At 40.2% G+C, this 57,671-nt stretch carries 53 protein-coding genes (2 of these 53 cut by a window edge); 40 read left to right on the top strand and 13 right to left on the bottom strand.

The genetic code is table 11. The features are described from left to right. The 3 genes in view from AABM38_RS07140 to AABM38_RS07150 are tightly spaced (each overlapping or abutting the next) and all read left to right on the top strand, a layout consistent with a single transcriptional unit that may run on beyond the window. On the top strand, positions 1–439 hold the 3' portion of the coding sequence (locus AABM38_RS07140) for an ABC transporter permease (protein WP_423409760.1). The gene continues 323 nt to the left of window position 1, outside the view; the window shows 439 of its 762 coding nt (coding positions 324–762); its start codon lies beyond the left edge, outside the window; its stop codon occupies positions 437–439. Beyond that, a complete protein-coding gene (locus AABM38_RS07145) occupies positions 439–1,197 on the top strand; it encodes an ABC transporter ATP-binding protein (protein ID WP_423409761.1) in 759 nt (252 codons plus the stop codon). The genes AABM38_RS07140 and AABM38_RS07145 overlap by 1 nt, the downstream gene beginning before the upstream one ends. Further along, positions 1,184–1,960, top strand: coding sequence for a TatD family hydrolase (locus tag AABM38_RS07150; protein WP_423409762.1), 777 nt, complete (start codon positions 1,184–1,186; stop codon positions 1,958–1,960). The genes AABM38_RS07145 and AABM38_RS07150 overlap by 14 nt, the downstream gene beginning before the upstream one ends. A gap of 100 nt (positions 1,961–2,060) precedes the next feature. Here AABM38_RS07150 and AABM38_RS07155 read toward each other — a convergent pair whose 3' ends face one another. Further along, positions 2,061–2,948, bottom strand: a complete 888-nt coding sequence (locus AABM38_RS07155; protein ID WP_423409763.1) for a LysR family transcriptional regulator — start codon at positions 2,946–2,948, stop codon at positions 2,061–2,063. 268 nt (positions 2,949–3,216) lie between these two features. On the opposite strand from AABM38_RS07155, the gene AABM38_RS07160 reads away from it, so the two are divergent. The 3 genes from AABM38_RS07160 to AABM38_RS07170 all read left to right on the top strand — a co-directional run bounded on the left by AABM38_RS07160 (position 3,217) and on the right by AABM38_RS07170 (position 5,678). Further along, positions 3,217–4,431, top strand: coding sequence for an NAD(P)-dependent malic enzyme (locus tag AABM38_RS07160; RefSeq protein WP_423409764.1), 1,215 nt, complete (start codon positions 3,217–3,219; stop codon positions 4,429–4,431). 85 nt (positions 4,432–4,516) lie between these two features. Next, positions 4,517–4,876, top strand: coding sequence for a hypothetical protein (locus AABM38_RS07165; RefSeq protein ID WP_423409765.1), 360 nt, complete (start codon positions 4,517–4,519; stop codon positions 4,874–4,876). 217 nt (positions 4,877–5,093) lie between these two features. Further along, entirely contained in the window at positions 5,094–5,678 is a 585-nt protein-coding gene (locus AABM38_RS07170; protein ID WP_423409766.1) for a YitT family protein, read from the top strand. 40 nt (positions 5,679–5,718) lie between these two features. Here the strand turns inward: AABM38_RS07170 and AABM38_RS07175 are convergent, their stop codons facing one another. Further along, positions 5,719–6,612, bottom strand: coding sequence for a glycerophosphodiester phosphodiesterase (locus AABM38_RS07175; RefSeq protein ID WP_423409767.1), 894 nt, complete (start codon positions 6,610–6,612; stop codon positions 5,719–5,721). A gap of 367 nt (positions 6,613–6,979) precedes the next feature. On the opposite strand from AABM38_RS07175, the gene AABM38_RS07180 reads away from it, so the two are divergent. The 8 genes from AABM38_RS07180 to AABM38_RS07215 all read left to right on the top strand — a co-directional run bounded on the left by AABM38_RS07180 (position 6,980) and on the right by AABM38_RS07215 (position 18,164). Then, a complete protein-coding gene (locus AABM38_RS07180) occupies positions 6,980–7,672 on the top strand; it encodes a FadR/GntR family transcriptional regulator (protein ID WP_423409768.1) in 693 nt (230 codons plus the stop codon). Positions 7,673–7,719: 47 nt separating this feature from the next. Continuing rightward, positions 7,720–9,045 carry an FAD-binding oxidoreductase gene (locus AABM38_RS07185; protein ID WP_423409769.1) on the top strand — a complete coding sequence of 442 codons (1,326 nt, stop codon included), beginning with the start codon at positions 7,720–7,722 and terminating at the stop codon, positions 9,043–9,045. A 2-nt stretch (positions 9,046–9,047) separates the two neighbouring features. After that, the gene (locus AABM38_RS07190; protein ID WP_423409770.1) at positions 9,048–10,406 is read left to right on the top strand and encodes a (Fe-S)-binding protein; all 1,359 of its coding nucleotides are present in this window, start codon (positions 9,048–9,050) and stop codon (positions 10,404–10,406) included. Next, a complete protein-coding gene (locus tag AABM38_RS07195) occupies positions 10,406–11,875 on the top strand; it encodes an FAD-linked oxidase C-terminal domain-containing protein (RefSeq protein WP_423409771.1) in 1,470 nt (489 codons plus the stop codon). Before AABM38_RS07190 ends, AABM38_RS07195 begins: the two co-directional genes overlap by 1 nt. A 158-nt stretch (positions 11,876–12,033) precedes the next feature. After that, positions 12,034–14,214: a malate synthase G gene (locus AABM38_RS07200; protein ID WP_423409772.1), complete on the top strand. Its 2,181-nt coding sequence runs from the start codon at positions 12,034–12,036 to the stop codon at positions 14,212–14,214. Positions 14,215–14,348: 134 nt separating this feature from the next. Beyond that, the gene (locus AABM38_RS07205; RefSeq protein WP_423409773.1) at positions 14,349–15,131 is read left to right on the top strand and encodes a fumarylacetoacetate hydrolase family protein; all 783 of its coding nucleotides are present in this window, start codon (positions 14,349–14,351) and stop codon (positions 15,129–15,131) included. Between the two features lie 81 nt (positions 15,132–15,212). Next, the gene (locus tag AABM38_RS07210) at positions 15,213–15,995 is read left to right on the top strand and encodes an IclR family transcriptional regulator (protein ID WP_423409774.1); all 783 of its coding nucleotides are present in this window, start codon (positions 15,213–15,215) and stop codon (positions 15,993–15,995) included. Positions 15,996–16,379: 384 nt separating this feature from the next. After that, complete coding sequence (locus AABM38_RS07215; protein WP_423409775.1) at positions 16,380–18,164, top strand: L-lactate permease; 1,785 nt, start codon at positions 16,380–16,382, stop codon at positions 18,162–18,164. 240 nt (positions 18,165–18,404) lie between these two features. On the opposite strand, the gene AABM38_RS07220 is transcribed toward AABM38_RS07215, so the two are convergent. Then, positions 18,405–18,989 carry a hypothetical protein gene (locus tag AABM38_RS07220; RefSeq protein ID WP_423409776.1) on the bottom strand — a complete coding sequence of 195 codons (585 nt, stop codon included), beginning with the start codon at positions 18,987–18,989 and terminating at the stop codon, positions 18,405–18,407. Between the two features lie 222 nt (positions 18,990–19,211). On the opposite strand from AABM38_RS07220, the gene AABM38_RS07225 reads away from it, so the two are divergent. Then, positions 19,212–19,433 carry a hypothetical protein gene (locus tag AABM38_RS07225; protein ID WP_423409777.1) on the top strand — a complete coding sequence of 74 codons (222 nt, stop codon included), beginning with the start codon at positions 19,212–19,214 and terminating at the stop codon, positions 19,431–19,433. A gap of 187 nt (positions 19,434–19,620) precedes the next feature. Here the strand turns inward: AABM38_RS07225 and AABM38_RS07230 are convergent, their stop codons facing one another. The 3 genes from AABM38_RS07230 to AABM38_RS07240 form a co-directional block, all read right to left on the bottom strand. Then, positions 19,621–21,981 (bottom strand): FdhF/YdeP family oxidoreductase, encoded by a 2,361-nt coding sequence (locus tag AABM38_RS07230; RefSeq protein WP_423409778.1) that lies wholly within the window; start codon positions 21,979–21,981, stop codon positions 19,621–19,623. 410 nt (positions 21,982–22,391) lie between these two features. After that, positions 22,392–22,748, bottom strand: a complete 357-nt coding sequence (locus AABM38_RS07235; protein ID WP_423409779.1) for a DUF2294 domain-containing protein — start codon at positions 22,746–22,748, stop codon at positions 22,392–22,394. A 73-nt stretch (positions 22,749–22,821) separates the two neighbouring features. Continuing rightward, positions 22,822–24,084 (bottom strand): L-lactate MFS transporter, encoded by a 1,263-nt coding sequence (locus tag AABM38_RS07240; RefSeq protein WP_423409780.1) that lies wholly within the window; start codon positions 24,082–24,084, stop codon positions 22,822–22,824. Positions 24,085–24,554: 470 nt separating this feature from the next. Here AABM38_RS07240 and fdhD point away from each other — a divergent pair, with 470 nt between their 5' ends. The 7 genes from fdhD to AABM38_RS07275 all read left to right on the top strand — a co-directional run bounded on the left by fdhD (position 24,555) and on the right by AABM38_RS07275 (position 32,181). After that, complete coding sequence (fdhD, locus tag AABM38_RS07245) at positions 24,555–25,343, top strand: formate dehydrogenase accessory sulfurtransferase FdhD (protein ID WP_423409781.1); 789 nt, start codon at positions 24,555–24,557, stop codon at positions 25,341–25,343. A 302-nt stretch (positions 25,344–25,645) separates the two neighbouring features. Continuing rightward, positions 25,646–27,691: a bifunctional diguanylate cyclase/phosphodiesterase gene (locus tag AABM38_RS07250; protein ID WP_423409782.1), complete on the top strand. Its 2,046-nt coding sequence runs from the start codon at positions 25,646–25,648 to the stop codon at positions 27,689–27,691. 90 nt (positions 27,692–27,781) lie between these two features. Further along, positions 27,782–28,471 (top strand): DUF975 family protein, encoded by a 690-nt coding sequence (locus tag AABM38_RS07255; RefSeq protein WP_423409783.1) that lies wholly within the window; start codon positions 27,782–27,784, stop codon positions 28,469–28,471. A 140-nt stretch (positions 28,472–28,611) separates the two neighbouring features. Continuing rightward, the gene (locus tag AABM38_RS07260; protein ID WP_423409784.1) at positions 28,612–29,175 is read left to right on the top strand and encodes a DinB family protein; all 564 of its coding nucleotides are present in this window, start codon (positions 28,612–28,614) and stop codon (positions 29,173–29,175) included. A gap of 122 nt (positions 29,176–29,297) precedes the next feature. Continuing rightward, entirely contained in the window at positions 29,298–29,909 is a 612-nt protein-coding gene (locus AABM38_RS07265) for a sterol desaturase family protein (RefSeq protein ID WP_423409785.1), read from the top strand. Positions 29,910–30,097: 188 nt separating this feature from the next. Continuing rightward, a complete protein-coding gene (locus AABM38_RS07270; RefSeq protein ID WP_423409786.1) occupies positions 30,098–30,634 on the top strand; it encodes a hypothetical protein in 537 nt (178 codons plus the stop codon). A gap of 11 nt (positions 30,635–30,645) precedes the next feature. Then, on the top strand, positions 30,646–32,181 hold the full coding sequence (locus AABM38_RS07275) for an SPFH domain-containing protein (protein ID WP_423409787.1): 1,536 nt from the start codon (positions 30,646–30,648) through the stop codon (positions 32,179–32,181). Positions 32,182–32,404: 223 nt separating this feature from the next. Here the strand turns inward: AABM38_RS07275 and AABM38_RS07280 are convergent, their stop codons facing one another. Continuing rightward, positions 32,405–35,323 carry a M1 family aminopeptidase gene (locus AABM38_RS07280; protein ID WP_423409788.1) on the bottom strand — a complete coding sequence of 973 codons (2,919 nt, stop codon included), beginning with the start codon at positions 35,321–35,323 and terminating at the stop codon, positions 32,405–32,407. Next, positions 35,320–36,207, bottom strand: a complete 888-nt coding sequence (locus AABM38_RS07285; RefSeq protein WP_423409789.1) for an ABC transporter permease — start codon at positions 36,205–36,207, stop codon at positions 35,320–35,322. Before AABM38_RS07285 ends, AABM38_RS07280 begins: the two co-directional genes overlap by 4 nt. A gap of 182 nt (positions 36,208–36,389) precedes the next feature. On the opposite strand from AABM38_RS07285, the gene AABM38_RS07290 reads away from it, so the two are divergent. Both AABM38_RS07290 and AABM38_RS07295 read left to right on the top strand, forming a co-directional pair. Next, positions 36,390–37,922, top strand: coding sequence for a carboxypeptidase M32 (locus AABM38_RS07290; RefSeq protein ID WP_423409790.1), 1,533 nt, complete (start codon positions 36,390–36,392; stop codon positions 37,920–37,922). A gap of 43 nt (positions 37,923–37,965) precedes the next feature. Beyond that, on the top strand, positions 37,966–38,577 hold the full coding sequence (locus AABM38_RS07295) for a TetR/AcrR family transcriptional regulator (RefSeq protein ID WP_423409791.1): 612 nt from the start codon (positions 37,966–37,968) through the stop codon (positions 38,575–38,577). A gap of 43 nt (positions 38,578–38,620) precedes the next feature. On the opposite strand, the gene AABM38_RS07300 is transcribed toward AABM38_RS07295, so the two are convergent. Continuing rightward, positions 38,621–40,123: a potassium/proton antiporter gene (locus tag AABM38_RS07300; RefSeq protein WP_423409792.1), complete on the bottom strand. Its 1,503-nt coding sequence runs from the start codon at positions 40,121–40,123 to the stop codon at positions 38,621–38,623. A 13-nt stretch (positions 40,124–40,136) separates the two neighbouring features. Next, on the bottom strand, positions 40,137–40,691 hold the full coding sequence (locus tag AABM38_RS07305) for a tyrosine-type recombinase/integrase (protein WP_423409793.1): 555 nt from the start codon (positions 40,689–40,691) through the stop codon (positions 40,137–40,139). 143 nt (positions 40,692–40,834) lie between these two features. Here AABM38_RS07305 and AABM38_RS07310 point away from each other — a divergent pair, with 143 nt between their 5' ends. Beyond that, on the top strand, positions 40,835–41,305 hold the full coding sequence (locus AABM38_RS07310; protein ID WP_423409794.1) for a hypothetical protein: 471 nt from the start codon (positions 40,835–40,837) through the stop codon (positions 41,303–41,305). A 58-nt stretch (positions 41,306–41,363) separates the two neighbouring features. Here AABM38_RS07310 and AABM38_RS07315 read toward each other — a convergent pair whose 3' ends face one another. Continuing rightward, positions 41,364–43,157, bottom strand: coding sequence for a methyl-accepting chemotaxis protein (locus AABM38_RS07315; RefSeq protein WP_423409795.1), 1,794 nt, complete (start codon positions 43,155–43,157; stop codon positions 41,364–41,366). Positions 43,158–43,544: 387 nt separating this feature from the next. Between AABM38_RS07315 and AABM38_RS07320 the strand changes: the two genes are divergently transcribed. The 5 genes from AABM38_RS07320 (at position 43,545) to AABM38_RS07340 (ending at position 49,232) form a co-directional block, all read left to right on the top strand. After that, positions 43,545–44,330 (top strand): TerC family protein, encoded by a 786-nt coding sequence (locus AABM38_RS07320; protein ID WP_423409796.1) that lies wholly within the window; start codon positions 43,545–43,547, stop codon positions 44,328–44,330. 297 nt (positions 44,331–44,627) lie between these two features. Beyond that, the gene (locus AABM38_RS07325; protein ID WP_423409797.1) at positions 44,628–45,932 is read left to right on the top strand and encodes a hemolysin family protein; all 1,305 of its coding nucleotides are present in this window, start codon (positions 44,628–44,630) and stop codon (positions 45,930–45,932) included. Between the two features lie 202 nt (positions 45,933–46,134). Further along, positions 46,135–47,094, top strand: coding sequence for a YsnF/AvaK domain-containing protein (locus tag AABM38_RS07330; RefSeq protein ID WP_423409798.1), 960 nt, complete (start codon positions 46,135–46,137; stop codon positions 47,092–47,094). Positions 47,095–47,511: 417 nt separating this feature from the next. Next, positions 47,512–48,225, top strand: coding sequence for a GDSL-type esterase/lipase family protein (locus AABM38_RS07335; RefSeq protein WP_423409799.1), 714 nt, complete (start codon positions 47,512–47,514; stop codon positions 48,223–48,225). Between the two features lie 440 nt (positions 48,226–48,665). Next, positions 48,666–49,232 (top strand): M15 family metallopeptidase, encoded by a 567-nt coding sequence (locus AABM38_RS07340; protein WP_423409800.1) that lies wholly within the window; start codon positions 48,666–48,668, stop codon positions 49,230–49,232. Positions 49,233–49,344: 112 nt separating this feature from the next. Here the strand turns inward: AABM38_RS07340 and AABM38_RS07345 are convergent, their stop codons facing one another. Both AABM38_RS07345 and AABM38_RS07350 read right to left on the bottom strand, forming a co-directional pair. After that, positions 49,345–49,764: a pyridoxamine 5'-phosphate oxidase family protein gene (locus AABM38_RS07345; RefSeq protein WP_423409801.1), complete on the bottom strand. Its 420-nt coding sequence runs from the start codon at positions 49,762–49,764 to the stop codon at positions 49,345–49,347. A 247-nt stretch (positions 49,765–50,011) separates the two neighbouring features. Further along, complete coding sequence (locus AABM38_RS07350) at positions 50,012–50,251, bottom strand: hypothetical protein (RefSeq protein ID WP_423409802.1); 240 nt, start codon at positions 50,249–50,251, stop codon at positions 50,012–50,014. A 310-nt stretch (positions 50,252–50,561) separates the two neighbouring features. On the opposite strand from AABM38_RS07350, the gene AABM38_RS07355 reads away from it, so the two are divergent. The 10 genes from AABM38_RS07355 to AABM38_RS07400 form a co-directional block, all read left to right on the top strand. Then, complete coding sequence (locus AABM38_RS07355; protein WP_423409803.1) at positions 50,562–51,293, top strand: protein-glutamine gamma-glutamyltransferase; 732 nt, start codon at positions 50,562–50,564, stop codon at positions 51,291–51,293. Between the two features lie 199 nt (positions 51,294–51,492). Then, positions 51,493–52,965 carry a UDP-N-acetylmuramoyl-L-alanyl-D-glutamate--2,6-diaminopimelate ligase gene (locus AABM38_RS07360; RefSeq protein WP_423409804.1) on the top strand — a complete coding sequence of 491 codons (1,473 nt, stop codon included), beginning with the start codon at positions 51,493–51,495 and terminating at the stop codon, positions 52,963–52,965. 257 nt (positions 52,966–53,222) lie between these two features. After that, on the top strand, positions 53,223–53,522 hold the full coding sequence (locus tag AABM38_RS07365; RefSeq protein WP_423409805.1) for a metal-sulfur cluster assembly factor: 300 nt from the start codon (positions 53,223–53,225) through the stop codon (positions 53,520–53,522). Positions 53,523–53,710: 188 nt separating this feature from the next. Beyond that, positions 53,711–54,079 (top strand): hypothetical protein, encoded by a 369-nt coding sequence (locus AABM38_RS07370; RefSeq protein WP_423409806.1) that lies wholly within the window; start codon positions 53,711–53,713, stop codon positions 54,077–54,079. Positions 54,080–54,299: 220 nt separating this feature from the next. Then, a complete protein-coding gene (locus AABM38_RS07375; RefSeq protein WP_335376857.1) occupies positions 54,300–54,398 on the top strand; it encodes a YjcZ family sporulation protein in 99 nt (32 codons plus the stop codon). Between the two features lie 36 nt (positions 54,399–54,434). Further along, positions 54,435–54,557, top strand: a complete 123-nt coding sequence (locus AABM38_RS07380; protein WP_423409807.1) for a YjcZ family sporulation protein — start codon at positions 54,435–54,437, stop codon at positions 54,555–54,557. 195 nt (positions 54,558–54,752) lie between these two features. Beyond that, positions 54,753–55,280, top strand: a complete 528-nt coding sequence (locus tag AABM38_RS07385) for an RNA polymerase sigma factor (protein ID WP_423409808.1) — start codon at positions 54,753–54,755, stop codon at positions 55,278–55,280. Next, a complete protein-coding gene (locus AABM38_RS07390; RefSeq protein WP_423409809.1) occupies positions 55,264–55,878 on the top strand; it encodes a hypothetical protein in 615 nt (204 codons plus the stop codon). The genes AABM38_RS07385 and AABM38_RS07390 overlap by 17 nt, the downstream gene beginning before the upstream one ends. Positions 55,879–55,986: 108 nt before the next feature. After that, a complete protein-coding gene (locus AABM38_RS07395) occupies positions 55,987–57,279 on the top strand; it encodes an ABC transporter substrate-binding protein (RefSeq protein WP_423409810.1) in 1,293 nt (430 codons plus the stop codon). 363 nt (positions 57,280–57,642) lie between these two features. Continuing rightward, positions 57,643–57,671, top strand: the 5' portion of a protein-coding gene (locus tag AABM38_RS07400) for a carbohydrate ABC transporter permease (RefSeq protein ID WP_423409811.1). It continues 967 nt past the right edge of the window; 29 of the gene's 996 nt are visible here — the first part of the coding sequence; the start codon lies at positions 57,643–57,645; the stop codon falls past the right edge of the window.

Here is a 57,671-nt window from a genome sequence, read left to right on the forward strand (position 1 = left end):
TCCGCTATTGGTGATCTGGTTTGGATTCGGTTTTTTGCCGAAATTGCTCATTATTATTTTAGTTTGTTTCTTCCCGGTTACGATTGCTGCGTTAGATGGGTTTAAAAATGCCCCGGATGAACTAAAGCATTACATGAAAATGTCAGGTGCCTCGGGAAGGCAAACCTTCACGAAGGTAGAGCTTCCAAATGCACTTCCGCCACTTTTTTCCGGATTGAAAATTGCAGCTACATACAGTGTTATGGGAGCTGTCATATCTGAATGGCTGGGAGCAGAAAAAGGAATTGGTGTATTCATGACCTTATCGTCATCTGCGTTTCGGACAGATCGTGTGTTCATTGCTATTTTCATTATCATTTTTTTCAGCATGCTGTTCTACAGTGTCATCGTGTTGATTGAAAAAAGAATCATTAAATGGCTGCCTGAGGGAGAGAAGTGATGAAAGCAAAAATTAATCTCGTAAATATCTCAAAATCTTTTAAGGAAACGGGCTTAGTACTCGATCATCTATCCTTACAAGTGAAAGAAGGGGAATTTGTTTCCATCTTAGGTCCGTCTGGAAGCGGGAAAAGCACTATTTTTCAATGTATCGGAGGTCTGGTTCAGCCTGAACAAGGAGAACTTTTTCTTGATGATCGAAAGATAAATGGGGAGACAGGGAACATTGCCTATATGCCCCAACAGCCGGCACTTTTACCTTGGAGGTCTGTATTGGCTAATGTACTGCTTGGACAGGAGCTATTCCAAAAGCCGGATGAAGAGGAAGCGGAAAAATGGTTAGCCAAAGTAGGCTTATCACAATACGCCAAGGCTTATCCGCATCAGCTTTCGGGTGGGATGAAGCAGAGAGTTGCCTTTTTAAGAGCGCTCCTAAGCCCAAAATCAGTCCTGCTGCTCGATGAGCCATTTTCAGCATTAGATGAGTTCACCCGATTTGATATGCAAAAGTGGCTGTTATCAATATGGGAAGAGGAGCGGAAATCGGTTCTTTTTATTACCCACAATATTGAAGAGGCACTCTTTTTATCTGACCGAATCTATCTTTTATCCCCGCGGCCAGCCAGAATCATAAGGGAAATTGTGGTGCCATTTCAGCGACCAAGAAGGGAACATCTGATCAAGGAGAGAGAATTTCTCAAGCTGAAAAGTGAGATATATGACCAGTTAAAAGAGGGGGGATTGCATGAAAATATTTGATTCCCACATCCATTTTGATCAATATGAAGAAAGTGATAAAGATTTAACCATAAAAAGTTTAGAAACAAATAATGTTGAGGGTTTAATTACTGTTTCGATGAATCTTCCGTCGTGCAAAGAGAATTTGATGGTGGCATTAAATAACTCTAAAGTTCATCCAGCATTTGGCTACCATCCAGAACAGCCTTTGCCTTCTGAAGCAGAACTGGATGACCTGTTAAATTGGATTAACAACAACCATGAATATATGATCGCGGTTGGCGAGGTCGGCCTGCCTTATTATCTGCGGTCCAAAGAGAAGAGCGGAAGTTTTCCTTATACAGGGTATGTAGAAGTATTGGAACGATTTATTCTTTTAGCAAAAAAACTTAACAAACCGATTATCCTGCATGCAGTATACGAGGATGCTTCAGTTGTTTGTGATTTACTGGAGAAGCACAGTATCGTTAAGGCTCATTTTCATTGGTTCAAGGGTGACCGAAAGACGATAGAAAGAATGGCAGAAAACAAATATGTTGTTTCGTTTACACCTGATATCCTTTATGAAGAAGAGACGCGAGAGGTGGTAACAGCATATCCGTTGCATTTAACCATGGCAGAAACAGATGGGCCGTGGCCTTTTGATCGAATTTTTCAACAGAAAATGACTCAGCCTTCGATGATTCACGATGTCATGAAAGAAATCTCTGCAATTAAACAAATCGCAATTGAAGAAGTATATTCTACCATTTACAATAAAGTGAAGCAGTTCTATCAGATATAAGGAAGTGCCCGGTCATGCATCTTGCTGTCCGGGCATTTTTTAATGAAAAAATTATTGCTAGAGCTGACCCCATTATTTCTCCTTCCATAATTAATCCATTTCAGATAACCAGAAACTGTTGTGATGTAGAGATGAATTCCCGTACAGCGAAACTTAGGTATTTATCTTTTTTCCAGATAAGACCTAGTTCTAGATCAACAGCAGATTTTTGGAAGGGAAGGACTGAAATTTCCTTATTATTAATGTTCTCGCAAATCTTGCTGGGCAAAAGAGCTATTCCCATTTTTCCCTCAACCATTCCCAGCAAAAAATCCTTCTGAGAGCTTTCACATACAATATTGGGCTGAAAGTTGTTTTTCGAACATTCTTCAATAATTAGGTCATAAAGTGTGAAGTCTTTTCGATATAAAATAAATGGTTCATTCTTCAATTCGGAAAAATGAACTTCCTTTTTTGATGCTAAAGCATGGTCGCGATGAACAATTAGCATCAGCGGATCCTTTATGACATTGATGATTTCAAAACTGCTGCCTTGAGCCGGCAGTGTGCAGATTAGGCCGATATCCAGCGAGCCTTCGTCTACCCCCTGCTTTATTTTTTTTGTTCCTACCTCCGTCAGTGTTATTTTAACGAGGGGGTATTTCTCTTTGTATTGGCTGATTAACTTTGAAAAAAAGGCTGCGCCAACAATTGGAGGAATGCCAATTCGTATTTCACCGCTTTTAAGTTCCATCAGGTCAGTTAATTCCAGAGTCAGGTTTTTGAATGCCTCTAATACTTTTTTAGCGTTCATTAATACAGCTTTTCCTGCATCAGTTAATTCAAGCTGCTTCGATGAACGGTAAAATAAAGGCACTCCTAGTTCTCCTTCTAAATTTTTGATCGCTTTACTAATGGAAGGCTGTGAAACGTGAAGCGTCTGTGAGGCCTTGGTAAAGCTTAATTGCTCCGCGACTTCGGAAAAGTACTCCAAATGACGTATGTCCATATATTTTCACCTCCTGAATCAAAGATACATTTTATATTTATAATATTCTAACATTTTAAAGAAAATCGAGTCGTCCGTCTACAGAATGGACATGTTATTTTATAAACTTTAGGCGGCTTTATAGCCAAAATGCATAAAGAATATAGAATATATGTATTTTATTTATAAAGTGAATCCATTATATAATGAACTAAATTTATAGATGCTTTGCGGATTGATAATACTGAAAATTATTAATTTTCGAGTAATTTTTAAAGGAGATGTTAGGATGAGTAATTTACAGAAAGAATCTCTCTTACTGCATGAAAAATTTAAAGGGAAATTATCCGTGGATGTGAAAATGCCTTTAAATAATATGAAGGATTTAAGTTTAGCATATTCTCCAGGTGTTGCTGAACCATGCAAGCAGATTCATGCTCATCCGGAAAAAGTCTATGATTATACAATTAAAGGGAACTTAATTGCAGTTGTATCGGACGGTACCTCTGTGCTTGGTCTGGGAGACATTGGACCAGAAGCCGCTATGCCAGTAATGGAAGGGAAGGCCGCACTATTTAAAGCCTTCGCAGGGATTGATGCGATCCCTATTTGCCTTGATACGAAAGATCCTGAAGAAATAATAAAGACAGTTAAATTGCTTCAGCCCACCTTTGGTGGAATTAATTTAGAAGATATCGCCTCACCGAATTGTTTTTACATTGAAGAGACGCTAAAAAAAGAAATGAACATTCCTGTATTTCATGACGACCAGCATGGGACGGCAATCGTAACTGCTGCAGGTTTAGTGAACTCCCTGAAACTGGTTAATAAAAAGACCGATGAAATTAAGGTAGTAATAAACGGGGCTGGTGCCGCGGGAATCGCCATTATTAAGCTATTGAGGAATATGGGCGTGAACAATTTAATTATGTGCGATACCAAGGGAGCAATTTATGAAGGCAGACAGGAAGGGATGAATTCACTGAAGGAATCCGTTTCAAAAATTACTAATCAAAATAAGCTGAAGGGGCAGCTGTCAGATGTGATAGCAGGTGCTGATGTGTTTATCGGCGTCTCATCAGCCGGAGCACTGACAAAGGAAATGGTAAGAAAGATGTCGCATGATGCCATCATCTTTGCTATGGCAAATCCAGTGCCGGAAATCATGCCTGAGGAAGCAAAGGAAGCAGGTGCCAGGATTGTTGGAACAGGACGTTCCGATCTGCCTAACCAGGTGAATAATGTCCTGGCGTTTCCTGGCATATTCAGAGGTGCTTTAGATGTGTTCGCAACCGATATTAATGATGAAATGAAGGCTGCAGCAGTGCAAGCAATTGCAGGCCTAATAGAGAGTGATGAACTGTCGGAGGATTATGTAATCCCAGGACCATTAGACAGCAGAGTAGTTTCTGCTGTAAGAGAGGCGGTTGCGAGGGCTGCCCAGGAAACAGGTGTGGCGCGTAAAGAGATATACCGCAGTGATTTAGTAAACATTCAGGGGTAGGGGATTTTTTTTAAGAGATTCATGGTGCGAATGGAACGGGGAATAATTTCAAATAGAGTTGACAGTGGGAGGCATAACATAAATCATGAAACAATACTTTGAAACCCTTAAATATGAAGTGGAATGGAAAGGAGAATGTAAGGTGAAAGTACATGAAGTGATTGATACGAAGGAAATGCTTCCCGGTGAATTCATTGATCATTATTTTGCTATTTATGAGGAAATAGAAAATAAACAGTTTGATGTAAACAATAACCATTACTATGTAAAGGATCATTTTATTGAAAAAAACATCACTCTGTTTAAAGGAAGCTCGTATTCTACTTTGCGAAAAATTAAGGTATACCCTGTTAAAAGTATGGACGTGAGGTCGGTTCGGGAAATGATTTTAAAAGACTTTCCTTCTATATTTAAAAAGACACAATGCACTCGTAAAGCTGTGTAAATGAAAAGTTGCAGTCATTAAAAGGTGATTTCCTATTTAGGAAAACATCTTTTTTGTATGAAATAATAAATCATAGCATAAAAGTTCCCCTCAATTTTTGTGAAACTATAATGATTTAAAACAAGTCAATAAAAAGCCGCTGAGAAATTAAGTGTGATGGAGGCGCGAAGAATAAAATAGAATATAGTATACAGTTACTCAGGGGGGAGAAGGAAAATTGGCAGTTAGAATAATGACAATAACCATTGCAAGTATTTTAATTGGAATTGGGATTAACGGTTTTATCATACCTTCTCATTTAATAAATGGAGGCATTTGGGGCATCAGTCTGTTGCTTAATTATATATGGGGCTGGAAACTTGCAGTTATATTTACCTGTCTCAATGTCCCTATTTACTTCATAGCCATCTATTACGATCTGCATTATTTCTTTTATGGCTTAATTGGTACGTTCATATCCGCAATTATCATCAGCCTTTTACATCCATTGAATGGATTATTCCACCTTCCGTTCCTTTTAAATATTTGTTTAGGAGGGATTTTTGTTGGCTCCGGAGTAGGTCTTATGTTAAGAATTCATGCAAGCCCAGGAGGTCTGGATTTACTCGCGTTAATGGCATCAAAGTTTTTCTCAGTTAACGTAGGGTTGATCATCCTCTTGATAGATAGTTTTATCGTTCTAAGCGGGGTTGTTATTTTTAAAGATTTAACTTTTCTTTATTCTCTTGTAATAGTTGCGTTTGTAGGGTCAATTGCATTACTGCTGACTTCGATAAAGTCCATATCGATCTCCACCCATTGAAAAAACACAGGATAGGTGGTCCCTATCCTGTGTTTTCGCCTTACTGTCTATTTTCCCTTAGAACCTCTTGAAGCCTGTCTGGAAAGTTTGTAAACATTCCTGTTACACCCCAATCCAGGAGCTTGCGCATATCTTCTTTTTGATTAACGGTGTATGGGTGAATGAGTAAATCATGCTCGCGAACTTTTTGCACATACGCTTCATCAATTTTGTCGAAATTCATTCCAAGCCCAATGCTGTATTTTTTGTATTCCTCTAATTCATTGTCTGTAATTGCGGCTGTTTCGTCATACCACAATAATTGTACTAGCGGGATATCAGGATTTAAGGCATGGACTTTTTTTAGGCTTTCCGGGCTGAATGATTGAATTAATACCTTGCTCGAAGGAACATTTGTACCGGTTAACTTATATTCTTTCAGAATTTTTAATAACTTTTCTTCCATTCCAGGATAGACTTCTGGTGATTTCGTTTCAATATAATAGCGTTCACCGCTCCCGAATTTTTGGAGAATCTCCTCAAGAGTTGGCACTTTCAGGCCAGCGTATTCTTCTTTTGCGTATGAAGGGTATTTTTCATTGAACCAAGAGCCAGCGTCCAGCTGCTTGATTTCTTCTAGGGTATAGTCTTTGACAAGTCCTGTGCCATTGGTTGTGCGGTCTAATGTTTCATCATGCATGGCGATGAGTTCACCATCTTTAGTCATTTGAAGGTCGATTTCAATGTAATCGCCTTTCATAGCCTCTCCTAATTCATATGAAAGAAGGGTATGTTCAGGGGCGTATCCTGAAGCGCCTCGATGGGCAACATTTAGAATTTTTTTATCTGTTAATGCAGGGTGACTTGTACCGGCAGCTTGCACTTGTCCAACCATTCCTGTACCAGCCCCAAACAGGGCAGCTGACATCATAATATTTCTGAAAATTGGCTTCATGTAAATTCCCCTTTCTAATGATCTTCACTATTAGACTAATTCCCAAAGATTAAGAGAATATAAATTTAACGTTAAGATAAGTTAAGAGTTTGTATTTGAAAACAGGTAGGTATCCAGAGTATGGAAACCCTATAAATTAGACCAGAAAGGGAGCGTGCTAGAGAGGAAATCAAAACTAATTTACTTGCAAGAAATGTTACGAAAACATACAAAAGAATGAAGGAAAAAAGTTATATTAAAAAACTGATTAATTTGATTTTTGAATATTTTCAAACTATTTACTTGAAAAATATCCATTTCGATGTTTAAAATAAAGGTAAGGTTTCACTTATCAGATATGTGATATCTGAAAAGGAAGGGGGATATTGTGAAAATAGAACGAATTTCAACTAAAAAAGTATCTGAATCAGTTACAGAACAAATCGAGAAGCTGATTGAAGTCGGAACATTCCTGCCCGGTGAAAAACTACCTTCCGTCCGTGAGCTTTGCGATATGTTCGGTGTAGGACGTTCTGCTGTCAGGGATGCGATCACTACCCTTAAAGGGAAAGGGGCAGTGACAGTGAAGCAGGGAGAAGGTACTTACATATGTAGGTTTGACTCTGGAAAACTCTTTAACAATCATATCCTCCTGCCAAACTCAAAAGATATCAGTCAACTTTTTCAAGTCAGAAAGCTTCTTGAACCAGGGATTGCTGAAATAGCTGCGAAAAATCGGTCAGAGAAAGATTTGAAGCTGATGGAAGGGCTACTTTATGGAAAGGAAGATAATAGCTGGGAGGCTGATTATAACTTTCATCTGGCAATAGCCAAAGCAGCGGGGAATGAGATCCTGGTTCAGCTTCTCGAATTCATCTCAGCTTCGATGAAAAAGGCGATGATTGGATTTCATCAATGTATTGAAGAGGATCGTATAGTTTTTGAAGAAATCACTCGTCAGCACTCCCAGATTTTCCGGATGATTCAAAATAAAGAGTCCGCACAAGCAAAGCAAATGATGGAAGAACACTTGGAATATGTAGAGGATTTGCTAAAAACCAGTTCGGTGTTAAATGTCTAATAACAAATTTATTTTGTTTCTTGCTTAGAAACAGTTGGAGGGCTGCTATGATAACCGCCGGGATTTTTACGGAACTTAAATCTTTTTTTCCTGAAGCTCAAATTTTAGATGAAGGTATTGAAGCGAATGCTTTTGGCAATGGAGGTTCGATAACAGTATTCCCGAATACTGAAGAGGAGATTGCAAGTCTTTTAAAATATGCAAATGAAACAAATAAAACGATAAATGTGATTGGCTGTGGCACGAAAAGAGGATTTGGAGGAACGGAAGAAGGAGCTGATATCCTTATATCAATGGCAAATTATAAAGGAATTGTCGAACATGTACCAGGCGATATGACGCTTACTGTCAAACCTGGCAGCACCTTTAAAGAGCTTCAGGATTATCTGCAGGAGTTTAATCAAAGAATAGCTCTTGACCCATTTTTACCTGCCCAGGCAACGATCGGAGGAATTATTGCTGTAAATGAAAGCGGTCCCAAGCGTCTTGGTTATGGATCTGCACGTGACGCGGTAATCGGGCTTAGGATTGTTTATCCGGATGGAAAAGTGATTCGATCCGGAGGAAAAGTAGTGAAAAATGTTGCTGGCTATGACATGAATAAACTTTATATTGGTGCGATGGGGACTCTTGGTGTCATTTCCGAAATCTCTTTGAAATTGAGGCCGATAACAAAAGATGAAAGCCTGTTGTTGATAAAATTCACTGACACCAGCCTGGAAAAGGCAAAAGCTTTTGCTGTTCAGCTTTTGGATACGGTGGTTGAGCCTGTTGCTCTCGAACTGATGAATCCTTCATTATCAGAAAAACTTTTAAATGAAAGGGTATTCACTCTTGCAATCGGCTTTGAAGATGTTGAAAGCTCAGTTAAATACCAGGAGGAATTCGTCCGGAAGATACAGCCGCCAGGTACTAAGCTGGACATTCTTCAGAAGCAGGCAGCAAGATCATTTTGGAATGATTTTTATGGGAATGTGCCAAATGGGGCTGTACCAATTGATGGAAATGGTATAGAAGCAACCTTGAAAATAGGAACCGTTAATATGGATGTTATCGAGGTCCTGAAAAAGTGTGAGTCATTACAGGATTCCCATAACCTCCTGATTGAAGCGCATGGAGGGCTTGGACATGGATTATCACAGGTGGTGCTAAGGGGAGCAGAAGAAGACGTGCTATCCGCCATCAGCCTATTAAGGGAAAAAGCAGCCCTTCATAGCGGTTACGTCGTTGTTAGACATTTGCCACTAGCTTCACGCAAGAAAGTCGATGCTTGGGGAGAAAAGCCAGCTTACCAGTTTTTATTAGAAGGAATAAAAGCAAAAGTCGATCCAAATCGAGTCCTGAATCCTGGACGTTTTGTGGGAGGGATATAATTGTGAGTTTAAGAGAGTTAGATTTGAAGCAGGAACCAACTTGCACATCAAACAGTTTAAGCAATTATCTCTGGAGCGATCCACCGGATGAAAATAAATGGGCAGATTGCGTCCATTGCGGAATGTGTTTAGAATCATGCCCAACCTATGAACTTACTGGTCAGGAGCAGCATTCCCCGCGTGGAAGAGTCCATCTGATCAAATCGGTAGCAGAAGGAAAGCTGACAGTCAATGAGCAATTCATGGATCCGGTATTTGCATGTCTTGATTGCCGCGCCTGTACTACTGCCTGCCCAGCAGATGTAAATGTGGGAGGTTTAATTGAAGAAGCTCGTGGGCAAATTCGTCAGGCAATGCCATTAACAGGCTGGAAAGGAGCAGTGAATAAACTCTTCCTTCAGGAATTATTTCCACATCAAAATCGACTGAATTCATTAGGCAGCCTGCTGAAATTTTATCAAAAGAGCGGCATGCAAAAGGCAGTCAGAAAAACAGGACTGATCAACATCATGCCAAAGCACCTTGTTGAAATGGAATCGATCATGCCAGAAGTCAATGAACCTGTTCGTAAAAAATATAAGAATGTGGACGTAATCAAAGCTAAATCGGAAACAAAGAAGGAAGTAGCGATGCTTACGGGCTGCGTAATGGATGTCATGTTCAGCGATGTGAATGAAGCAACCATTAATGTTTTGACTCGTAATGGCAATGATGTCATCATTCCGCGAAACCAAACATGCTGCGGGGCACTGCATGTCCATGCAGGTGACAGGGAAACAGGAAGGAAGCTTGCCAAGAAAAACATTGAAGCTTTCAAGGATGCTGACAAAATCATAGTCAATGCAGCCGGGTGCGGCAGTATGCTGAAGGAATATCATGAATTGTTCCGTGATGATCCCGAGTGGCATGACAAAGCTGTAGAATTCTCCGAAAAGGTAGAGGATATTTCTAAATACCTTCACGACACCGGATATGAAAAGCCTAAAGCAGAAATGAAGGTCAGGATGACCTATCACGATGCCTGCCACCTTGCACACGGTCAGGGAATACGCCAGGAGCCGCGGGATATTCTCCTTGATATCCCTGGAGTCGAAATGGTCCATATGCCAAACTCCGACCGCTGCTGCGGAAGTGCAGGGATCTATAACATAACAAACCCCGGCATGGCAGGTGCCATCCTTGATAGCAAGATGGAAAATGTTCCGGAAGATGTCGAAATGATTTCAATGGGGAATCCAGGCTGTATGCTTCAGATGGCCGTTGGCGTACAAAAGCACGGAAGAAACCAAAAAGTTGTGCATACGATTCAGCTGCTTGACTGGGCATATCAAAAAGAAGACAGCCTGAAGGAGGGAAAGTAATGGCTCGCAAAGGCATGCAGACGAAGGATCCACACATATTAAATCTCGCTAAGATCGTCGGTGATGATCCAGTCCGAAAGTCCATCCTTTACCAGAAGGAAGACCTTCTGGCCTACGATTGTGATGGCTTTACCATCCATAAACATTTGCCAAAGGTAGTCGTTTTTCCTAAAAATACAGCTGAAGTAGCAGCAATCGTTAAATACTGCCATGAAAATGACTTGCCATTCCTAGCCAGGGGAGCGGGCACTGGATTGAGCGGCGGAGCGATTCCGTTGAACAGAGAGGTAATCATCAGCATGGTCCGCATGAAAAAGCTTTTAAGCGTGGATTTTGAGAATAGAAGAGCAGTGGTTGAACCCGGTTTTGTCAACCTTAAGCTCACCAACTCTATTTCAGATAAGGGCTATTACTACGCTCCGGACCCTTCAAGCCAATATTGCTGCACGATTGGCGGGAACGTCGCTGAAAATGCCGGCGGAGCCCATTGCCTAAAATATGGGGTAACGACAAACCATATTCTTGGTTTGGAGGTCGTCATGCCAAATGGGGACATAATCGAAATAGGGAAAAACGGAGTTCCGGACTTGCCAGGGTATGATCTGCTTGGATTATTGACTGGTTCAGAAGGAACGTTGGGAATAGTGACAAAAATTACCGTGAGGATATTAAAAAATCCAGAAGACAAGCAGACAGTATTGGCCTATTTTGACAAGGTAGCTGACGGCAGCAAAGCCGTGTCAGATATCATTTCAGCAGGAATTGTACCTGCAGCACTTGAAATGATGGATAAAACGGCGATTGAAGGCGTGGAGGCAGCAGCATTTCCAGTTGGGCATCCAAAGGATATTGAAGCGGTGCTCCTGATTGAAGTGGACGGTATTGCAGCCGGGATTGGTGAGCAAATCAACCAGATTCTTGAGGTCTGCAATAATAATAACGTCCGAGAAGTAAAAGCTGCACAGAGTGAACAAGAACGTGCAAGATGGTGGGCAAACCGCAAAACTGGCTTCGGTGCAATGGGAGCAATTTCACCTGACTATTTAGTTCAGGACGGTGTCATCCCACGGAGCAGACTGCCGGAAGTGCTAAAGCGGATCAATGAAATCAGTGATGAATTCGGACTCCGCATCGCCAATATTTTTCATGCCGGGGATGGAAATCTTCACCCATTGGTTCTATTTGATGCCCGAAAACCAGGTGAAATCGAAAGAGCCCTCGAGGCAGGCAGCTTATGTCTTAAGGTGTGTGCTGATGTTGGAGGAACCATAACCGGAGAGCATGGAGTGGGCATTGAAAAACGAGAAGAAATGCGATTTGTGTTCACTGATGATGAAATCTTGGCACAGACAGAGATCCGTCAAGTCTTTAACTCGAAAAATCTTTTGAATGCTGGAAAACTATTTCCATCACCTGGGCGCTGCGTTGAGGTTAAAAAAGAAATTGCTGCAGCTTCATCTATTGGATGAGCGGTAAATAAATAGAAAAAATTCAGTTAAATTATTTGAAAATTCTTTTAGAAGCATGGTATGATTTTTTTAAAGACTATTTGAAACAGCGTTTCGTAATAAGAAACAAATTTGTGACGCTGCTAATCTTGGCTAATAATAGGGAGGAAACGAATCACATGGCAGACTATGTAAAAGCGGGAAATCTACAAGTAGCATCAGAACTCTATGAATTTATCAATTCTGAAGTTATTCCGGGCTCGGAGGTTGATCAGGAACAGTTTTGGTCAGGACTGGGCAGTTTAGTTAAAGATCTGGCGCCGAGAAATAAACAATTATTACAGATCCGTGATGAAATCCAGAGCAAGCTGAATGCTTGGCACCGCGAAAACAGCGAAAGCTTTGATTTTGAAAAATATAAAACATTTCTTGCGGAAATTGGCTATCTTGAGCCAGAAGCTGATGATTACAAAGTTACCACTGAAGCAGTAGATGAAGAAGTTGCATTCCAAGCTGGACCACAGCTTGTTGTTCCAGTAAATAATGCACGCTATGCGATAAATGCAGCGAATGCCCGGTGGGGAAGCTTGTATGATGCCCTTTACGGTACAGATGCCATCAGCGAAGAGGATGGAGCAGAGCGTGGCTTAGGCTACAATGCTGTGCGAGGTGACAAGGTCATTGCCTATGGACGCGATTTCCTTGATAAGGCAGCTCCACTTGCTGAAGGTTCACATAAAGATGCCGAAAAATATTACATTGTAGACGGGAAGTTCACTGTTTTATTGACAGACGGTAAGACAACAGGGCTAAAAGAAGAGGATAAGCTGGTTGGCTATAAGGGAGATTCAGAGAATCCATCCGCTGTATTGCTGAAAAATAACCGTTTACACTTTGAAATCCAAATTGATCCAAGCCATTCAATTGGCATGACCGATAAAGCGGGAGTAAAAGACATCTTGCTCGAAGCTGCATTGACAACGATTATGGACTGCGAAGACTCTGTAGCCGCCGTCGATGCTGAGGATAAAGTGGTAGTTTACCGCAACTGGCTTGGCCTTCAAAAAGGAGACCTTTCAGCGGATTTCAATAAAAACGGCCGCAGTATGACAAGGACGATGAATCCAGACAGGCAATACAAAGCTCCAAATGGGGAAGAATTCAGCCTTAACGGACGCTCTGTCATGTTTGTCCGCAATGTAGGCCACCTGATGACAAGCAATATGATCCTGGATGAAGAAGGAAACGAAGTTCCGGAAGGAATCCTGGATACTGTTTTTACAGGATTGATTGGAAAACACTCTGTTATTGGTAATACCAAATTTAAGAATTCATCAAAAGGCTCCATCTATATTGTAAAGCCCAAAATGCATGGTTCTAAGGAAGTGGCGTTTGCCAATGAACTGTTTGATCGTGTAGAGGATCTTGTTGGGCTAAAACGCCACACTCTAAAAATTGGCGTAATGGATGAAGAACGACGCACTAGCCTTAACTTGAAAGCATGTATTCGTGAAGTAAAAGACAGAGTCGTGTTTATTAACACAGGATTCCTGGATCGCACTGGGGATGAAATGCACACCTCCATGGAGGCTGGTCCGATGATCCGTAAGAATGACATGAAATCGTCCGTCTGGCTGCAGGGCTATGAAAAATCGAATGTTGCTACAGGGCTGGACGTTGGCTTCCAGGGACATGCTCAAATCGGAAAGGGTATGTGGGCTATGCCAGATTTGATGGGGCCAATGCTCGAACAAAAGATCGGCCACTTGAAGGCTGGAGCAAACACAGCATGGGTACCTTCTCCAACTGCTGCTACATTGCATGCTCTTCATTACCATGAGGTAGACATATTCGAAGTCCAAAATGAACTGGCAAAGGAATCAAAAGACTACAGAGATGAAATCCTTCAAATACCGGTTGCCGAAAACCCTCAGTGGACAGCTGAAGAAATTCAGGAGGAGCTTGATAATAATGCACAGGGAATCCTGGGCTATGTGGTTCGCTGGGTTGAATCAGGGATCGGCTGCTCCAAAGTTCCTGATATCAATGATGTAGGACTGATGGAAGATCGGGCTACTCTAAGGATTTCCAGCCAGCATATGGCAAACTGGCTGCACCACGGTGTTTGCACGAAAGAGCAAGTCCTTGAAACCTTACAGCGTATGGCAAAAGTAGTAGATAAACAGAATGAATTAGATCCAGATTACCGGCCAATGGCTTCTGACTATGACAATTCTGTTGCGTTCCAGGCTGCGTGTGATCTTGTCTTCCTTGGGTATGATCAGCCGAGCGGCTATACTGAACCAATCCTCCATCGCCGCCGCCAAGAAGCGAAAGCAAAGTTTGCGGTGAAGAATTAATTTCATCTATCCTTTATAAGGGCATTCTAACTCAGATTAGAGTGCCCTTATATATAATTATAGAAACAACCTGAGAAAACTTGAGCTCATATACAAAGTTCTCTATAAAACTGAAATTCGAAAGGAGCAGCAAAATGAAATTTGCTAGATTTACGATCGATTCAAAAGAATATTCAGGTGTCGTTGCTGAAGAAATGATAAAGGAAATTACGGGTGACATTTTTAGCAGCTGGGATTACACGGGCAAGGTTTTCGCATTGGATGAGGTAAGCTTGCTAGCGCCGCTCGTTCCTAATCAAGTAATAGGTATTGGAGCGAACTTTGTGGCAAAAAAAGAAGATTTGCCAGCCGAACTTCCTGAAATCCCGGTATTCTTCTTTAAGCCCGTATCCTCTGTTATTGGACCAGAAAAGGAAATCATCATTCCTGAGGGGGCAGAACAGGTAAAATTCGAATCTGAGCTTGTTGTGGTAATTGGTAAGGAAGCAAAAAACATTGCTGAAGAAAATGTTCTCGATTATGTCTTTGGCTATACGATTGGAAACGACGTAACTGCCCCGAAGTTTTTCCACCAGGATGGGCACTGGACAATCGGAAAGTCTTTTGACACCTTCACTCCATTGGGCCCAGTTATCGAAACAGAACTTGATCCGTTTACTGTAAATGTACAAGCAAAGCTTAATGGCATCGAAAAACAAAACAGTCCAACTGACCTCATGATTATCCCGATTCGCAAAATGATTTCATATCTATCAAAGGTTATGACACTTAAACCAGGAGATGCCATCCTCACCGGCAGTCCGGTAGGGGCAGAGTTTGTCGGAGCAGATGATGTTATAGAATGTGAAATTGAAGAGATAGGAACTCTCAAAAATGTGTTCGCATCTGTGAAGGAAAAGTCAGCCGCACACCGTTAAAAGCTGTAAACATAGTGTGCTACAATTAGGTGGCATATAAAGCACAATTTAAAGAGTGAGGCAGTACTTGAGGTGAGTGGAATGGAAAGAGAAAATGTCGTTAAGTCCGTTAGCCGGGCACTTGATATCATTCATTTAGTTGGTATGAAAAAAGGCGGTCTAGGGGTAACTGAGATTTCTAAACAAATAGATATTAATAAGAGCTCTGTATACCGTATTTTGTCTACGCTTGCCCAATATGGCTATATAGAACAAGATGATGAAACGGGAAAGTATAAATTGGGGTACAAATTTTTGGAGGTCAGCTCTAAGCTTCTTGATTCCATAGACTTAAGAGCAGAAGCAAGACCATTTCTCCAGGAGCTCGAGAATGAAACCAATGAAGTGATCCATCTTGTAGTGTATGACCAGGGAGAGGTAGTATATATTGAAAAATTGGAAGGAAATGAAACATTAAGAATGCATTCCAAAGTCGGGAAGCGGGCACCTATGCACTGTACATCCGTTGGTAAAGCAATTCTTGCACACCAGCTATCCGGAGTCGTTCATGAAGTCCTCGACCGAAAAGGCATGCCAATGCATACAGAAAAAACGATAACAGATAAAGATACATTTTTTCAGGAGTTAGTTCAGGTAAAACAAGAGGGATATGCTCTTGATTTGGAGGAAAATGAGAATGGAATCACATGTATTGCCGTTCCAATATTTGACCATCTCGGTAAAGTAGCAGCCGCGGTAAGTATTTCAGGTCCCACGATGAGAATGACTGAAGAAAGGCTGCAGCTTCTGAAAGACAAAATCATCAACACTGGATTTCAAATTTCAACAAGGCTAGGATATACAAAGCATAATCAAATGATTTAACCGAAAAGTTTGCCCGAATAACAAATTGTTATTTTAGGCAAACTTTTTTTGTTTCTTTAAGTAAAAAGCGAATTTAAAAAGTATTAAATAAGATGAATTTTCATATTCCTACTTATTGGAAAATAAAGAAAAGCTTTAATCTGTACGGAAACATTCTCTCTGAAAAAGATTAACAGTGTAATAAAAACATTGAAATTAATATTACTTTTATAATATAATAATCTAAATTTTCGAAAAATTGTTGATATTTTCATTGCATGGTTTGTATAATTAGTAATAGGTGTTGTATAACAAAATTTCTATAGTTATATAACAAAGTTTTGCAATGCGCAACGAAATGAAATCACGTTTTTTATTACCAAACAAAAAGGGAGATGATTTTTGGTGAGTACTGGAGTATTAGCTTTTTTGTCTTTACTGCCGATTCTCGCGGTAGGAATTTTTCTGGTCGGACTTAGATGGCCAGCAAGCAAAGCAATGCCAATTTCTTATGTAATTGCAATTGGACTTGCCTTATTCGTTTGGAAGGTGCCAGGAGCCAATGTAGCTGCCGCATCTGTTCACGGACTAATTGTAGCCGCAACACTTCTTTACATTATTTTTGGAGCAATTTTACTGTTAAATACTCTGCAGGAAAGCGGTGGAATTAAAACAATCCGCCAGGGTTTCACGGATATCTCCGCAGATCGCCGAATTCAGGTAATTATCATCGCCTGGCTGTTTGGCTCATTCATCGAAGGATCTGCTGGATTCGGAACACCAGCTGCGGTTGCAGTGCCTTTGCTTGTGGGGCTAGGATTTCCCGCAATGGCCGCAGTAGTTGCCGGGATGGTTATTCAAAGTACACCCGTATCATTCGGGGCAGTTGGGACACCAATGCTCGTAGGCGTCTTTACTGGTCTATCAGCCGACACTGGGATCACAAATGACTTTTTAGGTCTTGTTGATATAATCGCAGTGAAAGTTGCCTTGCTCCACATGATCGCAGGAACGCTTGTGCCATTATTTGTTGTATCATTAATGACAAGGTATTTTGGCAAAAACAAGTCATTCTCTGAAGGAATAAAGATTTGGAAGTTCGCACTTTTCTCTTCCTTCGCTATGACAATTCCTTATATTATTGTCGCAAACTTACTGGGTCCAGAATTCCCCTCTATGATAGGTGGACTAGCAGGATTGGCAATTGTGATTTTTGCAGCTAAAAAAGGATTCCTTATGCCGCCAAAAGAAGAAGCATGGGATTTTGAAGAGAAATCAAAATGGGATCCAGAATGGATTGGCCAGCTGGAGATTAAGGATATCGCTCACAAAAGCGGCAGTATGAGTATGATGCGCGCATGGGCACCATATGTTTTGGTAGGCGTATTCCTAGTGCTGTCAAGGTTAAATTCCCTTCCGATTGCAGCGTGGTTAAAATCTAAGGTGGTTGCACTTGAAGATATTTTTGGTTCAGGTATTACATCCAGCTTTCAGCCTTTATACTCGCCAGGAACAATTTTCATCCTTGTATCTCTGATTACATTTTTCCTTCATGGTATGAATGGAAGCGCATACAAGAAGGCGTGGTCACAATCTGGAAAAACGATGATCGCAGCTTCAACAGCCCTGATTTTTACTGTGCCAATGGTGCAGGTGTTCCTGAATACCGGTGGCGGGGCAGCAGGCTTTGATAAAATGCCGATTGAACTTGCGAATGGCGTAGCAGCATTAGCTGGGGATAACTGGCCGCTATTCTCAACCTTCATTGGAGGAATTGGAGCATTTATTGCAGGCAGTAATACTGTCAGTAACATGATGTTCTCGCTTTTCCAATATGATGTTGGCTCCCAGATTGGGGTAGATCCTACTTGGATTGTTGCATTACAGGCAGTAGGAGGGGCAGCAGGAAATATGATATGTGTTCATAACGTCGTAGCTGCTTCAGCTGTGGTTGGCTTGGTAGGAAAAGAAGGCGCTGTCATACGAAAAACGCTCTTCCCATTCACCTACTACGCATTGCTTTCAGGCTCAGTAGGCTATTCAATTGTCTGGTATTCCCAAAAAGGAATTTTCAATATCGGATCGTTCATTGCAGTTGCCATTGCGGTTGCAGCGGTATACATTATTGTGACAAACAACAGAAGGTCCGGTTTGCTTTTACAGGAGACACAGCCTGTAGTTAAACAATAAAGTCATAATATATTATTCTAAAACTGCATCTCAATTGTTGGCCAAGACTAACAATAGGTGGTGCAGTTTTTTCATTGAAATCAAAAATTATAATAGATAGAAGGAAATAGAAAATATAATGTAGGAGAAAAGTTCATAATGTTTTCGGTCTGCAGTGTGTATTCCACTGTAAAAAAAAAGAAACGGTAGATTAATAACCGTTTCTTGATATATTGTTTATTAAATTTGCTCTTATATCCATTAGTGTCTATGATTTCTATCTTGATGTTCCTTGTGGCTGCCAGAGCCCCCTAGAGGATTTTCTGCCCAATCTTTCCCTAACTGGCTTCCAACTAAGAGGTAAGCTGAAATGAAAATGAACATCATAATTGGTTTGATTAATTCAGTTAACGAATGGATACGGCTAGTCGAATCAGGTAAAATTTTATATAAAAACAACGAACTTATCGAAAGTGTCAGAAAGATATAGATAAGAACTAGCGATTTGTCAGGAACGAGCATTTCCCCCAGCATCGCTCCCATCATTCCGCCCATCATACCTGCCATAAAACCTTCTATTGAAGAGGATATCCCTAATTTAAAACAACATATAGTTCCGGATACAGCTCCTATGATCATAGCAAAGATAGTTGAATAAAACAGATCACCTTGATGGACTGTTCCAAGGAATATTCCAGAAGTTAGGCCAACATTCATACTTAAAAACATAGAGATGGTCATTCCCATCATATCTGTCATCCTATTTTTTGATTTATCAGCTAGAAAGATAGAAAGTAAGAGTACGACACCAAGAGTAAAAAAGACATAAAAATGAAACGTAAACATGTTGAACCTCCTTTTCTCTATCTTATGAGAGGTACAGACAAACCATGCAGGGCAGGAAGAATATGCAGAAAATATGAAGGCACTTTGAGATTAGCTTCCTGCCATCTTTTAATAGAAGGGATGACATCAGACAGTTCTTAAAAATTTTTAGCCCAAGCAGATTTGTAGGTGAACGCATATAAAATTAGTGTAAACATAAATAGATAAAGGAGGTAGGTCATTATGTATCGTTACAGAAATCTGCATCCAGCAAGAGACCAGAGATTTATAGGGTTTGGATTGCCATTCCTTGGCGGTCTTGCGGGTGGACTTCTAGGCAGTGCATTATTTTATCCACGTCCGTTTTACGGATACCCGCCTTTTGGTTATCCACCAGTATGCTGCGGACCTGGAGCAGGATACCCAGGTTTTGGATACCCAGGTGTAGGCTATCCGTATTATTGATCGTGAATAACACATAAAAGTAAGTCTTTAAGTGAAATCTTTTGTCAGGTTGATCTAAAGCTCCGTGATGAAGTCATGAAGAATAATAAAGTCGGCTCTGATAAATAGGTTTACGCGAAAAAATATTCTATAGAAGAAAAAAGCGTGCCGACTCATAAATGGTCTGCACGCTTTTTTCTTCTATATATTAAGCTGGTGCATCCAGCTCATCTTCTTCAATCCGTTTTTCATGATGTTCAACATCTTTCCGCGCATTGAAGCGATCTGCTTTTTCAAGTGTAACGGTAATGTTATAGTCAGGAATCCCTGCATATTTCTCATATCTTCCTCTTGGCAACAGGAAGTTTCCTTCAGGGAAGTGGACCTGTACATTTCCACTTGAAATATCAACGAATTTCGCTCTTCCCTGGAAAACTCCGAAGCCATTGTAAAGGACAATTCCTTCACCTTCTGCAATGCTAAGTTCCTGGGCATCTTCTGCATTCATCAATACATCATAACGGCCAGCGCCGTTTAGTGGATCGACTTCATTGTAAACCATGGAATTGAACTGTTTTCCTCGACGGGAGGTAACGATAAACTGGCCCTCCTTTTTCCCGAGGTCAGGTATATCAACAGTAATAAGGTTTCCTCTGCCGTCAGGGGTAGGGCAGATACCATCCTCACATAGCCATGCACCACCCCATTGGAACACATCTCCTGATTTACTTAGATGTTGAATTCCATCGTAATTCGGATTTGCTATAGCGATTTCATTTCGAATGTCTTGAGCATCTTTAAAATCGACCATATGAGCAGTTTCAGGCTTGACCCTTTTAGCTAAATCGATGTAAATTTTCCACTCGGCCCGTGCTTCTTCAACCTGGTTTTTATTGCCCTCAATTTCCGGGCTAAAATAAACCATTCGTTCCGTAGATGTGGATGTACCGCCGCCTTCCTGCTCATAGCGAGTCTTAGCAGGGAGAACAATGACAGCTTCTTTTGCATCAACAAGAGTAGAGGTATTCAGAATGATATCCTGATGTACGCGAATATCAAGTTCAGACAATGCTTTTTCAACAAAGTTAGGATCAGGCATTGTTTCCAGGAAATTTCCTCCAGATAAATAATACATTTTAATCTTGCGTTCATGATCTTCTGGCAGCAGGATGTTTTCAAGTGTCATTCCGACGATATCTCCTTGCCATTTAGGCAGCTCGAATCCCCATATTTCTTCAATGCGCCTGATATTTTCTCCATAAAAATCTCCGCCAGGAAGAACGAATGGGTCAGCTCCCATTTCTCCGCTGCCTTGAACGGATGAGTGGCCGCGGAAAGGCATTAATCCAGCGTACTTCCTTCCAAGATGTCCGCGAAGGAGGGCAAGATTTGCAACCTGAGAGATATTGTCAGTTGCGAAAGAATGCATCGTCAAGCCTAAAGCCCATGCGTAAACTGCATTTTTGCTGTTTGCTAGCAGCTCTGCCAATTCAATAATGCGGTCTTTTGTTACGCCTGAAGAAGTGACAATTTCCTCCCATGACTGTTCCTGGACTTTTGCCTTCAATTCTTCATATCCATTTACGTGCTGATCAACAAACTCATGATTGATTGCAGAACCGTGTTTCATTACTTCCATGTCGAACCAGTGCTTCATGATTCCATGCATAAAAGCGATGTCCCCGCCAATGTTAACCTGATAGAAATCATCTGCTATTTTTGTTCCAAACAATGCTGACTCAGGATTCGATGGAATCCAGTACTCATCCATCGCTGGTTCCTTGTATGGGTTAACAACAATGATCTTTGTTCCCTTTTTCTTTGCTTCAAGCATATATTTTGAAGAAACAGGTGAGCTGTTTGATGCTACACTTCCCCAAAACAGAAGGACATCGGTGCCGATCCAATCCAAATAGTTGGAAGTAGAAGCACCAACCCCAATGGAACGCTTAAGGGCAGTCTTCGATGGAGAGTGGCAAATCCGGCTCGCGTTGTCGATATTGTTTGTTCCGAGGAATCGAGATACTTTTCCTGCTACATAATAGGATTCATTTGTAATCCCACGGCTAGTCAGGTAAAAAGCGTACTGCTTTGGATCCAGCTTTTTCATTTTTTCAGCAATCATATTCATTGCATCATCCCAGGTGATACGAGAAAAGTTTCGTTCGCCTTTTCTGCGGATCATTGGGTATGGAATGCGTCCAAGTTTACGCAGCTGGGTACTGTCATATTTCCTTAATTCATCAATATCAGAATGGAGGATTTCCTGATCGATGGAGCCTGCAGTGTTCAATCGAAGCACATTGAGCCTTGTTGTACAGATGTGTGGGCCATTCAAGGTCTGGTCGTGAAGACCGGATACACCAAGAGCGCAGCCATCACATACACCTTTAGTTAAAATATTTGTTGCGTAACCGAAGTTATCTCTATTATCCCAAAGGGTTTTAAACGTATCTCTTATATGTTTAGGCTTTACCTTGCCAAGTCCAAAAGGAATCGGGCTAACCCAATGTTTTGGTGCAGGCATAACCGCTTTTTTTTGTGGTCCTGGATGTTTTGTTTTTCCCAATTTAAAACACTCCCATTATGAATCTACTAATTACTGAATTTTTGAATATTAAAGACTTGAAAATAAGGCTCTGTTAAAGTTGAATTTTGATTTTTTAACTCTGTTGATTGTAGTGGAAGGCGCGCAGACTCCTCCGAAAATGCTAACGCATTTCCATCGTGCGTGGGCAGGTTCGAGGAAGCTATTCAATGTCCTGCGGGCGCAGCTGGTCAGGTGAGACCCCGCAGGATCGAAGCGACGAGGAGGCTCAGCGCCAGCCCCGCGGAAAGCGAAGCGCCTGGAACGAAAATCAACAGCCTCGTATAACAGAGCCAAAAAGAAAAACCACCGTATACCCAAAACAAATTTCATGTTTTGAGTAATGACGGTGGTTAGTCTTTAGCAGGAACGCTGCCAAGTGCCATACCTTTTTAACAAAATTTTGCTTGGATGTCCTCTTCAAAAACAAAGATCGACATGCCAAAATCACGATCAATATCTATATCTACAAATAGTTCAACAAACTTGCACCCAAGAAATTCTTCCATTTCAACTGGGGGATTTTTACGGTACATTTCTTTCACCATTTCGGTTCTGGCCGCTCTCAATGCCTGTTTTCCTTCATTCGCCGTAGCTATGAACTTCTCAACAGGCGAAAGGTTTCCTTCCATTTCGCAGATTGCCCAGTTTTTGCAGAATGTAGTGGTAATTTTGCTTGGTCCTTTTCCCATATGCTTTTTTCGGAAAGAACGGACCAGGTTGCTGAACTCAGCCTCGTATTTATTCATACTATCCTCCTGTCATCTATACAGGTTATAAGATGATAGGTATTTTACCATACGAAGAAACAATTAAAAAGAATTAACCAGCCAATCTTTCATTTGCTGCATTTTGTTCCCGTAATTTACGAATGTCACGACGGATCAAAATCGAAACTACAAGTGCAACTACGAATAGACCGGCAAAGAATGTTAAGCTCGTCGCATAGCTGCCTGTGTTATCTTTCATCCAGGCTGCAAACATTGGGCCGGCTAATCCTGCGGCTGCCCATGCAGTCAAGATATATCCGTGAATCGCACCAAGCTGTTTTGTTCCGAACATGTCTCCAATGAATGCTGGAATTGCAGAAAATCCTCCGCCGTACATTGTGTAAACGATCGCTAGCATGATCTGGAAAAGGAATGCTTCTTTTGTATGTGGAAGCAAAGTGAATAATACGATTTGTGATGCAAAGAATATAGTGTAAGTGTTTGGACGGCCAATATAGTCTGAAATAGAAGCCCATGCAATGCGTCCAAAGCCATTGAAGAGACCCATTACGCCAACAAGTGCCGCTGCTTCTGCAGTAGTCAGCCCAATGCTTTCTTCCGCTAAAGGTTTTGCGGCTGATAATATAGCGATTCCGCAGGTTACGTTAATGAAGAGCATCACCCATAAATAATAAAACCTGGAAGTATTGATTGCTTCATTAGCTGTTAGCTGAGCTAAATCCTGTTTTATTTTAATTTTTCCTGATTGTGCTTTTTCCTTAAAGCCCTTTGGTGCCCAATCAACTGGTGGTTTTTCTAAGTATAGGGATGATAGCGTCATGATAATGAAATATGCTGCGCCTAAAATATAAAACGTTTTAGCTGTGCCAACAGACTTTATTAATGAATCCATAACCGGGCTGGAAATTGCTGCAGCAAACCCGAATCCCATGATTGCAAGGCCGGTTGCAAGGCCTCGTCGGTCAGGGAACCATTTCACTAAGGTTGATACTGGGGCAATATAGCCTACCCCAAGGCCAATTCCGCCCAATACGCCGTAAGTGATATACAATAACGGCAGTGATCCAAGATTTACTGCCAGTCCAGAGCCTAATATCCCTGCTCCGAAAAAGCCAGCTGCAAGAAGACCTGCTTTTCTCGGTCCGTGCTTTTCAACAAAATGTCCAAGAAATGCTGCTGACAGTCCTAAAAAAAGAATAGCGAGACTAAATGTAAATTGAACCTGCTTTGACGTCCAGCCGAATTCTTCAATCAATGGATTCGTAAAATTGCTCCAGGCATATACTGATCCAATGAAAATATGAATTCCCACTGCCGATGCTGCAATAAGCCATCGATTCTTAGTTTTTTTCATCCTTTGTTCCCCCTTATTCACTTTTGAAAAGTCCTTTTAAACCATGCAATCTGTCAAATAGCAATACCATGCTTAAATATCAAACATCCGTTTCAGTAAATGAAATATGTAGAATGACAGTAAAAAACAGAAAAACCGCCAACTTCTTTAAATCCCTTGACAACAGGGATGACTAAAGAAAGATTGACGGTTAGTACTAAGCAGGTTTCGCTACTATCGGACCAACTGCTAATCGCTTACATTTCCGCTTTACATCTTAACCGACGACAGGGTCGCTATCTCGAATCAAAATGTGGCGGTTTTGTGAACTTCAAAAAAATTCTATCACTTACTAAATGTAGATGCAACAACTATTAGGATTGATATATCAATTTTACACTATGAACGTGTTGTAAATTTTTCTTGTGAAAAAGATTCGATTGTGTTTAGATTTTAATATTCTCAAAATCTTAGAAGCTAAGGTGAAGACAATGTTGGAAAATATGAGTGATAAATATACCATTACAAAATATTTAAACGGACAATTCCAGAATGTGGAGGATGTCATCGTCAATGAGTTTCCGTTGACCATCTTTGTGAATGACGTGGAATTTGCTACCATGGTCTGTACACCGACACATTTTGAGGAAATGGTTGTCGGGTTTCTGGCATCAGAAGGAGTTATCCGTTTCTATAGTGATATCCATTCCATGAATATTGATGAAAGCCGTGGGTATGCTTATGTCATGCTAAAAGCGGAAACCACTACAAACCAGCAATATTACTCTAAACGATTTATTGGTTCCTGCTGCGGAAAAAGCCGCCAATTTTATTTTCACAATGATTCCAGGACGGCTAAAACTTCCACAGCAAAAACAACGATTACCGCTTCAAAAGCCATTGCCCTTATGAACGAGATGCAAAACAATTCACAAGTATTTCAGGAAACAGGCGGAGTACATAATGCAGCTCTTTGCAATTCCGAAGAAGTGATTGTGTCAAGAACGGATATAGGAAGGCATAATGCTTTAGATAAATTATTTGGATATAGCATTTTGAACCGAGTGCCTGTCCGTGATAAAATCATTGTTTTCAGCGGCAGGATTTCCTCTGAAGTCCTATTGAAAGCTGCAAAGATCGGGGTAGGAATCGTCCTTTCAAAATCCGCTCCAACCGACTTGGCAATCAAGCTGGCAAAGGATTTGAATATTACAGCAGTTGGTTTTATCCGAGGCAATTCTTTTAATGTATATTCTTGTCCGGAGCGGATTGTTGAGTAGTTTGTAATAATGCTCTATTAGCAGTTTTTTTCGTTTTTTTCTTTAGGGAAAGTATATTAAAATTATTTATCTTGTGTCTGTTGAAGGCGCGTTAAAAGGCTGGAGAAAGCTGCAAAGAATGGTATACAATAAAAAACTATTGGAAAACACACCATTTTAAATTAGAATAATCTTACAAACTGAAACGCTGCCCTGTGCAGCGTTTTTTATTGGCCAAAACGTTCACAATTGTAACCTGGAAACCGATAATTACATAAATAGGCTTTACAACATGAAAAACAAAAAAAGGATGTTTGCACATTATGTTTTCAATGCCCGAATCAGATGTTTTGTTTTTACACGGTAAGTACTCTCTGCCAATTGTGATCCTTTCGGTTCTTATTGCGTGTTTTGCATCATATACCGCTCTTTCCATGAATGAAAGAATCAAGCAGAATAGTTTCTTTAGCCGCAATTTTTGGCTGGGTCTTGCTTCGGTTGCGATGGGACTGGGAATCTGGGCAATGCATTTTATAGGGATGAGCGCTTTTATACTTCCCGTTTCGATGAAATATAACATTCCTCTTACCATATTGTCTGTCTTGCCTGCGATACTCGCCTCCTATTTGGCTTTTTATATTTCCAATCGGATTAATCATACCCGTTGGCCACAGGCTCTAGCTGGTATGACTATGGGCATTGGGATTGGAGCTATGCATTATATTGGGATGACTGCGATGGAAACGGAAGCGAAGTACGTATATAACCCTTTGCTTTTTATTTTATCCATAGCTATAGCAATAGTTGTTTCCTTTGTGGCACTGTACATTTTTTCAAGTCTGCAAAAATACATGGGCAATTTTTATGTGAAATCCCTTACTTCGCTCATTATGGGTCTTGCGGTGGCAAGTATGCACTACACTGGGATGGAAGCTGTAGTATTTTACACGGATGAGCCATTCACTTCAGGATTGCATCATGGGCAGCATATGAATCTGCCTCTTCTTGTGATTGCTGTAGCATTAGGTATTTCTGTTATATTAGGACTTTCGGGGCTATCCAGCCTGCTTGACCGGTATGTTGATTTCCGCTTAAACAATTTCGATGCATTGACAGGACTGCCGAATCGGAGGCAGTTTGAAAAAGTGATGAATTCTTCTGCCATGTCCTGCTTGGCGATCATTCATTTACATGGTTTGGAGAAGTGGAACAGCAGATATGGATACGAGTTTGGAGATGAGATTATTAAGGCGGGCAGCGAAATCATCGTTCGCCTAAAGTTAGGGACTGCGACCATTTATAGGATTGAAGGAAACCGGTTCGCAGTTGCCTCAGCCGATCCCCGTGACTATGAGAAGCTTAAACTTTCGATGTTGAGAATCGCTTCCGTTCTAAAGAAATCATTAGAGTTCAATGAGAAAAAATTAGTTGTCGACATGGTATGTGCAGTTACATCTTCACATGGATATGAAAGGGTTGACTTGTTTGCCAACACTATGGCTGTCCTTCATCACTCAGGCATTATGTATAAGCATGAAGTCATTGAATATGACCCAGTCGTACACACTTATGCATTTGAAAGGCATCTCGTCCATGATATAGAGAGAGCAATAAATGAGAACGAACTATTCGTTGTATACCAGCCAAAAATATGTACAAACACGAAACAGATATTTGGAGTAGAAGCCTTACTGCGATGGGACCATCCGATGCATGGTTTAGTGCCGCCAGGTGTCTTTATTCCGATCCTTGAGGAAAACGGAAAGATGCACGAGGTGACGGATTGGATCATTGACCATGTGTGCAAGCAGATCTCACTATGGAATTTACAGGGAATTAAAGCCTTTAAAATTGCCATTAATATTCCAGGTTCCTATTTTACTTCGCCGCTGTTGATGGGAATTTTAAAAGAGAGTGTCTCTAAATATGAGATTGCAAGTAATTATCTGGAACTTGAAATTACAGAGACAAGCGTAATCGATAATATTGAGAATGCGATCAGGGCTGTCAGTGAGTTCAAGGAGTATGGATTTACCGTTGCCCTTGATGATTTCGGTACTGGTGTCTCCTCCTTGTCTTACTTAAAACGTCTGCCTATTTCCACATTGAAAATAGATAAATCTTTTGTAGATGACGTGCCACAATCAGATAAAGATTCTGCCATTATTAAGGCGATCATCAGCCTGGGCCATTCTTTGAAACTGAAAGTAGTCATTGAAGGAGTCGAATCTGAAGAGCAAATAAAATTTTTATCAACAAATTCCGAAAATCCTATTATACAAGGCTATTACTATTCGAAACCGTTAAGAGCTGGCGAGTTGGTTGACTGGATTGATGATTTTGCTTCGGTGGCTGGAGCAGTTCAATAAATAATCTGTTCATTATTAAAATATAATGGGTTGAAACTTTACTTTTTTAGAGTAAATCTAATTAAGACATAAACTATAGGAGGAAGCTAAATGAATTTAAGCATTTCACAAATTAAAAAGAAGGCCCTTGCTTCATTAAAAGGAAAATGGGGCATGGGAGTCCTGCTGACGTTTACCGTTTTTTTAGTGACAACAATTGTTCCAATGATGGCGGAGATGATGATGAGCGGTGGGTTTTCAGCCTGGGTCGATGAGGAAGAACCCTCTACCGCAGCAAATCTAATAAGTTTGTTTTTCTCATTCCTTTTCATCCCTCTGTCAGTTGCTAGCTATTGGTTTTATCTTGTAATCGCAAGATGGAACGACCCGAAGATTTCTCAAGTATTCGCAGTTTATAAAGAGTGGGAGCTCTCATTGAAAGTAATCGGTACATCTATTCTTATGGGTATTTTCACAATGCTATGGACTTTATTATTGATTATTCCTGGAATTATTAAAGGTATTGCGTACTCACAAGCTTTTTTCCTGATGAAGGACAATCCTGAATACTCAGCACTAGAGGCGATCACCGAAAGCAGAAAGAGAATGAAAGGGTTTAAATGGAAATATTTCCTCATGAACCTCAGCTTCATTGGCTGGATCTTTATTGCTATTTTTACACTTGGAATCGGGTTCTTATGGCTGACACCTTATATTTCTACAGCCAACGCAACCTTTTATAACGAGTTCATCGCACCAAGAGGCAATGAAGAAGTAAAAACAGCAGATTTAGCAATTTAACACATTAAAGCGCTGGGGGTCTGACCCCCAGCGCTTTAATGTGTTGAAGGGATGTTAAATTCAGAGTGTTTATTAGAGGATATTTATGTAAAGTAGCGAATAGTTATTATTCTAGTCTTATAGAGAAATGAGTTGAGATTATGAGCTATGATAAGTCGACGATCTATTTAATTGATCAGAAGGACGGGTTCTCTCCTACTTTTAGTCATCTGGTTTCCATGATGAATTATGCGCGTGAAACAACGTTAATGGCCGTGGAAGGTCTTTCGGTAGAGGAACTCGATTTCCTTGTGCATGAAGAAGCGAATTCGATTGGGATGCTGCTTGCACATTTGGCGGCGGTGGAGCGTATTTACCAAATCGTCACGTTTGAAAGACGCGATCCAACCGAGGAAGAAGAAGAAGCATTATTGGCAGGGCTTGAACTTGGCGAGAAGGGCAGAACGACTTTTAAAGGCAATTCTCTTGAGTATTACCTTAAAGATCTTCAGGCTGCGAGGAACGACACATTTAAAAAATTCCAATCTCTTAGTGATGAGTGGTTGTTTGAGCAAACAGCATGGTGGTGGAACAAACCTGGAAACAATTATTTCAAATGGTTTCATGTATTCGAAGACGAGATCAGCCATCGCGGACAAATACGCATGATTAAAAAGATGTACAGCATGGCAGTAAAAAATAAGGAACAATTAGTAAAGGAATAATCGAATTGTAAGTGCCCGCTATTACTTGGTCTTAGCGGGTTTATATTTTTGAGATATATTGATTGAAAAATCAGAAAAATATATAATGTAATTAATCATTATCAAGGGGGAGCATGGTTTGGATGAACAAACTCTATAAGGATTTCTTTTTCTTTCCTGATATTAGTATTTTAATAGCGTTAATTGCAACAGGAGTTGGAGTGGCTCTCTGGAAGGGTCTTACACTGGGCATGTTATTATTTCTTGTCTTCGGCATGCTGACTTTTGCTTTCAGTGAATATTTAACGCATCGTTTCTTGTTTCATTTAAAGACCCCTAATAACCCTTATTTTCTGAAGTTTTTAAAAAGAATTCACTATGATCACCATACTGATCCTAACAACCTCAAACTCTTATTCCTGCCTTTATGGTACAGCCTGCCTAATTTCCTGATTCTCTCATTGATCTTTTATTACTTTTCTAAGAGTTTCAATTATACGATTGCGTTTGGAACCGGGTTATTGGCGATGCTATTAATTTATGAATGGAAGCATTATGTGGCACATCGCCCGATCAAGCCCAAGACCAGTTTCGGCAGGTGGGTAAAAAAGGTCCATATCCTGCATCACTTTAAAAACGAGAACTACTGGTATGGAGTAAGTACCCCCTTCGCTGATTATCTATTCGGAACCTTCAAAGATGAAAAAGAAGTCGAAACGAGCAAGACTGCAAGAGATCTTGAAAAAAGAGCATAAATATAGGTATCTGGTTTCCTAACTGAAAATTTTCTTTCAGTGGGAGATCAGCTACCTTTTTTTGACTAATTTTTTAAAAAATTGAAACTAATTTCCAATTTATCCGTATTACATAGTAAGAAATAATTAGAGAAGGGGAGGTGCTTGTATAGGTTTTAAGTAATAGATTTTAAAAAAGGGTGAGAAAGATGGAGCTATTTGGATTGCCACTAGAAACAGTTTATTTATATGGTTTGGTCATCTCTGGAGCAATCACGATTCTTTACTTGTTTTTTAGTGATTTTTTAGACGGTGTAATGGAAAGCATTCCACTGATCAATCCGACATTGATTTTTTCATTTATAACCATTTTTTCCGCAGGCAGCTATTTAGCTGAGGTTTTTACAGCTTTGCATAGTGGCCTGATCGCAAGCTTTTCTGCACTTGTTGCACTTATTCTTGTGATATTATTGAATGTTTTTGTCCTTATTCCCTTATCCAATGCTGAGGAGTCGCTTGTGTATAAGGAAAGTGATTTAAGAGGGAGAGTCGGAACGGTCATCACAGCTGTTCCGGTTGATGGTTATGGAGAGGTCTTGATCGAAAGTATTAGCGGCAGAATATCTAAGCCGGCAACCAGCTTTGCTAAGACGGAAATTCCTTATGGTAAAAAAGTATTAATTATTGATATTGAAAATGGTGTGCTACAGGTAAAAGTCTATGATGAGTTAGAGAACTTCATTTAGGGGGAGATAGAATGGATTTAATGTTTATTGTGATTGGTTTTGTCGTTTTCTTGATTATTGCCATGATTGCTGTTTTTATTACGAAATACAAGACGGCAGGACCAGATGAAGCTTTGATCGTAACAGGAAGTTTTCTCGGCAGCCGAAATGTCCATATGGATGAATCGAATAATAAAATCAAGATTATCCGTGGCGGCGGTACCTTCATTTTTCCAGTTTTCCAGCAGTCCCGCCCGCTAAGCCTGCTATCGAGTAAACTGGAAGTTACGACGCCTGAAGTATATACAGAGCAGGGTGTACCAGTAATGGCAGATGGTACAGCAATCATTAAGATCGGCGGGTCGATCAGTGAAATTGCCACTGCTGCCGAGCAGTTCCTTGGTAAAACTAAGGAAGACAGAGAAAATGAAGCGAAGGAAGTTTTGGAAGGTCATCTTCGCTCTATCCTCGGTTCAATGACCGTGGAAGAAATCTATAAAAATCGTGATAAGTTCTCACAGGAAGTGCAGCGTGTTGCTTCACAGGACCTTGCAAAAATGGGATTGGTGATTGTGTCATTCACGATCAAGGATGTTCGTGATAAGAATGGTTATCTTGATTCACTCGGTAAGCCGCGGATCGCACAGGTGAAGCGTGATGCTGATATCGCGACAGCCGATGCGGAAAAAGAAACTCGCATCAAGAAAGCGGAAGCAGATAAGGAAGCGAAAAAGGCAGAGTTTGAAAGAGCGACAGAAATTGCGGAAGCTGAGAAAATAAATGGTTTGAAAATGGCAGAATTCCGCCGTGAGCAGGATATCGCCAAGGCTCGTGCTGACCAGGCTTACGATCTGGAAAATGCCCGCGCACAGCAAGAGGTAACTGAACAGGAAATGCAGGTCAAAATCATCGAACGTCAAAAGCAGATCGAGCTTGAAGAAAAAGAGATTTTGCGCCGTGAGCGTCAATATGATTCTGAAGTTAAGAAAAAAGCAGACGCTGACCGCTATGCTGTCGAGCAATCAGCAGCAGCAGACAAAGCGAAGCAGATTGCTGAAGCTGATGCAAACAAGTATCGGATTGAAGCTATGGCACGTGCTGAAGCAGAAAGAATCCGTATGGATGGTCTTGCAAAAGCTGAAGCAGAGCGAGCACAGGGTGAAACTGAAGCTGAAATCATTCGTTTAAAAGGGATAGCAGAAGCCGAAGCAAAGGAAAAGATCGCCGAAGCGTTCGAACAGTTCGGCCAGGCAGCAATCCTCGACATGATCGTGAAAATGCTTCCTGAATATGCGAAGCAGGTTGCAGCACCACTTGGCAATATCGATAAAATCACCGTTGTCGATACTGGCGGAAGCGATGCAAACGGCGGAGCGAACAAGGTTACAGGCTATGCAACCAACTTAATGGCCACACTCCAGGAATCTTTAAAAGCATCTTCTGGAATTGATGTGAAAAACCTCATTGAGAATTTCTCGGGAAAAGCAAATGTAAGACATAGCATTGATGCACTCGCTACTGAAATTAGGGATCATAAGAAAAGTGAAATTGAGAAAGCAGCTGAATAATTTTACTATGATTCTGCGTAAAGCTATGAAGCCGGCTATGGAAGCTAAATTCCAAGCCGGCTTTTTTCTTTTAGGTGAGAGATCAGATTATCGTTTCTAATTCACCTGAGACTGGACGTTTCTTTGATAAGTTAGAGATATGTTATTTTCATCTGTGAATTTCTTTTATAAGTAAAAGCAATCAAAAAAAACTGGCCACAGAATGGCCAGACTCTATTACTAGCTATTGTTTTTCCTTCTCCTCATTAGCTGACTTTAGCCAGCTTTCAAAATATCCAGAGGTTTCCACACCGCCGGCTTCTTCAAATGTTTTAATGAGGTCAAAGCCAGAAGCGTTTTTATTTGTATTCTCCTTGGCAAATTGCTTTAATGCATTCTTGAATTTCCCTGTTCCCATGAGCTTCTCAAGCTCCTCATACATCGTTGATCCTTTTCCTGTGATCAACATGTTGTAATCATTCATCTCTTTAAAATCTCCGAGCGGGCTGCTCAGGGATAGGCCCTGTCCTTGAATTCTTGCAATTTCAGACTGAACCTGGGCAATCTGCTCGGATGAATTGCTTGCTGCGTACCCTCTTTCAACCATGGCTTTTTTTAATAAATAGCTTGTAATAGCTTCGTTCACCCACGGTTCTTTATATCCATTGCTTCCTACAGCGCCTGACAGCCATTGGTGGAGAACGGCGTCTGCCATACTGATGCTGCCTAAGTGATTTGAAAAATTATACCCTGGAGTAAAAATCATTCCTTGATAAGACATTTGTGGGCTGCTTTCAGCAGTACGGATAATGTCCAGCTCTTTGTATGGATAGGTCCCAAAATACTCCTCGAAATACTTCATTGATTGACCTGCAGCCATATTATTACGTTGTGCAGCATCCTGGTCATCGGTCGTAGGGCGTGACCAGATATTGATCATCGTGTCATCAGTCATGAAGATCTCTCTTGAGTAATATTGCTTATCCAACAGGACCAACGACAGATCCCTTACATTCTCAAGCTTGACTGCATACTTAACGGTATCACCCTGAGCTTCAATTTTTGCAGATGGCTCAGGTGCATTAGATACAATTTCATATTTTGCAGGTGCAGTCAGCGAAATATCATAATTCGCTATTTCCCTGTAAAATGGATTTCCGAAAGGTGTGAAGGGATCCAGGTTCCAGCCATTCTTATCGTAAACAGCCTGGGTCGGCAAAAAGTTCCCCAGCCAGACTGCAGCGTAATCAAAACTAGTATTGCTATAGTTTTTTGGCAGTTTCAAAGTGAATTTAAATGCGACCTCGGCTTTTTGCTTGTCTGTCCAATTAGCCATGTCAATTTCAAGAATCGTTTTATCCACTTTAAAATCTGTTCTCTTGCTATTCACATATAAATCCTTGATTTCAATCCAGCCCCGTTCCGGTGATGGGCCAAGAATCATTTCCCAATCGATACCCTCCAGTGCTTCCTGGAATTGGTTCGGGTACAGGTGGAAATAAAGTTTATCCTGCTCCTTTCCGGTAGTGTTGGTTGTTGTCACATTCAGGGTACCTTTCAGTGAACCTTCAGCTTCGTTATAGGTCAAGTATGCTTTATAATCCGTTGGGACAACATCTTTATTAGTAAAATCCGAGTGATAGATTTCTTTTCGATCTAATTTTGAAGAAACTTGGACAGACGACTGTTTAGCAGTCTGTTCTTTAGTACTGTCTGCATTCTCCTGATATTGCGCATATCCATATACTCCAGCCCATAAGATTAACGGCAATGTTAATAGAGCAGTAAGCACAGGCTTAGGTTTTTGGCCGATGAACGAAGTCATTTTCAATAGGACTTTCTCAAATGCTTCATAAACTCTGAATTTAAGAAAGTATTTGCGCAGGGTTAATAGCTTGTTTCGAAATATGTCGCAAAAATAAATTTTTTTCTTATAATCCATTACCTTCTCGCTTTGGCTGCCAACCAAAACAAAACTCTTGGATTCCCTCACCATTGAAGTACTGCTAACACTCTCTACTGCCTGGACTGACTTTTGCCTGTCAGGGAGGACACCGGCAATTTGATCTTCGACACCTCTTTTTATCCAATTAATAATGAGGGCGATCACAGTAATAATCAGAATTGGGCTGTAAGCCATCCATGGAGCACGTCTGATCAGCCAATAGTTCTGGCCTGCCAATCCCGCTAATTCATTTGAGATCGACCTGTATATTAACCGTGGTGAATCAGTAAGAGCAGTCGGGTGTGGTCCGCCCAAATAAATCGCGAAGATGCCCATGAAAGTGAGCAGCTGCAGCAATTGCAGCATTTGTTGTGCAGTTAGCAATAAAAAATGGGACTTAATGTTCGGCCATACATGCCTAACTAAGATGTGGAGTTTTCCTCCTCCCATGAGCGTTGAGCTTAAGACAAAGGACTCCTTCTTGATTTCGTCCACCATATCGGTGATAAAGTAAAAAACTCCTGGCAGACCAATTAAAATCAGTACAAGTACCTGGTATTCCAAAATGACTTTTGCTGAATAACCCTGTGGTGCTGCTGCAATCGGAAGCATAAAAATGATACATGCGAGCAAAGCAGGGATGTACCTGAATGGCCAGAAAAAGGCACTGAAATACCGTTTGAATCCGGGCATCCATATAGCAGTCAATAACGCCAGCAGTCCTCCAAGGATTAAGCGTGCCAAGGTGATGCCAATAACCGCACCCAATGTGTACTTTATCCCGACAAGGACCAGATTCACCATGCTTCGCGCTCCCAAATCAGTTCCAAGAGGGAAAACGAAGGATGGAGGGGCAGGAGGGGCGGCAACAAATTTACCATTCTCATCAAATATTAACGGTTCATTGCTCTCCGGCATCAGCTCTGTATTCCAGCTCAATATAAAGAAAATGAACAGGATCGCAAAGCCCACAATCAGATTCCGATGTTTTAAGTTATGAATATACTTGAAAACGAAAACGAACATAGCTAATAGTTTTTTTAAAATATACAGTGCAAGCCTATATAAATCAGCGGCAGCAGTCTTTAAATCTCCCTTACCTAAATTCTTGAAAAGCGACTTAAAGCCAGTAGTGATATCCCTGAAGTTTAAATTCCTAAGAAATCCTGCAATAATCGCCAGAACATACACAAGTTTGCTAGTAAACAGCTTTCTCATATATTCAACCCCTGTGCATTTGCCGCTTTCTTACCAGAAAGGGTGACGACCCGTTCAAGCAGCATCACCGGCACCAGGAACACTCCGACATAAAAGAAAACCTGCACAGGAGATCCCCCTCGAGTGATCAGCAAATTATATAGTTCTTTTGTGTAGCCATTGAGTACAAACATTTGCTCAACGAGTACAAGATTGGTCGTAATCATAAAAATAATCGTTTTAAAGTGAATCGACATAACTGGGAGGATGTTTCTTGTTAGATGGACGAAAAGGATATGCAGGTTCGACAAACCTTTTGCCTGGCCCAAAAGGATGTAATGCTTTTCATACTCTTCTTCCATGATCTTTAATAAATATTGCGCAAAAAACATCGAAGGCAGCAAGGAATTAATGATCATGGGGAAAATCAAAGGCTCTTTTCCTGCAAGTCCATACATTGTAACCAATCGAATTCCAAAATCCCGATACAATGCAAAAAGGGACATTTGAATAATAAAGATGACCAATAGATCAGGCAATCCCTCAAAAAAGTTTAAAACATGTTTTAGCTTAGATCGCTTTTTAAAAGAAATGCTCATTAATATGTATGCTATGCAGCTTCCTATAAAAATTGTAAAAACCAAGCTCACCAATATAATCTCCAAAGAGTACGTATACCTGTCAATGACTGTTTCCTGGTTCCATTTTTCAAAAAAAAGCCAGCTGTCTGCTTCAAAAAATTGAAGAGTTGTAGCCATAAAAGCTTTTAGGAAGTCCAATACCTTAAAGCCTAAGTGCTCGCTTCCATCTGGACGGTAATTAAACAGTTTAGGAAAAGACATGAAAAATAACAGACCTGCTGCTGAGGTCAAAAGTAAAAGTGGATAATGGATAATTTTTTTCATAGTTCCCCCTTGGAAAATTTTTCTTTATTTATGATTTGACGTAGTATATTCATGAAAGGTTGCATTTTTTATGAAAATTTTTTTAATAATTTTGTGATAATTGCAAAAAAAATGTAATATAGATTATAATAAACCGACTGGAAAGTTTATTTAATATTAATAGAAAATTGGGGGGAGCGAATATGGAACAGAAGGTTATGAATCAAACGATTGTCTCTGCTCTTGATAAGTTTCGTGAGCTTGATGAAAAAATCTCGCATTTTAATAGTATTTCAGGGTTATTAAGCTGGGACCAAAAAGTAATTGCTCCAAAAAAAGGGAGGTCAGCATTTGCAAAGGCCAGCGGTACACTTAGGACAGAAGCATTCAAGCTGACTGTATCTGATGAAATGGGGGAACTGCTTAGCACACTTTCAACGCCAGAAGCTGAAACTTACCTAGACGATGTGACAAAAGCACAGGTTCGGGAGAGAAAAGATTTTTATAACCGGTCCAAAAGGATTCCTGCAGAAATGATCAAGGATTTTTCTGTGCTGACATCTCAGGCTAACGACGCCTGGGAGGATGCAAGAGAGAATGATGATTTTGAAAAATTCCTGCCGTATTTAGAGAAGATTGTGGAATTTAAAAGAAAAGCCATAGAAATTTATGGGTATGAGAACCACCCGTATGATGCGCTGTTAAGTGAATACGAGCCAGGTCTGACAGTAGAAAAGCTAGATCCGTTATTTATGAAATTAAGAGAGTCAAGCGCTGATTTACTAAGAAGGATACAACAATCTTCTTATAAACCTTCTGCTGAAATTTTTGATCAGCCATTCTCCGTGGAGAGGCAAAAAGAGTTTAATCGCTATATCCTCCCGCTCATAGGTTTTGATATGGAAGCTGGCAGACTGGATGAAACTGTTCATCCTTTTGCACAGACTGTTAACACCGGGGATGTTAGGATTACGACCAGGTATCAGGATAATAATGTCCGTTCCGCGATCTTCGGAACGATCCATGAAGCCGGACATGGCATTTATGAACAAAACATCAATCCGGAATATGAAGGCACTGTCATCCAGGAGGGAGCTTCTTTCGGTATTCATGAATCACAATCCCGCTTCCTAGAAAATATGGTTGGACGCAGCGAACAGTTCTGGACGTACTTTTATCCAGCGCTTCAGGAGTATTTCCCTGAGCAGCTAGGCAGTGTAGACTTAGATGAGTTCTATCGTGCGGTTAATGCAGTCCAGCCATCATTTATTAGAGTGGAAGCAGATGAGCTGACATATAACCTGCATATTATGGTTCGATATGAGATTGAAAAGGCGTTAATCGCAGGCGAAATCGAGGCACGCGACCTTCCAGCGATCTGGAACGAGAAGATGAATGAGTATCTAGGTATTACACCTGCCAGCAACAGGGAAGGCGTCCTTCAGGATATTCACTGGTCGTTCGGCGGCTTCGGATATTTCCCTTCTTATTCCCTTGGAAATCTCTATGCCGCACAAATCCTGCATAAGATTCAGCAGGATGTACCTGACTTTTATGACAGCATAGAAAATGGGAACTTCAGTGTAATCCAGCAATGGCTGAAGGAAAATATCCACCAGTATGGCATGCTGTATACACCTAATGAATTAATTGTTAAGATTACGGGAGAAGAGCTTAATGCGGATTATCTTGTACAGTATCTAGAAAATAAGTACAGCAAGGTATACAAACTATAAATCTCGAAGTCAGATTATCAGTCAGAAAAAAGAGGTTATAAAAATGCCAATTGTTTCAGATGAATATAAAGAATTGAAACGCCAAGAGATATTGCAAAGTGCACATGCCTGTTTTGCTAAAAAGGGATTCGAAGCTTCGACAGTGGATGATATCGTCTCTCATTCAGGGATCAGCAAGGGTGCAATCTATAATTACTTTAAAAGTAAAGATGAGATTTACCTTGCACTCATGGAGAGGCAGACAAATGAATCTGGTAGCAAATTCACCAGGGAAATTGCAAAATGTAAATCTGCTTTGGATAAGCTTAATTTCTTGATTAATGCTTATTTAAACAATGATCCAAACGACGAAGAGAACAAAGATCAGGCGCTTGTGCATTTTGAATTCAGGCTGTATTCCACAAGGAAACCAGAATTGAAAAAAGCGCTGACGGACCGCTACCAGGGTTTCTTTGTTAACTTGTTGAAGAGCATCATTGAAGAAGGGCAGGCAACAGGTGAGTTCAATAAAGGAATCATTCCAAAAAGGTACGCTGATATCTTTTGGGCAATGGTAAATGGAGTTACTTTGCAGGCAACGTTACTGGATGAATATCAATATAAAGAAATCCTCAAGGAAATGCAGACAATGTTCATTGAAAAACTTAAAGCATAATAAAGAAAATACCAGTGAGAAAAGGCTGCTCACTGGTTTTTTCTTATTTTAAATCCATAACATTTTGTTTATAAACAGCTTTTTCCTTCAGCAGCTTTTTTAGATGTGCCTTATTTTTTCTGGCTGATAGAATATAGAGAAAATCACCTGACATGATGCTTGTATTTCCTGTGGGTGCTATAAGTTCTCCTTTACGAATGATTGCGTTGACGAGCGAGCCTTCAGGAAAGGGGATATGTGCTAAAGTTTTCCCGATAATGGCGCTATCACTTTCTATTTCATACTCAATCATTTCTGCATCTGCTTTTCCAAGTGAAATGAGTTCGAGCGACTGCATAGGAGTAGTTTTCTTAGGTCCGTTCAACCCGAGCTTAGCAGCAGCATATGGAATGGTTGCTCCCTGAATTAGGGCACTCGTCAAAACAACGAAGAATACGACATTAAAGATTTGATGGCTGCCCTCTATTCCCGCCAACAAAGGAAAGGTAGCAAGGACAACGGGAACAGCACCTTTCAGGCCTGCCCAGGAAAGGAAAATTCGTTCTTTGTTTGTGAAATTCATATTTATTGTAGACAGATATACTGCCACCGGCCTAGCCACTAACATGAGAATTGCTGATAATAGGATTCCTTGTATTAGAATGGCAGGGGTGAAAAGTTCGGAAGGGAATACAAGGAGGCCTAGAATGACAAACATGAGGATCTGCATCATCCAGGCAAATCCTTCTGAAAAACGGAAGATAGAATGTCTGTATGCAATCTCAGCGTTGCCAATCAAGATGGCTGCAATATAGACCGCCAATAGTCCGCTCCCGTTTAAAAATGCAGTAATACCATAGGTTAGCAAGGCAAAAGCAGTCGCGAAAACGGGATAGAGTCCACTAGAATCAAGATTTATGGAATTAAGTGATGCAATCGCTATTTTACCAAATATAACCCCCAGTAAGACACCCAATCCCATTTGCAAGAAGAAATCGCCGATTAAGGACATGATGCTTGCTTCAGGAACAGTGATTAGCTCAATCATCGCCACAGTCAAGAAGACTGCCATCGGATCATTTGACCCCGACTCTGCTTCTAATGTTGAACCGAGCTTTGGAGATATATTTTGTCCTTTAAGGACAGCAAATACGGCTGCTGCATCTGTAGAACCAACGATTGCTCCAAATAAGATCGATTCCAGCCAATCCAATCCTAAAATCATTTTTGCAGCACCTGCAACTATACCGGAGGTGAGCAAGACACCGATGGTAGCAAGTGATAAAGAGGGGACGATTACCGGTCGGACATCCTTCCAGTTGGTTTGAAGCCCGCCTTCGAACAAAATAATCACAAGGGCAATGACACCAATTAACTGAGTCAGGGCTGCATTATCAAAATATATTATCCCTAGCACATCGCTCCCCATTACCATGCCTACCAACATGAAAAGAATCAGGGATGGTACGCCCAGCCTGTTGGAAAATCTTGTGGTCAATACTCCGACGATAAATAATATGGCTGATAATAAAATGAATGTATCCGTACTTAATATTGGTTCCTGCAATAAAAACTCCCCCTTAAAGATCTACGTTTAATTTAATTCTTACTGAATGGCTGTCAATTCCAATAAAATGAAGCGTTTCAGATGGAGAGGCATGGTGCAGCCGCTTTTGAATGAGTGAAATGGCAATGCCTTGAATGTAAGCATGGTATCCAAAGGTTTTCCGGAGAGTAGTCATGCCAACAGCCTCTTCGATTCCTGCTTCTTTTGCTGCAGCGTTAATGATTCGATAGGCCTGCTGCCTGGTGATTGGCTCTCCTGTTTTTCGGGACCTAAAGAGATAATCTGTGTCAATTAAAGCGTTTTCGAATACATATTTTTTCAGTATATTTCTTATTGTCAGATTTAGGTAAACAGGGGGACTGTTGTATTGGGGAAGGGAAAGAATTTCTGTTATTTCACCGTCGGAACCTCTGATTTCGTGAACACGAAGGTGCAGTAATTCTTGCAGCTTTATGCCGGTATTGATCCCAAGTAAAAATAAGCTATGATCCCTGGCAGAATGTTTCTCTAAAAACTCTTTCATTTTGCTGATTTGCCACTTTTCTTTTATAGCCCCTACGCTTTTCAAAAAGTCACCTCCTTATGTAACTTAATTATATATTACTTTAACTTGTGTAACATAATTTTATGCTTACACTAAGGAGTTTTGTACAGCATTAAACAAATGTTATAATGAACAGTAAAGAAAATTTGTTATTAGCAGGAGGCAATATGCTGACTTTTGAAGAAAAAATTGCAATCATTGAAACCTTTTCCGAGCTTGAGCGCAAGAATGTATCATTAGGACGTGTCAATTTCCATTTTGAAGGAAGTATTTACGAAAAGAAAAATGTAGTTTATCATTTGCATCCAAATGGCAATGGATTCGTATATGGTGAATTTTTAAGCGGATATGATATGGATCCTAAAGGGATGGTAAATATCAGGGACTTTTCAGCAGAAGAACTTAAAACGATTATCACTCAATCCATTCAATCTCTTTCCCCAAACACAGATGCTGAATCTGCGATTATTGAGGACAATGAGGAGGAACGCTGGATTAATGCGGAAAATCATACACTGATTCTCTTGAATGAAGATGATATGTGGAATGTATACGCTGGATTAAATCTTGATGGAACATTCCTTTCGTATAATGAAGCCAAACAGTATTTAGAAGAAGAAGGCTTTAGAAAAAGATAATATCGAACATTTGGAAATTACTAATCAAAAAAAGGATGCCGCATTGGCATCCTTTTTCTTATAACTTAAAGTTCCCTGTCAGTTTTTCTAATTCCATTGCTGTCTGCTGAAGAATTTTCGTTGTTTCGTTAACATTTTCAGCGATTCTTAACTGTTCCTGAGTTGATTGATCTGTTTGACTTGTGCCTGCAGCGATCTGTTGTGAAGCTTGGGAAACCGTGTCAAGAGAGTTTGTGATTTGCTCGATCGCGATTACCTGCTGCTCGATGGCAGAGGCAATATTATTAGAGTTATCCTCAATCTCAAGCGTTGTTTCAAAAATTTCATGAAGCGTATTTTTGGCATTTGTTGAAAGGTCCTTGTTGTATTGAACAGCTTCTCTTGTCTTAGAAATATAGTCAACTGCGTCACGAGTGCTGTTAACATTCTCATTAACGATAGTAATGATGGTAGAGGCTGATTTGGCGCTTTCCTCTGCCAGTTTCCTGACTTCATTCGCTACAACTGCAAAACCTTTCCCATGATCGCCTGCTCTTGCTGCCTCTATGGCAGCATTTAATGCTAATAAATTTGTTTGGTCTGAAATAGTATTTATGATTTTAACGAATTGCGTTATCTTATCTGATTGCTTTTCAAGTGTGATGATAATGTCAGCTAGCTGATTTGTATTGTCTTCAACAAGTTCAAGACCTGCAAGCATCTCATCGATTCGGACTGTTCCTTCTTTAGACGTAACAGTGGAGTTCTTGGCGATGTAGCTTGCCTGCTGGGCAGAAGCATTGATTTCTTCGATTCCAGCGTTAATTTCTTCAAGAGTTGCTTGCATTTCTTCAATGTTAGCGTTCTGTTCCTGAGTACTGGCGGCTGCCTGCTGATTGGCTGCAGTCAACTCTCTGATTGCATCTACTGAGCTGGAAGCAACATTAGATAATGCAAGGGTTTCGCTCGTCACTTCTTTAGAACTCGTTTGTACCTGTGATACCACATTTCTCAGTGAAGCTGTCATTGTATTGATGCTTTCAGCCAATGCACCGATTTCGTCTTTCGATTTTACAAAAATGTCGTTCTGAGATAAATCGCCATTTGCAATATTTGCTGTTAAATCCTTAATCTTGTTGAGCGGTCTGATCAGCATAGAAATGAGCAAATACATGGCAATGCTTGAAATTCCTAGGATTACCAAAGCCAGAATCCAAATACGCGTTACTTCTGCGTTTATTTTTTTATTGATCTGTGTAACATCAAAGTCGACTCCGTATAGAGCAATCACCTTTCCGCTCATATCGGTGATTGGTGCAAAACCTGTTACTTTTTCATTACCAGATTCAGATTTATAAATATCTGTTGTGGTCCTTTTATTATTTTTCACAGCGATTAGGGCAGCATCGTCGAAAGCCTTGCCCCCTGAATACTGAGAGCCATAACTGAAATCCTTGGTAAGCATGACGGAACTCATGGTAGGTATAGTCAATTTTTCACCATCCAAAGTGACCAAGTAGAGATTATGTATTAAGGGATTATCTTTTAAAATTTTATCCATTTGTTTCTGCATGGTTGTAACACCTGGATTGTTCTTGGAAGGGTTGCTGATGATTGTCTGGGCTTTCCCTGGAGTGATTTGATCTGATAATAAACTTGAGATTGTACTTAATTCCGCTTCCATTGATTCAACATTGCTTTTCTTGATGACATAATAAGCTAAGGCTGATGTAGCCAATGCCATGATCAGCATAGAAATTACACTTAAGGAAACGACTTTTAATTTCAAGCTCATATTTTTCTTTATCCGTTTTTTTTCAGGTTTCTTTTTGCTGTTACTTTTAATCTCTTTGTTTTTCTTTTTTAAAAGCAATTTCTTTCACTCCTCTGTTCATGCATCGTACGTATGGGTATTACTAGTTCAATAGTTATATTTATTTTCGGCAAGTTTTGGGTTAAGTTAAGGGAATTGATGCAAAAAATGAACAATTTGTTTCTAAATTGACTATTCTGCTAAACTCTTATATACTAAAAGGTAATTAAATATTCTCTTTTTAAAGGGGAGTAGCTGCTACAATAAAGTCGTCATTACGAGATTGCATCTCCGGCTTTATTGGCAACGTGGACGTTGTTAGCAAGACCTTTACTATTTTGGTAAAGGTCTTTTTCTATGCATTTTTAGGCCTTTACCATTGTGGTAAAGGCCTTTTCTATTGGGCAGGAGAATATTTGGTTAAAAAATGAACTAGGAGGATTTTTAATGGACATCTCAATTTTGCTCGAATATAGCTGGGTACTTCTTGTACTCATCGTTATGGAAGGGCTGTTAGCAGCAGACAATGCACTTGTCCTCGCAATCATGGTGAAACACCTGCCAGAGGGTAAAAGGAAAAAGGCTTTGTTTTATGGATTAGCCGGGGCTTTTGTGTTCCGATTTGCATCACTATTCCTTATTTCGTTCCTTGTGGATGTATGGCAGGTTCAGGCCATCGGCGCCTTTTATCTATTGTTTATGTCAGTGAACCATATTCTCCGGAAAACAATTTTTAAGAAAATGGAGCAATCCGAAGAAAAACCTGTAAAAGGAAAAGCAAAAAAGAGCGGTTTCTGGATGACAGTTCTAAAAGTCGAAGTTGCAGATATTGCTTTTGCAGTAGATTCAATTCTTGCAGCAGTTGCGTTGGCAGTGGTGCTTCCCGAAACTCCACTCCCTGAAATTGGCGGAATGGATGGCGGACAGTTTCTCGTCATTTTTGCCGGAGGAATGATCGGATTGATCATCATGAGATTCGCTGCGAATATGTTCGTTACATTACTGGAAAAAAGACCTGGACTTGAAATTGCCGCATTCGGCATCGTTGGCTGGGTAGGAGTTAAGCTAGCTGTGCTTACACTGGCGCATCCTGCTATTGGTGTCTTAAGCGGAAGCTTTGCGCACTCAACTGAATGGAAGCTTACTTTTTATGCAGTGTTAGTCGCTATTGCTGCAGCTGGCTGGTTCTTATCAAAAGAAAAGACTACTGAAGGAGCAAGAAAGGCATCCTGAAAACGATAAGATAAACTAAAAGAATCCCTGAATTATAGCGACCCTCTTAAAGGTTGCTGCATTTTAGGGTTTCTTTTTTACATTTGCCGCTCATCATTTAGAATGATTGTTTCCAAAGTAGCGATCGTTTATTGTTATTTTTCCAAAAGAACAAGAAATATGCGATTTTTGGCGAATATGCGTTAGTTGGTTCTTATAGGGGTATATTAAAAAAATAATTAAATCAACATCTATTTTATTCTCGAACTTATTTTATGTTATAGGAGGTGTTCGCCTTACATAAGTAAGGCTTGCCCAGTGATTATTACAAATTTGCTTTTAATTGCACTATTAATTGCATTAACAGGCTTTTTTGTGGCAACTGAATTTGCCATTGTAAAAGTTAGAACTTCGAGGATAGACCAGTTAGTTTCAGAAGGGAAGAAGGGAGCAGAGGCTGCAAAGCATGTTACCTCACATCTGGATGAGTACCTTTCTGCCTGCCAGCTTGGAATCACCATTACCTCACTAGGATTAGGCTGGCTGGGTGAACCGACTGTTGAAGCAATGCTCCATCCACTTTTTGAAAACTGGGACCTAAATCCTTCACTATCACATATTTTGTCCTTTGGGATTGCGTTTGCTTCTGTAACCTTCCTGCACGTAGTTGTGGGGGAACTAGCGCCGAAAACAGTTGCGATCCAGAAAGCAGAAACAATCACACTGACCTTTTCAAAGCCGATTATTTTATTTTATAAGATCATGTACCCATTTATTTGGGTTTTAAATAATTCGGCACGTATGCTGGCTGGGTTGTTTGGTCTAAAACCAGCTTCAGAACAGGAATTGGCACTTTCTGAAGAGGAATTGCGCATTCTGCTTTCAGAGAGTTATGAAAGCGGGGAAATCAACCAGAATGAATTGAAATATGTAAATAATATTTTTGAGTTTGATGAGCGTATAGCAAAGGAAATCATGGTGCCAAGGACAGAAATCGTCACTTTGGATATTACTGATACTATAGACACGATCATTGATGTTATCCAACAGGAAAAGTATACCCGCTATCCAGTTATTGATGGCGAAAAGGATAATATACTGGGTATGATCAATATTAAGGAAATTCTAACGGCAAAATTGACACAAAAGGATCTGCACAAAGAATCTATTCTGACATCATTCGTAAAGCCTGTAATTCGTGTCATTGAAACCATTCCGATTCATGATCTTTTGGTGAAAATGCAAAAAGAACGTATTCACATGGCGATATTGATCGATGAATATGGCGGCACATCCGGACTCGTTACTGTCGAGGATATCCTGGAAGAAATCGTCGGCGATATTCGTGATGAATTTGATGCAGATGAAATCGCGGAAATCAGGAAAGTAAAAGAAGGCCATTACCTGTTCAGTTCAAGGGTATTAATTGGCGAGGTCAATGATTTGCTTGGCACCCATCTCTCAGATGAAGAAGTTGATACAATTGGCGGCTGGTTCATGACTAAAAACCTGGATGCTAAAATAGGAGATGAAATAGAAGAAGAAGGGTACCTTTTTAAAATTATCGAAATCGATGAATATCATATTTTATATTTGGAAGTAACCAGGATAGAAATAGAGTAAAGCCTCCTCAAAAGGGGGCTTTTAATTTTTTTCAAATAACTATGTGAAATAAGACACAATCCGTCAACTTATTAGATTTATTATTACCAGTGGCTAATATTGGCAAGTTCTAAAAATGTTTCAAATTCTTCAGAGAGTGGGTATTAACTTCACTACCGGGACAACCGGATGAATCGTAAAAAATGAAATGGAGGAATTACACATGACTAAAAAAGTAGTTGGAGTATACGACAATCAAACAGAATTAATCGAGGCAATTGAAGAATACAAAAACAACGGATATGCAGTTCAGGATTTCTCAATCATAGGAGACACTACTGAGCTATCATCAGCGCTTGAAAGCAGAACTGGTGTGACAACTGAAAATCTTGGAACGAATGATACTTATGATCATAAAGAAGGCGGGTTCTGGCAGAGCTTAATGACAGCATTTGATGCTGACAGAAATCTTGGAGGCAACGAACCTTCTATTTCAGACCGCTTAGTCGGCCTTGGACTTACAGATGATGCGGCGAGTGAATATGAAGAGGATGTAAGAGCTGGCCGAATCATCTTACTAGCTGAAACAAATGCCTCTGGATTAAATACAGAGCAGACAGGCTATGTAACTGATACATCTGTGACAAGCACAGGAGTTACAGGTGCATATGATGACACAACAGTGACAAACACAGGAGTTACTGGTGAGTATGATGCAAATCGCTATGACACTGATGAGCAGACATTAAGATTAAGAGAAGAGCAGTTGGATGTGTCAAAGGAAACTGTCCAGACTGGTGAAGTAGAAGTGCATAAGCATGTTGTCGAAGATCAGCAGAAGGTCAATATCCCAGTAACTCGTGAAGAAGTTTACGTTGAACGACGTGAAGTGAACGAAGTTGCTTCTGATGTAGACTCCGTAATCGATGATGGTGAAACAATCCGTGTACCAATCATGGAGGAGAAAGTAGAAGTCACTAAAAAGCCAGTCGTGACTGAAGAACTTGTCATCGGCAAGCGAGAAGTAACCGATACAGAACAAGTCGTTGAAACAGTAAAACGTGAGGAAGCTCACCTTGAAACAGACGACGATCGTCTTGTTAATGAATCTGGCCTTAAAACGGATAACGATCGTTTTGTAAATGACTCTGACCTTGATCGCGACGGGTTCAAGGATAGATAAAAAACTGTATTAAATGTAAACCGACAGGCATAGGGCCTGTCGGTTTTGTTATGTAATTAAGATAAGGAATACCGTATGTCTGAAAAAGCTTGGTGCATCTATGAAAGAGAATAAAATAAAAAGTATGATCGGCGAACTTGAAACTCGAACTCAAGTTAAATAATTTTGAGAGAAATAAGAAAAGACGCCCCGAAAGGCGTCTTTTCTGCGTATTGAGGCGACTGACTGCACGCCACATCGTGCATTTCCATAAAGGAGTGTCTGTCGGCTTACACAATTCAGCTCATCGCTCTATTACTATAACATTGTTATGCCTTAGTAGCAAGTGGAAGAATTTTCAGTGGATGAATCTGTATGTTTACGAAATAGCAATTACAGGGTAAAAAAGGTGGAAATGAAAAGAGAAAGGATAACATCATGAGGAAAAAGACAGCGTTTATATTATTCCTGGTTACACTTTTAGCGATTCTGGCTGCATTTTCAATTTATGATAAAAGAGAAATGAAGGACCCAGGAGAAAAGAAGGTAGTAGCATTTGGTGATTCACTGACATACGGCTTCGGTGATGAAAAAGGTTCTGGATATATCGATACACTGGATAAAAAATTAAATGAACAAAATAAAGAGGATTTTGATTTTACCAATGAAGCTATATATGGGCTTGAATCCTCCGGGATCCTAAAACAATTCTCAGATATTAGTGTAAGCAGCAAGCTCGACGATGCAGATTACTTTATCCTGTTTATAGGAACCAATGATTTACTTAACAGCAATGGAGGGAACCTTAAAAATCCCAAGCAAGAGGAGATTGATAAAGGCAAGGAAGTGTATCTCCAAAACTTGAAGGCAATTATCAACATTCTAAAAGAAAGAAATGAAGATGCACCAATCCTGCTATTAGGACTCTATAACCCGTACCCGGACTCGGAGCAAATAGAAGCCATTTTAGATGATTGGAACAAAGATATTATTCATGTTGTTCAAAAGGAAGAAGAAATCTTGTATATCCCTACAAATGATTTGTTTAAAGGTAAGGAAAAGAAGAGCTATTTCAGCGATTCACTCCACCTGAATGACAAAGGCTACAAACTGATAGCAAATCGAATTCTGGAGAAATACGATTTTAATTAATAACTCACCTTACTGGCAAATGCTTTGCCAGTCAGTTTGTCGACAAAGATATAGTTCACCCATAATTTATTCAAAACCTGTTGACCTTCGTTCCAGGCGCGAAGACTCCTCCGAAAATGCTAATGCATTTCCATCGTGCGTGGGAAGGTTCGAGGAAGTAAATCAATGTCCTGCGGGATTAGCGGCCAAGGTGAGACCCCGAAGGAGCAAAGCGACGAGGAGGCTCACCTGACGCCCCGCGGAAAGCGAAGCGCCTGGAACGGAAATCAACAGCCCCATTTTCGAACCAGTCAAAATAAAAACTGTAGACAAGTTCGAGTGTCATCGACTTTGTCTACAGTCTGACCTGGCAAATATTTTGCCAGGTTTTTCTTTGAAACAATTTATAGATGTAATTCGTTATATAATAATAGAAGAGATTAAGTGAAAGGAAGCAAAACGTGAAAATTAAACTACTCGGAAGTGCGTTCATTTCTTTCATATTAATAATGATGGCACTTCTGTTATATTATCAATTTCTAATTAACCCAGGTATCAATGAAAATGTCCCTCTTCCACAGGAATTGCATCCAACCGTACAACAAAATAAAGAAACACTGATCCAGAAGGCAGCTGATAAAGGAATAAGGGTGATCGTCACGGATGGTTTCCGAAGTGTTCAGGATCAGGATAACTTATATGAAAAAGGCAGGTCTGCGGATGGTTCAATCGTTACACATGCCAAAGGCGGAGAGTCATTTCATAATTTTGGATTGGCAATTGACTTTGCCTTGCTGACCCCGGAAGGAAAAGCCATCTGGGATACAGCATATGATGGCAATGGTAATGCGCAATCTGATTGGTTGGAGGTCGTAGCGATAGCGAAGGATCTGGGCTTTGAATGGGGCGGGGACTGGACCCATTTTAAGGATTATCCACATTTAGAGATGCGATTCGGACTGTCCATCAATGATTTGAAGAGGGGGAAACGTCCTCCGGAAGACTCACTCACAGCCTCACAGAAATAAATTCTCAAAGAAAGGGACATCACTAGAAAAAGTGAGGCCCTTCTTTTTTTAAATGATATGTGATTTATCAGCAAAGGAGATGGATCCATGCCATCTTCTCAAAGGTAAGTTGTCAGAGGCTCAGGGTTTCAGGTTCACCATTATCGTTCATCAATCTGATCGTATCTGCCTTTATTTCTAAAATAATAAAATTAGGATCTTGTGGGTTTTTAATCCACTTTTCCATTTTTTCGTTCCAAAATTTATCCTTCAGATTCTGTTCTTCTCTTATAGATGCTTTACCTTGCACTTCAATGTAGGCATCGCCCATCCCGTCCCCTTCGTAACCGAGCAGGATATGAACATGAGGATTCTTTTCAATTTCCTCTGCTTTATATGTTTCCTTGCTGGTAGGTGTGTAAAGGGTCAGATCCTCATTAAAAAAAGTCATGTAGCGAGAGTGAGGTTTATTCCCTTCCACAGTTGCCATCGAGCCGACCTTTGACTCACCAAGAACTTTTAAAATCCTGTCTTTTAATATTTGATTGTCCATAATGATTCCTCCTTCAAGGTAATGGTTTTAATATTCTCGATAATGAAGAAGTTAAACCCTTTTTTACACATTGGCTCTGTTACAAGGCTGTTGATTTTCGTTCGAGGCGCTTCGCTTTCCGCGGGGCTGGCGCTGAGCCCGCAGGAGTCTACGCGCCTTCCACTACAATCAACAGGTTATAAAAAACAAGATTCACGTTTAACAGAATCTACACATAAAAAAAGCCCTGTTAAAACAGGGCATCATTTTATAAATCATTATCATAATCAACGTTGAACTTTTTCTCGCTTGAAGATGAGTCCTTTGTATGATGCCCATCCTTTTCTTCTTTCTTCTCCTGTTTAAGATCTTCCATCGGAATGGGATCCACCGTTAATTCGCTTTCGAATCGATCATGGAGACTTTTTTTTGTTGTTTCATATTGCTCGGGATTGTCCATGTTTTGTGTATTATCAACAGGCACTGTTTTTTTATTGTCCTTTTCCATTATTACCACCTCATTAATTAGTTTTTGATGGATTATTCTTTACTGTTAACTTTCTCTCGGGGGCACCGCGTTCTCAGGAACGTTCTCGATGAATAAGCGGCCCTAAATATTGCTCTTTCTAGATAATATAAAATTACCCTCTTGTCTAGATCTGAAACTAGTGTGGAATTAAGACTATTCTAAACGTGTTTTTCCAAACCAAGAACCGTACTTTCACTACTCAGGGAAGCAGATCAAAGTCTTATAGCTATGCATCCTTCATATAGTTAATTATGCGAGTCTAATTAACGGAATATGGAGGGGGAGAGTGATGATAATTATTAGGTTTCCAGATGCTCTCGGCAGCCAGAAGCTCCAGAGTTTATCTGGAAAACAAAAAGAGATATATGAATACCTGGACAGAAACTTGACCATGTTTGAGTATGAAACCACCAGTCAGCTCCTATTTGAAATAAGGCTTCGTGAGAATATCGTTGAATCTGCCATGAAGCTAAAAGACAGTGGTGTCGCTTTTACTTCATTTACCTATTCAAAATTCAATCCAATATACTGGACCAGGGTCCCCAGTGGCTATCTTTTAAAACCTAATGTGCTGCCCTCCACCGCAATTAATGATATCTATTCAAATGGCCAGGAATATGGATTTGAATGTTCAACGGCAATGGTGGTCATTTTTTATAAAGCTGTATTGGATTCAATAAGGTTGGCTGATTTTAATCATTTATTTGGCGGATTGCTTGTCTGGAATTGGAATTATGATTCAGATCTGGCAATCATAACGCTCGAGGGCAATGAGTTTATCCCAGGAGATGTAGTGTACTTTATGAATCCGGATTTTGATAAGCCAATTTGGCGAGGAGAGAATGCTGTTTATCTTGGCAATGATTTATATTTTGGTCACGGAGTAGGAATTGGAACTTCAGATGAAATGGTTAAAGCTCTTAATACACTACGCAAGGAAGGTGCTGTAATTTCAGCTTATATGCTCCAGCAACATAGCCGTTTGAATTTTAAGTATTTGTCCCAGTTTTCAAGCAAATAATCCCAATTATGTGTTAAAGACTGGCTTTGTGCTGGTCTTTTTTGCTATTTCAAATTCCTCATTTTTCTTAAATCAAAATCAAGTAGAATTTAGAAGGCATAGTTTTAAATATTGGGGGAATAAAAAAAGAGACATAATATATACATTTCTACATTCCATTTGAGGAATTTATGGGCATGTTAAAAAGGGAGTTTTGGAAATGAGATTATCGATGGTGCTTGAAGCCCTCGACGGCTGTATAAAAAAAATGAGAAATGAAGTTGATCCAGATCTGTCAGGAATCCAAATGGATTCGCGTAAGGTAAAGCCAGGAGACCTCTTTGTCGCGATCACTGGCTTTCAAATAGATGGCCACCAATTCATAGAAGAGGCACTGAGAAAAGGGGCATCTGCCGTTATTGGGGAAATTGAGTTGGATCTTGCAGTTCCTTATGTACAGGTAAAAGACAGCAGGCTCGCACTAGGCAGGGCGGCCAGTGTGTTTTATAACCATCCATCGAGGAAGCACACAGTAATCGGGATTACCGGAACAAACGGAAAAACAACCGTAGCATATATAGTGAAACACATTCTTGAACATGCAGGTAAAAGCTGCTCTTTATTAGGAACTGTTTCTTATATGATAAACGACGAAGTGTACAAACCTTCAAATACTACGCCTGACGCACTGCAGATTCAGGAATTGATTGCTAAAAGCAATGATGAATTTGTTGTCCTTGAGGTTTCTTCCCATGCTCTTAAGCAATACCGCATTGAAGGGTTAGAAATGGATTATGGACTATTCACAAATCTATCGCACGACCATCTTGATTACCATCCAACAATAGAAGATTATTTTGAAGCAAAGACGCTTATGTACAATTACATGAAACCTAATGGTGCGGGTATTGTAAGCAGATTAAGCGAATGGGGAGACAAACTGACTCACTTGCTTGCAGTTAAAGAAGTTCCTGTTTATTCGATTGGCTATGACGAGGGCAATGACCTGAAAATACAAGACATAACCTTGAATGGACAAACTAAATTTGATATAAAACTTGGTGAAACCGTTTATGCAGTTACTTTCCCATCACCTGGCCTGCATAATGTTTATAACGCTGCAATGGCTTTTTTAACCGCTGTTAAAATAGGCATCAACCCTGAGGTAATTATCGCTGCGCTTAAATCATTCCCTGGCGTGCCTGGCCGATTCGAAATGATCTCACACCCAGAGGGGGCAACCTTCATTGTCGATTATGCCCATACAGAGGATGCAATTGAGTATTGTCTACAGGCTGCAAAGGAACATAAAGCAGCGAAAATTAAGCATATTTTTGGCTTTCGGGGAGATAGGGACAAAAGTAAAAGAGAACCTATGGTAAAGGCGTCAGCCATGCTAAGCGACGAATTTATTTTGACTTTTGATGATCTGAATGGTGTTCCTCCAGAGGAAATGCTTAATGAACTGAAAAAACTCAATGATAAATTTGGCAGCAATAAAGGTCTGATTATTCCCGACAGAACTTTGGCAATCCAGCTGGCCTGGGAAAATGCCAAAAATGGTGAATGGATTCTAATCACAGGAAAAGGTCCTGAAAAATACAAATCAGATTACGAACTTCCTGCATCATCCGATAAAGAGACACTATTTTATCTGCAAAAAATGAATAGTAAAGAAAAGGTCATTGGCTAAAATTTAACCAGGCTGAGTTACACTCGGCCTGGTTTTTTGTTTAGCAATAGATGGTGTTTTTAAAGAAACTTTATCGAAAAAGAAATTTTGACATGCCAAGAAATTAAACTCTTTCTGGAGAAAAGACACAAATTATTCTTCATTAATTGACAATAATATGAAATGTGAAGTGCGTCACTCCTATTTTTCACTTGCGTCTTTTAAGATAAAAGTAAGATAACAACACATCCCTTATAACCGGGAGGAGGTATCTCAATATGAATAAAAATGAAATTTATAAACTGCTCGAAGAAGTGGAAGAACCAACGCTTGGAGTGGATATTGTGAACCTTGGCCTGGTTTATGAGGTTTGTGTCAAGGACGATGATGATGTGGAAATCGTCATGACTACGAGGAATGAGGATTGCCTGCTGGCCGATTATATTGCGCTGTCTGCCCGTGAACATTTGGCTGAACGTATTGGCAATTATGATAAGATTGAAATAAAAATGGTGTCTGCTCCAAAATGGACAAAAGAACGGATGTCTAGATACGCGAAGTATATGCTGGACTTATAGAAGGATGTTTCAGCCTATAAGGCTTGCGGATTAGCAAGCATTGATTGGCTGTTTTCGTAAGTATTGATCCAAAAGAGTGAATAGCCAATTACAGAGAAATAAGAGGAATTGTTTCCATACCCCAATATATTTTGACCTTTTAACGAATTATCTTTTAGAATAAGAGTTGGGTAAGTATTGGAGGCATCATGATGATCTTAAAAAGAATTGCTGGCATCAGCATATGGAAGTTGAACAGGACATTAAAAAAATTGGCATTTGCGAGGATGGAACTGGAAAAGCAGATGCGCAAAGAGTTGATTGTTGTCCTGCTGGAGCCGAAAAAAGAAAGTGTGCTCGCAACACCTGAAGAAAAGAAAGAAATCGAACAAACAGTCATGGCACTAAATGGCTTTGAAACATTAAGATTGTGCCTGCTTGAAGATTGTAAACCGGTATACATGGAGAAGGTTACCCAGAGCGGTGTTTCAAGGTGGCTGGAAATTCCGGTTGAACCACTAATTACATACGAGTTCATGAATGAATCTTCTAGAAATCATGAGCAGCTGATTGGGTAGGGTGAAGTGGAAAGGAGCCAAATTGGCTCTTTTTTTTATGTTCTTTTCGTATAGATATTTCATTTTCGATATGATTGATCTCTTGAATCCTTGAATTTACGGGTTAATAATAAGCTCCATTTGATGAATAGAATATGGGCTAATTTTTTTCGGGCGATTAATTGCACAAATGTCTATGCCTGAATAGGATATAGGGACATAAAAAAAGGAGGTTGTTACGATGGGTGATGCATGCGGATTTGGCGGCGGTTTCGCTTTGCTAGTAGTTTTGTTCATTCTTTTAATCATAATCGGAGCGTCTTGGGGTTTCGGTTACTAAAAATTGAATAATTTATTGCATAAAGGAGGTCATATTATGTACGGTGGCTGCGGATACGGTGGTTACGGTTATGGAGGAGCAGGATACGGCAGCGGTTTTGTGTTAGTTGTTGTTCTGTTTATCCTTTTAATTATTGTTGGATGTTCTTTCTGTTTTTAAGCAAACAGGAAAGTGCTTGAGATGATCAAGCACTTTTTTGCTTTTAAAGTGTAACCGCAAAGTCAAGTTAGTCAATAAGGATGATGGAAAAAAATACGCAACCTGTTATTTTAAAATAAAGTAAAAAAATTCTGAAAATAGTGATTCTTTTTTCGCGCTCATTCGTCTAACTGTTTGGACAAAGGGGGGAGAAATTTGAGCGATCAATACAGTAGTCTTTTCCAACAAGTATACGAGGAGTACAGTGATAAGGTATATGGTTATCTCCTATTGCTGACTGGAAAAAAAGAAATTGCTGAGGATTTGACTCAGGAAACATTTTTAAAAGTGTACAAGCACTTTGATCAGTTCAATGGAGATTCACAAATGTTTACCTGGTTAGTGAAAATTGCCAGAAATGTTGCAATTGACTATTTAAGAAGGGTAAACAGGCTGCGTTTTTTTTCGCTGGACAAGTTTTCAATACAGGCCAGCCAGCCCTCACCAATTGAAATCATCGTCAAAGGGGAGAAGACGTCTCTCTTGTACAAAGCGATTAAATCTTTGAAGCTAAGTTATCAGGAAGTATTGATCTTAAGGAAAATTAAGGAGTTTTCAATTAGAGAAACTGCTTTAATACTTGGCTGGAGTGAGAATAAAGTGAAAATCACAACATCCCGGGCAATGTCCGCATTAAAAAAAGAGTTAATGAGGAGAGGCGAATTAATTGAAGAAATCATTTGAACTTGAAGATAGCTTCAGGAGTCTTAACCACATACCAAGGTCTGATACTCAAAAGCGTAAAACTTATCATAATATATTGGACAATGGGAGGCCGAAAAAGGAGTTTCAGCAGTTTTTTAGAAGTTGGACGGTTTCCATCTTAACGTTTACCATGCTCCTGATCAGTTCTGCTTTCCTGTATATGCAAATTATCACCCCATCAAATAGCCAGCAATCCTCGATGAAACCTGCGGATCATTTTGCAGCAGGCAAAGTGGTAAGAACTTATTTAAATAAGTCCGATCCGGATTATTTTACCCTTCAAACAAATTTGACCAGGCCAGGAATAACCATTTTAGACGACGAGAATTGGATGGGAAACATTAACAAGGCCCTGACTAGAATGACAGCACAACCAAATGCGCCAACCGGGAAAAAAATATATGATTTTTTAATTGTTTTCGAAGGCAGGGAGCCAGCAGAATGTAAGCTCTGGGTCAATGAAAGACAGGTATACCTTAAGGAACTGAAGAGTGAACAGGTATTTAAAATCGAAACAGGACAAGCTGGCGTGATTATTAAAACAATAGAAGATATTGAAAAACGGGTTCGATTTTAGAACCTGTTTTTTATTTTGTTTAGCTTCTAAAATGTTTATCAATGTTTAAGAAAGGGTAGTAGTTAGCTTGTATTTAATATTTCAACTTGAATATACAGGGGGAGAATCATGAAGAGGGGTCTGGCATTAATTCTTGTACCATTTTTATTAATTGGTCTGCTTGCAGGATGTTCAGGAGAACAAAAGGCAGAGGCAGAAAAAACAAAGGATGGAAAGGTCGTCGTCAATTTCTGGACATTTTGGGGTTCAGAAACACGCAGGCCAATCATTGAAAAAATCATCGATGATTACAATCAATCCCAAGATAAGGTTTTTGTCAAACATACATTCCTGCCATGGGGAGATATCTGGACTAAAAACCTTGCATCTGTTGCAGCTGGAAATCCTGCAGATGTCATCATCAATGACATTAATACTGTTTCCCAGCGTGCTGAGAACAAGCAGGTAGAAGATTTAAGCAAATATATGGATGATTCATTCAAACAGCAATTTTATCCGCATTTATGGGAAACAGTTGAATATAAGGGCAAAGCTTATGCTGTTCCTTTCAATACAGATACACGACTGCTTTTCTATAACAAGAAAGCATTCAAGGAAGCGGGATTGGATCCAAACAAGCCCCCAGCTACGTGGGAAGAGCTAGAAGAATATGCGGAAAAATTAGATGTAAAAAAAGGTGATCATTACGAGCGCATCGGTTTTTATCCATTATGGGGAAGTGCTGGAGCTTCTAGCTGGATGACAAACGCTGACAATGGTAAAGGATTTATTGATAATGGTGAATTGGCGATTAATACGCCAAAGAAAGTCGAAGCACTTGAATGGATTCTTGGATGGAAAGAGCGTCTGGGAGAGAATACAGTTCAAGCTTTCCAGGCAGAGTTCGGCAGTGAGCAGGCAAATCCGTTTATCGCTGAAAAAGTTGCGATGTGGGTTGATGTAGGAACATTCTATACACAGCTAAGAGATTATGGACAGAACGTCGAATTTGGAGTCGCTCCAATTCCTGCTTACCAGGAAGGTACTGGAAACTGGGCAGAAGGCGGCGGTTTCGTTGCAGAAGTTCCTAAAGGGGCAAAGCATCCGAAGGAAGCAATGGATTTCATTAAATATTTAACGGGTGCTGACGCACAAAAGTATTGGGCTGTTAAAAACTATGACAATGTTGCTAACAAAGAAGCCGCGGAAGCAACTATATCCGAACTGAAGGGTCCGGACAAAACAGTCTATGAAGCTACTGTTGAAAATCTAAAACAAACAAAAATGTTCCCGGTACCAGTTGAGTATCCTGACTACCATAGCCGAATCAACCCGCAAATCGATAATGCTCTTTTAGGTAAAATTTCTCCTGAAAAAGCATTGGAGAAAGCGGAAAAAGATGTAGAAAAGATGAAGAAATAGATGAATAAGAAAAGAGAAGGCGATGCCCTTCTCTTTTTAATAGGCTCTGTTAAAGCTGAATGTTGATTTTTAAAACCTGTTGATTGGAGTGGAAGGCGCGCAGACTCCTTCGAAAATGCTAACGCATTTCCATCGTGCGTGAGCAGGCTCGAGGAAGCTATTCAATGTCCTGCGGGCGCAGCTGGACAGGTGAGACCCCGCAGGAGCGAAGCGACGAGGAGGCTCAGCGCCAGCCCCGCAGAAAGCGAAGCGCCTGGAACGAAAATCAACAGCCTTATTTAACAGAGCCTTTTAATAAGGATTTTTATTTTTGAAATGATATATATTTTCTGATAATTAGCATTCGAGGGGGTCTGGGAAGGTATGAAGTCTTCTGATACAACATTGGCACA

Source organism: Heyndrickxia sp. MSNUG (assembly GCF_049532715.1).
GTDB lineage: Bacteria > Bacillota > Bacilli > Bacillales > Cytobacillaceae > Mesobacillus.

Coding starts and splice junctions, on each gene's coding strand:
- AABM38_RS07210 (WP_423409774.1), top strand. CDS start 15,213: ATGGAAAGAGAAAATGTCGTTAAGTCCGTTAGCCGGGCACTTGATATC.
- AABM38_RS07270 (WP_423409786.1), top strand. CDS start 30,098: ATGGAGCTATTTGGATTGCCACTAGAAACAGTTTATTTATATGGTTTG.
- AABM38_RS07285 (WP_423409789.1), bottom strand. CDS start 36,207: ATGAAAAAAATTATCCATTATCCACTTTTACTTTTGACCTCAGCAGCA.
- AABM38_RS07355 (WP_423409803.1), top strand. CDS start 50,562: ATGATAATTATTAGGTTTCCAGATGCTCTCGGCAGCCAGAAGCTCCAG.
- AABM38_RS07275 (WP_423409787.1), top strand. CDS start 30,646: ATGGATTTAATGTTTATTGTGATTGGTTTTGTCGTTTTCTTGATTATT.
- AABM38_RS07200 (WP_423409772.1), top strand. CDS start 12,034: ATGGCAGACTATGTAAAAGCGGGAAATCTACAAGTAGCATCAGAACTC.
- AABM38_RS07240 (WP_423409780.1), bottom strand. CDS start 24,084: ATGAAAAAAACTAAGAATCGATGGCTTATTGCAGCATCGGCAGTGGGA.
- AABM38_RS07225 (WP_423409777.1), top strand. CDS start 19,212: ATGTATCGTTACAGAAATCTGCATCCAGCAAGAGACCAGAGATTTATA.
- AABM38_RS07185 (WP_423409769.1), top strand. CDS start 7,720: ATGATAACCGCCGGGATTTTTACGGAACTTAAATCTTTTTTTCCTGAA.
- AABM38_RS07350 (WP_423409802.1), bottom strand. CDS start 50,251: ATGGAAAAGGACAATAAAAAAACAGTGCCTGTTGATAATACACAAAAC.
- AABM38_RS07280 (WP_423409788.1), bottom strand. CDS start 35,323: ATGAGAAAGCTGTTTACTAGCAAACTTGTGTATGTTCTGGCGATTATT.
- AABM38_RS07345 (WP_423409801.1), bottom strand. CDS start 49,764: ATGGACAATCAAATATTAAAAGACAGGATTTTAAAAGTTCTTGGTGAG.
- AABM38_RS07395 (WP_423409810.1), top strand. CDS start 55,987: ATGAAGAGGGGTCTGGCATTAATTCTTGTACCATTTTTATTAATTGGT.
- AABM38_RS07365 (WP_423409805.1), top strand. CDS start 53,223: ATGAATAAAAATGAAATTTATAAACTGCTCGAAGAAGTGGAAGAACCA.
- AABM38_RS07145 (WP_423409761.1), top strand. CDS start 439: ATGAAAGCAAAAATTAATCTCGTAAATATCTCAAAATCTTTTAAGGAA.
- AABM38_RS07370 (WP_423409806.1), top strand. CDS start 53,711: ATGATGATCTTAAAAAGAATTGCTGGCATCAGCATATGGAAGTTGAAC.
- AABM38_RS07195 (WP_423409771.1), top strand. CDS start 10,406: ATGGCTCGCAAAGGCATGCAGACGAAGGATCCACACATATTAAATCTC.
- AABM38_RS07175 (WP_423409767.1), bottom strand. CDS start 6,612: ATGAAGCCAATTTTCAGAAATATTATGATGTCAGCTGCCCTGTTTGGG.
- AABM38_RS07255 (WP_423409783.1), top strand. CDS start 27,782: ATGAATTTAAGCATTTCACAAATTAAAAAGAAGGCCCTTGCTTCATTA.
- AABM38_RS07360 (WP_423409804.1), top strand. CDS start 51,493: ATGAGATTATCGATGGTGCTTGAAGCCCTCGACGGCTGTATAAAAAAA.
- AABM38_RS07155 (WP_423409763.1), bottom strand. CDS start 2,948: ATGGACATACGTCATTTGGAGTACTTTTCCGAAGTCGCGGAGCAATTA.
- AABM38_RS07165 (WP_423409765.1), top strand. CDS start 4,517: ATGAAACAATACTTTGAAACCCTTAAATATGAAGTGGAATGGAAAGGA.
- AABM38_RS07220 (WP_423409776.1), bottom strand. CDS start 18,989: ATGTTTACGTTTCATTTTTATGTCTTTTTTACTCTTGGTGTCGTACTC.
- AABM38_RS07150 (WP_423409762.1), top strand. CDS start 1,184: ATGAAAATATTTGATTCCCACATCCATTTTGATCAATATGAAGAAAGT.
- AABM38_RS07235 (WP_423409779.1), bottom strand. CDS start 22,748: ATGAATAAATACGAGGCTGAGTTCAGCAACCTGGTCCGTTCTTTCCGA.
- AABM38_RS07260 (WP_423409784.1), top strand. CDS start 28,612: ATGAGCTATGATAAGTCGACGATCTATTTAATTGATCAGAAGGACGGG.
- AABM38_RS07160 (WP_423409764.1), top strand. CDS start 3,217: ATGAGTAATTTACAGAAAGAATCTCTCTTACTGCATGAAAAATTTAAA.
- AABM38_RS07265 (WP_423409785.1), top strand. CDS start 29,298: ATGAACAAACTCTATAAGGATTTCTTTTTCTTTCCTGATATTAGTATT.
- AABM38_RS07295 (WP_423409791.1), top strand. CDS start 37,966: ATGCCAATTGTTTCAGATGAATATAAAGAATTGAAACGCCAAGAGATA.
- AABM38_RS07205 (WP_423409773.1), top strand. CDS start 14,349: ATGAAATTTGCTAGATTTACGATCGATTCAAAAGAATATTCAGGTGTC.
- AABM38_RS07375 (WP_335376857.1), top strand. CDS start 54,300: ATGGGTGATGCATGCGGATTTGGCGGCGGTTTCGCTTTGCTAGTAGTT.
- AABM38_RS07310 (WP_423409794.1), top strand. CDS start 40,835: ATGCTGACTTTTGAAGAAAAAATTGCAATCATTGAAACCTTTTCCGAG.
- AABM38_RS07320 (WP_423409796.1), top strand. CDS start 43,545: ATGGACATCTCAATTTTGCTCGAATATAGCTGGGTACTTCTTGTACTC.
- AABM38_RS07290 (WP_423409790.1), top strand. CDS start 36,390: ATGGAACAGAAGGTTATGAATCAAACGATTGTCTCTGCTCTTGATAAG.
- fdhD (WP_423409781.1), top strand. CDS start 24,555: ATGTTGGAAAATATGAGTGATAAATATACCATTACAAAATATTTAAAC.
- AABM38_RS07380 (WP_423409807.1), top strand. CDS start 54,435: ATGTACGGTGGCTGCGGATACGGTGGTTACGGTTATGGAGGAGCAGGA.
- AABM38_RS07335 (WP_423409799.1), top strand. CDS start 47,512: ATGAGGAAAAAGACAGCGTTTATATTATTCCTGGTTACACTTTTAGCG.
- AABM38_RS07250 (WP_423409782.1), top strand. CDS start 25,646: ATGTTTTCAATGCCCGAATCAGATGTTTTGTTTTTACACGGTAAGTAC.
- AABM38_RS07330 (WP_423409798.1), top strand. CDS start 46,135: ATGACTAAAAAAGTAGTTGGAGTATACGACAATCAAACAGAATTAATC.